General features: G+C 60.3%; 45 protein-coding genes (2 of these 45 running past the window's edge). 19 read left to right on the top strand and 26 right to left on the bottom strand.

Going from position 1 to position 57,671, the window contains the following annotated elements; translation table 11 throughout:
- Positions 1–2,739: the 5' portion of an ABC transporter transmembrane domain-containing protein gene (locus AB4Y97_RS14155; protein WP_441999689.1), read on the bottom strand. It extends 18 nt beyond the left edge of the window; the window shows 2,739 of its 2,757 coding nt (coding positions 1–2,739); it begins with the start codon at positions 2,737–2,739; its stop codon lies off the left edge, out of view.
- A 111-nt stretch (positions 2,740–2,850) separates the two neighbouring features.
- Here AB4Y97_RS14155 and AB4Y97_RS14150 point away from each other — a divergent pair, with 111 nt between their 5' ends.
- The 10 genes from AB4Y97_RS14150 (at position 2,851) to AB4Y97_RS14105 (ending at position 15,801) form a co-directional block, all read left to right on the top strand.
- Positions 2,851–4,122: a glycosyltransferase family protein gene (locus AB4Y97_RS14150; protein ID WP_441999688.1), complete on the top strand. Its 1,272-nt coding sequence runs from the start codon at positions 2,851–2,853 to the stop codon at positions 4,120–4,122.
- Positions 4,123–4,144: 22 nt separating this feature from the next.
- Complete coding sequence (locus AB4Y97_RS14145; RefSeq protein ID WP_441999687.1) at positions 4,145–5,422, top strand: glycosyltransferase family 4 protein; 1,278 nt, start codon at positions 4,145–4,147, stop codon at positions 5,420–5,422.
- Entirely contained in the window at positions 5,419–6,549 is a 1,131-nt protein-coding gene (locus AB4Y97_RS14140; RefSeq protein ID WP_441999686.1) for a glycosyltransferase family 4 protein, read from the top strand. Before AB4Y97_RS14145 ends, AB4Y97_RS14140 begins: the two co-directional genes overlap by 4 nt.
- Positions 6,546–8,477 carry a glycosyltransferase gene (locus tag AB4Y97_RS14135; RefSeq protein WP_441999685.1) on the top strand — a complete coding sequence of 644 codons (1,932 nt, stop codon included), beginning with the start codon at positions 6,546–6,548 and terminating at the stop codon, positions 8,475–8,477. The genes AB4Y97_RS14140 and AB4Y97_RS14135 overlap by 4 nt, the downstream gene beginning before the upstream one ends.
- Positions 8,478–8,518: 41 nt before the next feature.
- Positions 8,519–10,384 carry an ABC transporter ATP-binding protein gene (locus AB4Y97_RS14130; RefSeq protein WP_441999684.1) on the top strand — a complete coding sequence of 622 codons (1,866 nt, stop codon included), beginning with the start codon at positions 8,519–8,521 and terminating at the stop codon, positions 10,382–10,384.
- Positions 10,381–12,300 (top strand): ABC transporter substrate-binding protein, encoded by a 1,920-nt coding sequence (locus AB4Y97_RS14125; protein WP_441999683.1) that lies wholly within the window; start codon positions 10,381–10,383, stop codon positions 12,298–12,300. The genes AB4Y97_RS14130 and AB4Y97_RS14125 overlap by 4 nt, the downstream gene beginning before the upstream one ends.
- Positions 12,297–13,316 (top strand): ABC transporter permease, encoded by a 1,020-nt coding sequence (locus tag AB4Y97_RS14120; protein WP_441999682.1) that lies wholly within the window; start codon positions 12,297–12,299, stop codon positions 13,314–13,316. Before AB4Y97_RS14125 ends, AB4Y97_RS14120 begins: the two co-directional genes overlap by 4 nt.
- Entirely contained in the window at positions 13,313–14,485 is a 1,173-nt protein-coding gene (locus AB4Y97_RS14115) for an ABC transporter permease (RefSeq protein WP_441999681.1), read from the top strand. The genes AB4Y97_RS14120 and AB4Y97_RS14115 overlap by 4 nt, the downstream gene beginning before the upstream one ends.
- A gap of 203 nt (positions 14,486–14,688) precedes the next feature.
- Positions 14,689–15,330 (top strand): hypothetical protein, encoded by a 642-nt coding sequence (locus AB4Y97_RS14110; protein WP_441999680.1) that lies wholly within the window; start codon positions 14,689–14,691, stop codon positions 15,328–15,330.
- A 93-nt stretch (positions 15,331–15,423) separates the two neighbouring features.
- Positions 15,424–15,801 (top strand): putative quinol monooxygenase, encoded by a 378-nt coding sequence (locus tag AB4Y97_RS14105; RefSeq protein ID WP_441999679.1) that lies wholly within the window; start codon positions 15,424–15,426, stop codon positions 15,799–15,801.
- 103 nt (positions 15,802–15,904) lie between these two features.
- On the opposite strand, the gene AB4Y97_RS14100 is transcribed toward AB4Y97_RS14105, so the two are convergent.
- The gene (locus AB4Y97_RS14100) at positions 15,905–17,374 is read right to left on the bottom strand and encodes a DEAD/DEAH box helicase (RefSeq protein ID WP_441999678.1); all 1,470 of its coding nucleotides are present in this window, start codon (positions 17,372–17,374) and stop codon (positions 15,905–15,907) included.
- 320 nt (positions 17,375–17,694) lie between these two features.
- Between AB4Y97_RS14100 and AB4Y97_RS14095 the strand changes: the two genes are divergently transcribed.
- The 4 genes from AB4Y97_RS14095 (at position 17,695) to wecB (ending at position 23,125) form a co-directional block, all read left to right on the top strand.
- Positions 17,695–18,894 (top strand): MFS transporter, encoded by a 1,200-nt coding sequence (locus AB4Y97_RS14095; protein ID WP_441999677.1) that lies wholly within the window; start codon positions 17,695–17,697, stop codon positions 18,892–18,894.
- 90 nt (positions 18,895–18,984) lie between these two features.
- A complete protein-coding gene (locus AB4Y97_RS14090) occupies positions 18,985–20,505 on the top strand; it encodes a glycerol-3-phosphate dehydrogenase (RefSeq protein ID WP_441999676.1) in 1,521 nt (506 codons plus the stop codon).
- A gap of 33 nt (positions 20,506–20,538) precedes the next feature.
- Positions 20,539–22,023, top strand: coding sequence for a glycerol kinase GlpK (glpK, locus tag AB4Y97_RS14085; protein ID WP_441999675.1), 1,485 nt, complete (start codon positions 20,539–20,541; stop codon positions 22,021–22,023).
- Positions 22,024–22,078: 55 nt separating this feature from the next.
- Complete coding sequence (wecB, locus tag AB4Y97_RS14080; protein ID WP_441999674.1) at positions 22,079–23,125, top strand: non-hydrolyzing UDP-N-acetylglucosamine 2-epimerase; 1,047 nt, start codon at positions 22,079–22,081, stop codon at positions 23,123–23,125.
- A gap of 98 nt (positions 23,126–23,223) precedes the next feature.
- On the opposite strand, the gene AB4Y97_RS14075 is transcribed toward wecB, so the two are convergent.
- Positions 23,224–25,095: a calcium-binding protein gene (locus tag AB4Y97_RS14075; RefSeq protein ID WP_441999673.1), complete on the bottom strand. Its 1,872-nt coding sequence runs from the start codon at positions 25,093–25,095 to the stop codon at positions 23,224–23,226.
- Between the two features lie 759 nt (positions 25,096–25,854).
- Between AB4Y97_RS14075 and AB4Y97_RS14070 the strand changes: the two genes are divergently transcribed.
- Positions 25,855–26,277, top strand: a complete 423-nt coding sequence (locus AB4Y97_RS14070; protein ID WP_441999672.1) for an HIT family protein — start codon at positions 25,855–25,857, stop codon at positions 26,275–26,277.
- Positions 26,278–27,007: 730 nt separating this feature from the next.
- Here the strand turns inward: AB4Y97_RS14070 and AB4Y97_RS14065 are convergent.
- The 13 genes from AB4Y97_RS14065 to AB4Y97_RS14005 form a co-directional block, all read right to left on the bottom strand.
- Positions 27,008–27,868 (bottom strand): NAD-dependent epimerase/dehydratase family protein, encoded by an 861-nt coding sequence (locus AB4Y97_RS14065; RefSeq protein ID WP_441999671.1) that lies wholly within the window; start codon positions 27,866–27,868, stop codon positions 27,008–27,010.
- Between the two features lie 6 nt (positions 27,869–27,874).
- Complete coding sequence (locus AB4Y97_RS14060; RefSeq protein WP_441999699.1) at positions 27,875–29,002, bottom strand: class I SAM-dependent methyltransferase; 1,128 nt, start codon at positions 29,000–29,002, stop codon at positions 27,875–27,877.
- 21 nt (positions 29,003–29,023) lie between these two features.
- Positions 29,024–30,877: an asparagine synthase (glutamine-hydrolyzing) gene (asnB, locus tag AB4Y97_RS14055; protein ID WP_441999670.1), complete on the bottom strand. Its 1,854-nt coding sequence runs from the start codon at positions 30,875–30,877 to the stop codon at positions 29,024–29,026.
- Positions 30,878–30,932: 55 nt separating this feature from the next.
- Positions 30,933–32,054: a hypothetical protein gene (locus AB4Y97_RS14050; RefSeq protein ID WP_441999669.1), complete on the bottom strand. Its 1,122-nt coding sequence runs from the start codon at positions 32,052–32,054 to the stop codon at positions 30,933–30,935.
- The gene (locus AB4Y97_RS14045) at positions 32,054–33,841 is read right to left on the bottom strand and encodes a glycosyltransferase family 4 protein (RefSeq protein ID WP_441999668.1); all 1,788 of its coding nucleotides are present in this window, start codon (positions 33,839–33,841) and stop codon (positions 32,054–32,056) included. Before AB4Y97_RS14045 ends, AB4Y97_RS14050 begins: the two co-directional genes overlap by 1 nt.
- Complete coding sequence (locus tag AB4Y97_RS14040) at positions 33,838–35,544, bottom strand: hypothetical protein (protein ID WP_441999667.1); 1,707 nt, start codon at positions 35,542–35,544, stop codon at positions 33,838–33,840. The genes AB4Y97_RS14045 and AB4Y97_RS14040 overlap by 4 nt, the downstream gene beginning before the upstream one ends.
- 177 nt (positions 35,545–35,721) lie before the next feature.
- On the bottom strand, positions 35,722–36,786 hold the full coding sequence (locus AB4Y97_RS14035) for a class I SAM-dependent methyltransferase (RefSeq protein WP_441999666.1): 1,065 nt from the start codon (positions 36,784–36,786) through the stop codon (positions 35,722–35,724).
- Positions 36,779–38,266, bottom strand: coding sequence for an ABC transporter ATP-binding protein (locus tag AB4Y97_RS14030; protein WP_441999665.1), 1,488 nt, complete (start codon positions 38,264–38,266; stop codon positions 36,779–36,781). Before AB4Y97_RS14030 ends, AB4Y97_RS14035 begins: the two co-directional genes overlap by 8 nt.
- A complete protein-coding gene (locus AB4Y97_RS14025; RefSeq protein WP_441999664.1) occupies positions 38,173–39,033 on the bottom strand; it encodes an ABC transporter permease in 861 nt (286 codons plus the stop codon). The genes AB4Y97_RS14030 and AB4Y97_RS14025 overlap by 94 nt, the downstream gene beginning before the upstream one ends.
- 35 nt (positions 39,034–39,068) lie before the next feature.
- On the bottom strand, positions 39,069–40,940 hold the full coding sequence (gene asnB / locus AB4Y97_RS14020; RefSeq protein WP_441999663.1) for an asparagine synthase (glutamine-hydrolyzing): 1,872 nt from the start codon (positions 40,938–40,940) through the stop codon (positions 39,069–39,071).
- A 44-nt stretch (positions 40,941–40,984) separates the two neighbouring features.
- Entirely contained in the window at positions 40,985–41,980 is a 996-nt protein-coding gene (locus AB4Y97_RS14015; RefSeq protein WP_441999662.1) for an NAD-dependent epimerase/dehydratase family protein, read from the bottom strand.
- Positions 41,981–42,596: 616 nt separating this feature from the next.
- A complete protein-coding gene (asnB, locus tag AB4Y97_RS14010; protein ID WP_441999661.1) occupies positions 42,597–44,498 on the bottom strand; it encodes an asparagine synthase (glutamine-hydrolyzing) in 1,902 nt (633 codons plus the stop codon).
- A gap of 3 nt (positions 44,499–44,501) precedes the next feature.
- Complete coding sequence (locus AB4Y97_RS14005; RefSeq protein ID WP_441999660.1) at positions 44,502–45,581, bottom strand: glycosyltransferase; 1,080 nt, start codon at positions 45,579–45,581, stop codon at positions 44,502–44,504.
- Positions 45,582–46,675: 1,094 nt separating this feature from the next.
- Here AB4Y97_RS14005 and AB4Y97_RS14000 point away from each other — a divergent pair.
- A complete protein-coding gene (locus tag AB4Y97_RS14000; RefSeq protein WP_441999659.1) occupies positions 46,676–46,870 on the top strand; it encodes a general stress protein in 195 nt (64 codons plus the stop codon).
- Between the two features lie 73 nt (positions 46,871–46,943).
- Here the strand turns inward: AB4Y97_RS14000 and AB4Y97_RS13995 are convergent, their stop codons facing one another.
- From AB4Y97_RS13995 to AB4Y97_RS13970, 6 genes are all read right to left on the bottom strand, one after another.
- Positions 46,944–47,492, bottom strand: a complete 549-nt coding sequence (locus AB4Y97_RS13995) for a hypothetical protein (RefSeq protein WP_441999658.1) — start codon at positions 47,490–47,492, stop codon at positions 46,944–46,946.
- Positions 47,493–47,519: 27 nt separating this feature from the next.
- Complete coding sequence (locus tag AB4Y97_RS13990) at positions 47,520–47,756, bottom strand: hypothetical protein (protein WP_441999657.1); 237 nt, start codon at positions 47,754–47,756, stop codon at positions 47,520–47,522.
- Between the two features lie 294 nt (positions 47,757–48,050).
- Positions 48,051–48,725 carry a PRC-barrel domain-containing protein gene (locus AB4Y97_RS13985; RefSeq protein ID WP_441999656.1) on the bottom strand — a complete coding sequence of 225 codons (675 nt, stop codon included), beginning with the start codon at positions 48,723–48,725 and terminating at the stop codon, positions 48,051–48,053.
- A gap of 302 nt (positions 48,726–49,027) precedes the next feature.
- The gene (locus AB4Y97_RS13980; protein ID WP_441999655.1) at positions 49,028–50,863 is read right to left on the bottom strand and encodes an ABC transporter ATP-binding protein/permease; all 1,836 of its coding nucleotides are present in this window, start codon (positions 50,861–50,863) and stop codon (positions 49,028–49,030) included.
- A gap of 41 nt (positions 50,864–50,904) precedes the next feature.
- Complete coding sequence (locus AB4Y97_RS13975; protein WP_441999654.1) at positions 50,905–51,432, bottom strand: hypothetical protein; 528 nt, start codon at positions 51,430–51,432, stop codon at positions 50,905–50,907.
- A 368-nt stretch (positions 51,433–51,800) separates the two neighbouring features.
- Entirely contained in the window at positions 51,801–52,604 is an 804-nt protein-coding gene (locus AB4Y97_RS13970; protein ID WP_441999653.1) for a response regulator, read from the bottom strand.
- 186 nt (positions 52,605–52,790) lie between these two features.
- On the opposite strand from AB4Y97_RS13970, the gene AB4Y97_RS13965 reads away from it, so the two are divergent.
- A complete protein-coding gene (locus AB4Y97_RS13965; protein ID WP_441999652.1) occupies positions 52,791–53,009 on the top strand; it encodes a NepR family anti-sigma factor in 219 nt (72 codons plus the stop codon).
- Entirely contained in the window at positions 53,006–53,551 is a 546-nt protein-coding gene (locus AB4Y97_RS13960; RefSeq protein ID WP_441999651.1) for a sigma-70 family RNA polymerase sigma factor, read from the top strand. Before AB4Y97_RS13965 ends, AB4Y97_RS13960 begins: the two co-directional genes overlap by 4 nt.
- A gap of 236 nt (positions 53,552–53,787) precedes the next feature.
- Here AB4Y97_RS13960 and AB4Y97_RS13955 read toward each other — a convergent pair whose 3' ends face one another.
- Positions 53,788–53,961, bottom strand: a complete 174-nt coding sequence (locus AB4Y97_RS13955) for a DUF1328 domain-containing protein (protein ID WP_109596226.1) — start codon at positions 53,959–53,961, stop codon at positions 53,788–53,790.
- A 143-nt stretch (positions 53,962–54,104) separates the two neighbouring features.
- On the opposite strand from AB4Y97_RS13955, the gene AB4Y97_RS13950 reads away from it, so the two are divergent.
- A complete protein-coding gene (locus AB4Y97_RS13950; RefSeq protein WP_441999650.1) occupies positions 54,105–54,362 on the top strand; it encodes a hypothetical protein in 258 nt (85 codons plus the stop codon).
- Positions 54,363–54,414: 52 nt separating this feature from the next.
- On the opposite strand, the gene AB4Y97_RS13945 is transcribed toward AB4Y97_RS13950, so the two are convergent.
- From AB4Y97_RS13945 to AB4Y97_RS13935, 3 genes are all read right to left on the bottom strand, one after another.
- A complete protein-coding gene (locus AB4Y97_RS13945) occupies positions 54,415–55,275 on the bottom strand; it encodes an SDR family oxidoreductase (protein WP_441999649.1) in 861 nt (286 codons plus the stop codon).
- A gap of 225 nt (positions 55,276–55,500) precedes the next feature.
- Positions 55,501–56,835 (bottom strand): solute carrier family 23 protein, encoded by a 1,335-nt coding sequence (locus AB4Y97_RS13940; RefSeq protein WP_441999648.1) that lies wholly within the window; start codon positions 56,833–56,835, stop codon positions 55,501–55,503.
- A 169-nt stretch (positions 56,836–57,004) separates the two neighbouring features.
- Positions 57,005–57,671: the 3' portion of a LysR family transcriptional regulator gene (locus AB4Y97_RS13935; protein ID WP_441999647.1), read on the bottom strand. The gene runs 233 nt beyond the window's last position; the window shows 667 of its 900 coding nt (coding positions 234–900); its start codon lies beyond the right edge, outside the window; the stop codon is at positions 57,005–57,007.

The raw sequence follows: 57,671 nt of genomic DNA, 5'->3' as shown, positions 1-57,671 counted from the left end.
TATCGGCTGAGCGGCATCCGGCTCAGGCTTCCTTGCCTTGCCCGCCGGTCCGCTCTTCCCCTCTGTCGTAATCTGTCCATCGCGAAAACGCATCAGAATATCGAAATTCGCAGTCTGTCGACTGTTTGGCTGTACCATGAACAGGCTTCTGCCGTCGGACAACTCGAGGAGGACTTCCGTCATTTTCTGGCTTCGCGTTTCGTCGAAGGGCGCCAATGCGCCGTCGATGACGAGAATATCCGGCCGTTTCACGAGGCACCGTACGAGATTTACGCAAGCCCGCTCCTGCGCGCTGAGGAGCCGGCCTGCGGTGCCGACCTGATGGTCGAGGCCGATCCGCTCGATGTCTTCCAGCAAATCCATTTCCCGAACGACCGTAGATATCGCCTCCGCCACGCGTCCCTGAGCATTGGCGACGCGATAGCTGATGCGACCGAACAGGAGATTATCCCTCAAGGGCGCCGCCGCACAGATCTTTTCCGAGTCATAGAAATCGACGCCATCCGTTTCCGCTGCCTCCAGCATCCCGCGCACGAGCCTGCGCGCATGCACGAGCAGGAGCTTCAGGTGATCGTCGAGAAGGCCCAAGCGATGCCGGGGCTCGATATAGGCTAGCGGCAGCGACAGGAGCTTGGCCCGATCGTCCTTCATCAGCGCGGCATTCGAACGGGAGCGCTTGCGCAGGATGGCCTCGAACTCCTGCAGTTCCTCCGCACCGATGAAGGAAAACTGCTCGAACAGGGAATGGCCCGGCGGTAGGCCTTCGAAGATCTCGGTCATCGTTTCCGCGATCTGCAGGCCCATGTTCACCAGGTCATCGGTGAGCCCCGCCCGGTCGATGGCATCGCGGAAATCCGGATTGTAGGCGAGATTCCGCCCCTTGAACTCGTCGGATTTCGGAACTCCGAACAGCAGGTTTTCCGCCACCGTGGTCTGGTCGTTGTAGCGATCCGGGTCGAAGGGCTCGACGAGATCGGTCATGCCGTTCGCCTGGAACGTCTCGCGCAGGCGATGGCGCGCTTCCACGAGGCGCTCCGCCAGTTCCGGATCTTTCTCGGGATCGATCCAGCCTGCAAGACCGAACAGATAGACCTCCCCTCCCATGCCTATCTCGTTGAGAAGGGTCACGAGGATCCGGTCCAGATCGTCGGCGTCCCTGGTGCCGGCGAGCTCGTAATCGACCCATTGATCGGCGATGCTTTCGACCGGATTACCGGTTCTCATCGCCTCCATGATCCGGCGGTTCTCCTCACGCGGGTCCGTCTCCACCCGACCGAGGGGCTTGTAGCGCAGGCCGTAGATCAGATTGTCCCGGATGCTGCCGGGAAACAGGATCGGGTCTACCCCCGCGTAAGCGAGCCGGTGCCCGATTTCCGCGAGGGGAATCTGTTGAAGATCGCGCTCGCCTATGCGGATGCGGCCGCCGAACCCGGTCATCCGCCGCGCCAGGATGCGCGCCAGGACACTCGCCGCGGCGTCGCCATTGGAGATGATGGCGACTTTGGCGGGCAGTTCGATGGCGAAGGATGCGTTGTCGAGGATCATGCCGCCATGGGGATCGGCAACCCGGATTTCTTCGGCCGCGAGGAGGCCCGCCAGAGGCTCGTCCTGCTCCTGTTCCTCCCGCGTCATCAGGAGAGGGGCCAGTCGCTCGTCGGCGAAGTGCTCAGTCACCTGGTCGTATTTCACCTGAACGTCGAGGCGCTGCTGATCCCAGTCGATCAGCTCCTTCAAGGGCGGCGGCAGCTCCCGGTAAGCGCCGATGACGGCGACGAGCTGACCAATGTCGAGGGTTCCGCGAATGGCGAAATAGCCGCCGACCGCATAGAAGAAGAAGGGCGTAAGCTGGGACAGGAAGTTGTTGAGAAACTTGACCAGAAACTTCCGATTGTAAATCTGGAGGCGCAGGTCGAAGAGTTGGAAGAGGCGATTGCCGATCTCGGCCCTCTCCCAGCCATAGGCATTATGGACGTGCACGGCCTCGATGCCGTCGAGCACCTCGCCGATGCGTCCGGCCAATTCGCGGGAGGCGAGCTGGCGCTGCTTTCCGAGGCGCAGCAATTCCCGCCGCAGATACGGGATGACCGTGAACTGGATGCCGACCACGGCAATGGCCATGAGGCCGAGCCAGAGGTTCTGTACCATGATGAAGAAAATGGCGGTCAGAGCCTGCGTTCCGAGGAAGATCGGCGTGATGAAGGCATCGCCGATGAAGCCGCCGACCGGCTCGACCTCGTCCTTGATGATCGTGGCCGTCTCGGAGGACTTCACCGTGCGCAGGGCTTCCGGCGTGAACCGCAGCACCATGGTGAACAGGTCGAAGCGCATGCGTCGCAGCATTCGCTCCCCGAGAACGCCTTTCGCGAGGTTGATCCAGTACTTGAACGCGCCGTTGACGATGACGAAGAACAGAAAGAGGCAGGACAGTCCGAGTAGCAGGCCGATGCGGCTTAAGTGAAACCCGTCGAAGATGTGGAAAGTCTCGCCGCCGAGCCAGCTCGGCAGATGGAAGTCGAGCTTGAGAAAGGGGGCCGTCACCTGCCCTTCCTTGAAAGCCTCGCCCTGGATGGCCTGGTTCACGATCTGGCGAGGAAGATCAAGCGAAGCAAAGTAAAATGGCTGGGAAGCGAGCACTACGGCGCAGACGATCAGCTGGTCGCGCTTCGAATGTGTCCAGATATATCTGAATAGGCTCTTTTCCATCAGGCGGACGATACCATCTTCAATACCCCAAACCATCCCTCTTTCCGATTTAGGGCGGTGCCATAGCTTCTTGTACGGGGGCCATTGCAACGCAAGAGGCTGGCAACCCAACGTCAATCACGGCACCTACCTTACGGAAATGCCCATATGGCAGACCTGTTTACGGACTTGAAGATGGATAACCCGGCGCAGCTTCCGTCGTGGCGCCAGGAAGGCACCCGAGTCCTCATTTACAGCCACGATACCTTCGGGCTCGGGCATCTGCGCCGTTCGCGGGCCATTGCGAACGCCATCGTGGAAGATCGGCCCGACAGCTCGGTCGTCATCATTTCGGGCTCGCCCGTGATCGGCAGTTTCGAGTTCGGCAGCGGCGTCGATTACATCCGGATTCCCGGCGTGACCAAGCTGCCGGACGGGGATTACCGTAGCCTCAACCTCAATGTGGACCTGGACGAGGCCGTGGGCCTGCGTCAGGCCCTGATTCTCCAGGCAGTCAAATCGTTCCGGCCGGACGTTTTCATTGTGGATAAGGAGCCGACCGGCTTTCGCGGCGAAGTCCTGCCGGCGCTCGAGTACCTTCAAGGCTGCGGCTGCCGCCTCGTGCTCGGTATCAGGGACGTCATGGACGAGCCTGCCCTCCTCGTTCCCGAATGGGAGCGCAAGGACGCCACCGACGCCCTGATCCGTTACTATGACGAAATCTGGGTCTATGGGCTTAAGGACGTCTATCGCCCGCTCGCGGCCCTCGGTCTGCCGGCTCACGTGGAAAAGCGTATTACCTACACCGGCTATCTCCACCGGGAGGTGCCGCCGACCCCCTCCCTGACCCGCTACCCCAAGATCACGAAGCAACCCTTCATCCTCGTCACCACCGGCGGCGGCGGCGATGGCGACGACCTGATCGATTGGGTGATCGCGGCCTACGAGGCCGATGCGGATATCGAGATGCCGGCCCTGTTCGTGTTCGGCCCCTTCGTGAACCGGGACATGCGCCGGTCCTTCATGGACCGCATCGGGCGGCATCCGAAGCTCGACGCCATCTCCTTTGACAACAAGATCGAGCACCTCATGCAGAAGGCCGCCGCCATCGTGGCCATGGGCGGCTACAACACGTTCTGCGAGATCCTGTCCTTCGACAAGCGCGCCCTGATCGTGCCGCGCACGCGGCCGCGGCTGGAGCAATACATCCGCGCCGTCGAGACGGAGCGGCTCGGCCTCGTCCGCATGCTGAGCGATTACACCGAACCGCGCACGCCCGAGCGCATGGCCACAGCCCTGCGCAGCCTAGCGACCCAGCCGCGCCCGTCCGAGGTCGTGATTCCCGGCCTTCTCGAAGGTCTTGACCGGGTGCAGGAGCGGCTTAAGGCTTTGACCGAGCCCTTAACCTCATTTGTGCCCGCCTATCAGGCGGCCGAGTAAAGCCAGGCGAGTAAAGCCAGGGATGCCCCCTTCGAGTTCTGCCCGACGGATCGCCGTCGTCGTGAAAGGCTATCCGCGCCTCTCCGAGACCTTCATCGCCCAGGAGATGCTCGCGCTCGAGCAGCGCGGCCTCGCGCTCGAGATCTGGTCGCTGCGTCATCCGACGGAGCGGGCCGTGCATCCCATGAACCGGAAGATCAAGGCGCGGGTTACCTATCTGCCGGAATATCTCTACGAGGAGCCCCTGCGCGTGCTGCGCGGCGCATTCTGGAGCCTCCGGCAGCCTCGTTTTAGCGACCTGATCCGGGCCTTCTGGGCCGATCTGCGGCGGGATTTCACTGCCAACCGGGTGCGGCGCCTGGGGCAGGCCTTCGTCATGGGGCGGGAGTTGCCGGAGGATGTGCGGCATCTGCACGTGCACTACCTCCACACTCCGGCCTCGGTCGTCCGCTATGCCGCCCTCCTGACCGGCCGCACCTGGACCTTCTCGGCCCATGCGAAGGACATCTGGACCACGCCCGATTGGGAAAAACGCGAAAAGCTGGCGGAAGCTCTCTGGGGCGTGACCTGCACCGCTCAGGGCGCGAAGCACCTTCGGGCGCTCGGCCCGCATCCCGAGCACGTCTCGCTGGTCTATCACGGGCTGGACCTCTCCCGTTTTCCCGCGCCGCCCGAGAGCCACTCGGCTCGCGACGGCTCCGATCCGGCCGATCCCGTACGCATTGTCTCCGTCGGCCGGGCCGTATCGAAGAAGGGTTTCGGCGATCTGCTTCAGGCGCTTGCGGCGCTGCCCCCCGATCTGCACTGGCGCTTCGCCCATGTGGGCGGTGGCGACCTTTTGGAGAGCCTGAAGGCCCAGGCCAAGCGCGACGGCATCGCCGACAAGGTCGCCTTCCTTGGCCCGAAGGCGCAACCCGACATCATTGCCCTTCTGCGCGAGGCGGACATCTTCGCTCTGCCCTCGAAGAGGGCGAATTCCGGCGATCAGGACGGCCTGCCCAACGTGCTCATGGAGGCCGCGAGCCAGAAGCTCGCCATCGTCGCCAGCGACTTTGCCGGCATTCCGGAATTCATCCGCGACGGCTCGGAAGGCCAGCTCGTTCCGCCGGGGGATTGGGCAGCCTTGTCCAATGCCCTGAACCTGCTCGCCCGCGAGCCTGAGCGCCGGAAAGCCTATGGCGCCACGGCCTTCGAGCGCCTGCGGCATGAGTTTTCCATGGAAGGCGGCATCGACGTGCTGGAGGAACGCTTCCGGGCGCTGGCCGATGACAAGAGTTCGAGCGAACCGGTGGCGGCGTGAGCACATCGAGGCCCGTCGCGTTCTATGCTCCCCTGAAAAGCCCGAACCATCCCTCCCCTTCGGGCGACCGCACCATGGCGCGGCTGCTGATGAAGGCCCTCGGCAAGGCCGGTTATCCCGCCTTGCTCGCCAGCGAATTGCGGAGCCTCGACAAGGCAGGCGACCCATCGCTTCAAGAACGCTTGCGGCAGGGATCCATGACGGCGGCGGAAGGTCTGATCGCGCATTACCGCGCCCTGCCGCCGGAGAGCCGTCCCGCCCTGTGGTTCACCTACCACGTCTATTACAAGGCGCCGGACTGGATCGGCCCGCGCGTCGCCGATGCCCTGGACATTCCCTATGTCGTCGCCGAGGGATCGCGGGCCGCGAGGCGTGCCCATGGCCCCTGGGCCCTCGGCCATGAGGGCGCGGAAGCGGCGCTCGACCGGGCCGATGCGATCGTCGTGATGACCGCCCAGGACAGGACGGCGCTGGAAGCGGCAAGGCCCGCCCATCAGATCCTGATCGATCTACCCCCCTTCATCGACCGCACCGAATGGGGCAATCCGGCACTCGCGCCACGGGCTGACGGCGAGCCCCGGCTCCTGACCGTCGCCATGATGCGCGACGGCGACAAGCTCGCCTCCTATCACCTTCTCGCCGCCTCCCTCGAAAAGCTCCGTCACCTGCCCTGGACGCTCGATATCGTCGGCGGAGGCGAGGCGCGGAGCGAGGTCGAGAAATTGCTCGCGCCGTTCGCGCAGCGCATCCGCTTTCACGGGCAGATCGAGAGTAAGGCCGATCTGCGGGCGCTCTACGAACAGGCCGACCTCTTCGTCTGGCCCGCCGTCAACGAAGCCTATGGCATGGTGTTTCTGGAGGCGCAGCTCTTCGGCTGCCCGGTCGTCGCCGGGGCCAATGGCGGCGTCGCCAGCGTGATCAGGCATGAGGAAACCGGCCTGCTGGCCACGCCCGGCGATGCCGATGCCTTTGCGCAATCGGTCGCCGCCCTGATCGGGGATCGGGACAGGCGGTCGCGTTTTGGAGCCTCCGCCCATCGTTTCGTGAGCGAGGAGCGGGACCTGGAGCACGCCGCCGTGTGGCTGCGCACCGCGTTTCAATCCCTGTTCGCCGAGATCGCATCATGAGCCTGCGCGTTCTCATCAGTGTGACGCATCTCCTCGGGGCCGGACACCTTACCCGCGCCGCGGCGCTTGCCCGCGCCTTCGCGCAGGCGGGGCACGAAACGACGCTCGTCTCGGGCGGAAGCCCGGTCACGCCGGCTCCGCCCGAGGGCGTGCGGTTCGTACAGTTGCCGCCCGTGCGAACCATCGGCACCGATTTCAGAACCCTGCTCGACGAAACGGGGCAGCCCATCGATGAGGTACGCCTGACCGCGCGACGGGAGCTTTTGCTTCGAACCCTGAACGCGGTGAAGCCTCATGTTCTCGTCACCGAACTCTTCCCCTTCGGTCGGCGGATCCTGGCGGGGGAATTCATCGCGCTTCTCGATGCGGCGCGGGCGATGCTCCCGCGTCCGCTCGTCCTGTCCTCGATCCGCGACATCCTCGTCGCCCCGACGCGGCCCGATCGCATTGCCGAGACGCATGAGCGGATCGCGCGCTATTACGACGCCGTGCTCGTCCACGGCGATCCGCTTCTCGTTCCCCTGGACGCCTCATGGCCAGTGGATGAGCGGCTGCGGCCCTTCCTTCACTATACCGGCTATGTGGACGAAAATCCTGAAGACATCCCTTCCGGCGGAGGGACCGGAATTGTGGTTTCCGGCGGGTCGAGCGCCGCGAGCCTGCCGCTTTACCGCGCCGCCCTTGATGCGGCGCACAAAATCGCGGACCGGACTTGGCGAGTCCTGATCGGGCGCGGCGTCGCGGAGGCCGATTTTCAGACGCTTCGGGCGCTTGCGCCCTCCCATGCGACGGTGGAACGGGCGCGGCCCGACTTCCGCACCCTGCTTTCGCAAGCGAAATTGTCGATCAGCCAAGCCGGCTACAACACCTGCGTCGACATCCTCCGCTCCGGCGTAAGGCCAATTCTGGTGCCGTTCGAGGCCGGACACGAGACCGAGCAACGCCTGCGCGCGGAGCGGCTACAAGCCATCGGCCTTGCCGAGATCGTTGCCGACGAGGCTTTGTCGGGGGAAACGCTTGCCGAGGCGGTTCGGAAAAGTCTTGCAAAACCGGCTTCCACGCCGGTGCGTCTGTCCTTCGAGGGGGCCCGGCAAAGCGTCCTGATCGCCGAAAGCCTCATGCCCACCGCGCCTGCTCTTCATCAGGTCAGCGACTGGTCGCCCCTCGACCGGGCCTTGAGCCGCGCACGGGACCGGGGCGTCTCCATCGGCTTCTGGTGGCGGGACGACGACGCGGTGGCGGATACGCCGCAACTCGACCGGCTTCTCGCCATCGCCAACCGCTTCGAAGCGGGCATCGCCCTCGCCGCCATTCCGACGCGCCTCGAGCCGTCGCTCGCTGCCCGTCTGGCCGGGGAAGAGCGGGCCTTCGCCCTGGTGCATGGCTTCCGCCATTTCAATCATGCACCGCAACATGAAAAGAAAGCGGAATTCGGCGGCCATCGCCCCGTCGAGACCATGGCGGAAGAGGCGGCGGACGCATTGCGGAGGGCAAGCGCGCTTCTCGGCGACAAGCTCCTGCCGGTTTTCGTGCCGCCCTGGAACAGGATCGCGCCGGATCTGGTCCCGCGCCTTCCGCTTTCAGGATACAGGGCGCTCTCCACCTTCAAGGACCGGAAAGCGCGCCATCCCACTGCCGGCCTTTTCGAAATCAACACGCATATCGATCCCATCGACTGGCACGGCACGCGCAGCCTCGTCGATCCGGCTCTCCTCGTCGCCGGCCTTGCTGCGGCTGTGGAGCGGCGCATCGAAGGATCGGCGGATCGGGACGAGCCAATCGGCTTTCTGACCCACCACCTCATCCACGACGAGATGGTCTGGACTTTTTGCAAGAAGCTGATGGTCTATCTGTCGCATAACGATACCACTTTCTTGCAGGTAGACAGGTTATTCAGTGACGGCAGCGGGATCGTCGTCGAGATGTAGTGCGTTATGTTTACGTGACGCGTAACCTTCTGGAGGAGCCTATGGAGAAGCCGCTCCTGTCGGTCCGCCATCTGGCGGTCGACTTCAAGACCGAGACGGGGAACTTCCGGGCGGTCGACGGCCTGTCCTTTGACATTCCGAAGGGAAAGACAGTGGCTCTGGTCGGCGAATCCGGCTCCGGAAAATCGGTGACGGCGCAGGCCATTCTCCAGATCCTGTCCAAGAAAGCCCATATCGCCAACGGCGCGATCGTCTTCAACGATCCCGCGCGCGGCACCTCCGTCGACATTGCCGGTCTCGAGGCCGGCAGCAGCGCCATGCGCGACATGCGCGGCGGGCGCATCGCCATGATCTTCCAGGAGCCGATGACGTCCCTGTCGCCGCTCCATACCATCGGCGCCCAGATCTCCGAGGCGCTCGTCATCCACGCGAAGGTCGACCAGGCGGAGGCGCTGGAGCGGACGAAGGAAGCGCTGGCGCGCGTCGGCTTCCCCGATCCGAAACGGGCCCTCAAGACCTATCCCTTCGAGCTGTCGGGCGGCCTGCGCCAGCGCGCGATGATCGCGATGGCGCTGATCACCCGCCCTGCCCTTCTCATCGCGGACGAACCGACGACGGCTCTCGACGTGACGACCCAGGCGCAGATCCTCGACCTGATCAAGGAACTCCAGGCCGAGACCGGCATGTCGGTCCTGCTCATCACCCACGATCTCGGCGTGGTGGCCAATGTCGCCGACGAAGTCGTGGTGATGTATCGCGGCCGCGTCATGGAATCCGGCCCGCGGGACGCGATCTTCCGCCATGCACAGCATCCCTATCTTCAGGCGCTCATGCGTGCCGTTCCGCGCTTCGCCATGGCGGTGGACGAGCGGCTGACGCCGATCCGCGAGGTGAAGAGCGCCACCCTTGAAAAGGCGCACGCACCCGACCGCCTTCAGCCCAACGGGCCGATCCTCAGCGCCGAGAATCTGACGAAGTCCTTCACGCTCCGTTCGGGCTGGTTCTCGGGAAAGCTTCGGACGATCCACGCGGTCAACGGCGTGTCGCTCTCCCTGCTCGTCGGCAAGACGCTCGGGCTCGTGGGTGAATCCGGCTGCGGCAAGACCACCGTTTCCAAGATGATCATGCGCGCGATGCACCCCAATACGGGCCGTGTGCTGTTCGACGACGGCACCGGACCGAAAGACGTGCATGAGCTCGAGGGCGATGACCTGATCGCCTATCGCCGCTCGGTACAGTTCATCTTCCAGGATCCCTTCTCGTCCCTCAATCCGCGCATGACCGTCTACGAGATCCTGACCGAACCTCTGCGCATCCACGATATCGGCGATTCCGACATGCGCTATCATCGTGCGAAGCAGCTGCTCGACATGGTCGGGCTCGATAAGCGCTCGTTGCGGCGCTATCCGCATTCCTTCTCCGGGGGGCAGCGCCAGCGGCTCGGCATCGCGCGTGCGCTCGCCCTGGAGCCGCGCGTGCTCATCTGCGACGAGCCGGTCTCCGCCCTCGACGTGTCGGTGCAGGCCCAGGTGCTCAATCTCCTGAAGGACCTGCAATCCGCGCTCGGCCTGTCCTATCTGTTCGTGTCGCATAACCTCGCGGTGGTGGATTATATCGCCGACACCATCGCCGTGATGTGCCGGGGCTATATCGTCGAGCAGGCGCCCAAGACCTCGCTCTTCCGCAATCCGGTCCATCCCTACACCCATGCTCTTCTCGCCGCCGTGCCGGATCCGGATATCGACCGGCCGCTCGATTTCGAGAAGCTGCGCGCCGACGGTTTCTCCGACCCGAGCCAATGGCCCAAGCCTTTCCGCCTTCTGGAAGGCGAAGCCGGGATCATGGAGGAAATCGAACCCGGTCATAAGGTCCGTCTGGGGAGCCTGCCTGCCGAGGAGGCTGCATGATGTACGCGAAATCAGGGATGAAGATCGGCCTGCTGGCGGCCTTGCTGAGCCTGCTGGTCCTGCCCGCCTTGGCTGCCGATTATATCGAGCAGCCGTTCTTCGCGGAAAAGGTGGCGAAGAAGGAGATGCCGACCGTCTCCGAACGGGTGCCGCAGACGCCGTTCGTCTCCGATCAGGCGAAGGGCGATTACGGCGGAGACATCGTCACCCTGGTGCCGCGCGCCCGCGATATCCGCTACATCACGACCTATGGCTATACGCGGCTCATCGGCTACGACCGGAACCTGGAGCTCCAGCCGGATCTGCTCGAGAAATTCGACAACGTGGACAACCGCGTATTCACCTTCACGCTCCGCGCCGGCCATCGCTGGTCGGACGGCCATCCCTTCACCGCCGAGGATTTCCGCTATTTCTGGGAAGACATCGCCCAGAATAAGGATCTGTCGCCGTCCGGCGTGCCGGAATTCATGATGGTGGACGGAAAGCCGGCCCGTTTCGAGATCATCGACGAACGGACCGTGCGCTATACGTTCGACAAACCCAATCCCCGCTTCCTGCCGCATCTCGCCGGCCCGGTCGATCCGGGCATCTATCGCCCCGCCCATTATCTGAAACAGTTCCACGCGAAATATGCCGACAAGGCGAAGCTCGACGAGGCCGCGAAGTCGCAGAAGCTGAAATCCTGGGCTGCCCTTCACAACCGTCTCGACGACATGAAGGAGCACACGAATCCGGACGAGCCGGTTCTTCAGGCTTGGCGCGTCACCAACAAGGCGCCGGCAAGCCGCTTCGTCTTCGAGCGCAATCCCTATTACCACCGCGTCGATGGCCAGGGACATCAGCTCCCCTATATCGACCGCATCATCATGGATGTCTCCGCCAGCGGACTTTTCGCGGCGAAGGCCAATGCGGGCGAGGTGGATCTCCTCTTCCGCGGCCTCTCCATGAGCGACATTCCGGTGCTGAAGCAGGGCGAGAAGGTGCAGGGCTACACCACGCTGCTCTGGCCCTATGCCCGCGGCTCGGAGCTTGCGCTCTATCCCGACCTGAATACCAGCGATCCCGTGTGGCGCGCGCTCAACCGCGATGTCCGCTATCGCCGCGCCCTGTCGCTCGGCATCGACCGCAAGACATTGAACAATTCGCTGCTCTTCGGCCTCGGGATCGAGGGCAACAATACGATCATGGAGCAGAGCCCACTCTTCTTCCCCGACCTGCGCACGCTCAACGCCACCTACGATCCGACCGAAGCCTCGCGCCTTCTGGACGAAATCGGCCTGAAGAAGCGCAACGCGGCCGGCTTTCGCCTTCTGCCCGACGGACGCGAGCTTGAGATCATCGTCGAGACGGACGGAGAGAGCAGCCTCGTCGTCGACGGGTTGACGCTGATCGGCGAGTTCTGGCGCGAGATCGGCGTGAGGCTTTTCGTCAAGCCGCAGGATCGAACGGTGTTGCGCAACCGGGCCTTCGCGGGCCTGACGAACATGGTGGCGAGCCAGGGCTTCGACAACGCGATCCCGACCGTGATCATGCCCCCGTCCGAATACGCCCCCATGCGCCAGGACAACTATTCCTGGCCGAAATGGGGACAGCATGTCGAGACCAAGGGCAAGAACGGCGAGGCGGTGGACATGCCCGAGGCTCGGCGCCTGCTCGAGCTTTACGCGACCTGGATGAATACGGCGAACCGTGACGTGCAGCGGAATGTCTGGACCGAAATGCTGCGCAACCATGCCGAGAACCAATGGTCCATCGGCACCGTGGCGGGCGCCCTGCAGCCTATCGTCGTGCGCAACGGCCTGCAGGGACTGCCGCAGAAGGCGCTCTACAGCTGGGAGCCGACAGCCATGATCGGCATCTACCGGATCGATGAGATGTATTGGAACAAGGCCGCCCTGAAAGAGGCTCGCAGATGATCCGCTTCCTGTTGCGTCGCCTCGTCACGATGCTCGTGACGCTCCTGATCATCTCGGCCTTGGTCTTTGTCATCATCAAGCTGCCGCCCGGTGACTTCCTGACTAACCAGATCGCCGAATTGCGCGCGCAGGGCGAGGCCGATGCCGTCGCCAAGGCGGAGTTCCTGATCAAGCAATACGGGCTCGACAAGCCGGTCTGGCAGCAATACCTGGTCTGGCTCGGCGTAATGCCCAGCCAGAACGGCTTTTCAGGCCTGCTGCAGGGCGATTGGGGATGGTCGTTCGAATATGACCGGCCCGTCATGGACGTGGTCGGCGATGCCCTTTGGCTGACCCTGGTGGTCAACCTCGCCGTGGTCATCTTCATCCATCTGGTCTCGATCCCGATCGCGATCTATTCGGCCACGCGGCAATATTCTATCGGCGACTACGTCGCCACCTTCATCGGCTATATCGGCCTTGCGACCCCGAGCTTCCTGCTGGCGCTGATCCTGCTCTACTACGCGAACCGATGGTTCGGCGTATCCATCGGCGGCCTCTACGATTCACGGTTCGCTGGCCAGCCCTGGACCTGGGCCAAGATCCAGTCCCTGCTCTCGCACCTCATCGTGCCCACGCTGGTGATCGGCCTTGCCGGCACGGCGGCCATGATCCGACGCATGCGGGCGAACCTTCTCGATGAGCTCAGCAAGCAATATTACGTGACCGCGAAGGCGAAGGGCCTCGCGCCCGGCAAGGCCCTGCTGAAATATCCGTTCCGCATGTCCCTGAACCCGTTCATCGCCGATATCGGCAATCTGCTGCCGCATCTGGTCTCCGGTTCGGTGCTGGTCTCCCTGGTGCTCAGCCTGCCGACCGTCGGGCCGATACTGCTCAGCGCCCTGAAGAGCCAGGACCAGTTCCTCGCCGGGTTCATCCTCATGTTCGTCGCCGTGCTGACCGTGCTCGGCATGCTGGTTTCCGACCTGCTGCTCGCATGGCTCGATCCCCGCATCCGGATGGGGGGGGGGCGATGAACGAGGCGACCCCGCTCATCCCGATCAAGCGGCACTATGTCGACAAGGCGCCGTTCGATCCCGGCGCGACCGAACCCATGGGGACGGAAAGCGAGAGCTTCTACCGCGCATCCTCCTGGCGGCTGGTGTGGTGGAAGTTCCGCCGCCACAAGGTGGCGGTGGCCGCGGCCTTCATCCTGCTGGCCTTCTATCTCCTCATCCCCTTCGTCGAGGTGATCGCGCCCTACAACCAGACCAAGCGCAATGGCGATTTCATCTATGCGCCGCCGCAGCGCGTGCACATGATGCACGAGGGCAGCTTCGTCGGCCCCTTCGTCTATCCCTACAAGTTCACCTTCGACCTGGAGAGTTTCCGGCGCGTCTATACGGTCGACGCATCGAAGCCTCAACCGATCCGCTTCCTCTGCCGCGGGGATGCTTATGAATTCTGGGGCCTGATCACGACGAACTGGCACCTGTTCTGCCCGCCGGAAAACGGCACCACGTTCCTGCTCGGCACCGACAGGCTCGGGCGCGATCTGTTCTCGCGCATCATCTACGGCGCGCGGATCTCGCTGACCATCGGCATCGTCGGCATCGCGGTCTCGTTCACGCTCGGGCTGTTTTTCGGAGGGCTCGCAGGCTATCTCGGCGGCTGGGTCGATCATGTGATCCAGCGACTGATCGAGATTCTGCGCTCCCTGCCGGAGCTTCCGCTCTGGCTCGCCCTCTCTGCGGCCCTTCCGGCCAATTGGAGCCCGATCCTCGTCTTCTTCGGCATCACCATCATTCTCGGCATGCTCGACTGGCCAGGCCTCGCCCGCGCCGTGCGTTCGAAGCTGCTTTCCCTGCGCGAGGAGGATTACGTGAAGGCGGCGGAGCTGATGGGGGCATCCAAGCAGCGGATCATCGCCCGCCATCTCATTCCGAACTTCATGAGCCACCTGATCGCCTCGGCGACGCTCGCGATCCCGTCCATGATCCTCGGCGAGACCGCCCTCTCCTTCCTGGGCCTGGGCCTTCGCCCGCCGGTGACGAGTTGGGGCGTGCTGCTCAACGAGGCCCAGAACCTCGCCGCCGTGCAGCTCCACCCCTGGCTGCTCTTCCCCATCGTGCCGGTGGTGCTTGTGGTGCTGGCGTTCAACTTCATGGGCGACGGGCTGCGCGACGCGGCGGACCCGTATCACTAGATCCTGTCCCATGAATCCCGATTCATGGGACAGGATCGTATTTCCATCGATTCAGATGAGAGGCTTGATCGACCATCGGGCGAGGGTTGCTATAGACCCAAAGTAGAAGATGCCGTCTGCTTCCATGGAAGGCTTCGTTTACTTATCGTTAAGCATATCGCCGCATGTTCCGCAGCGAAATGCTCCCGACAGGAATAGCGATCATGCGTGTCTCATTCGAGAAAGTGCTCGGACGGTTGTCACGCGCCGACCTGAGGGCGAAGACTGATCTCTCGTCGGGCGCCAGACGGCAGAACGGCCGCCGACTCGAACACCTCATCCGTGAAAAAGAGGCCGCAGGCGATCGCATCGCGATCGGTCTCGGATTGGTGCTCGCAATCTCCTCGGTCGCATTTGCAGCCCACGCCATCCAAACCAGCTCCGCCCAATCCGACGCGCCAATGGTTGCCGCCGTTGCGGGCAACAGGCCCGTGAACGAAAGCCGCACCACCCCTTTGTACTGGCAAAGAGACCTCGATCCGACAACGACGGGATCGGTGAGAGAGGCCGCCGATTCAGACGAAGGAAGCCGCGGGACCGGGTCCGCGGCCCTGAAGGACTCATCAGATGCGAAAGACCTCAGTCGAGGCTATGTCCTTCGCAGTGTCATCCGGGGAGCGGCTCTGGTGGAAGGTCCGGACGGCTTGCGGGAGGTCGTGCCCGGAGCAGTTCTTCCCGGCGCCGGGCGGATCATATCCATCGAGCGATCAGGAGCCGGATGGGTGGTGGTAACCTCCACGGCGATCATCGGAGCGGCCCCCGTGCAAGGACTTGGCCCATCCCCGCATATTGTGCCCGGGGCGTAGAAAAACCGGTCTCATTACCTCTCACGTCATGTCTTTCGCTTCGATCCGCAGTCAGATTCGGATCGTCACAGAACGAAGCGAAGGAGATTGACCGTGAAGCATGACACCGTTTTCGAAAAGTCCGACCGAGTGAACGCTCACGCATCCCGCAGCAATGTCGCCTTTACCGTCTCCCTCCATCTCAAGCCTGGCTGCGAGGAGGAGTTTCTCGCGCTTCTGACGCCGGTTCTCGATGCCATGCGGCACGAGGCGACCTTCATCAACGCCGTGCTTCACCGGGATCCCGAAGATCCGACCCGGTTCATGCTCTACGAGACCTGGGCCGATCTCGACGACGTGACCGAAGTTCAGATCCACCGCGACTATCGGAAGGCCTATTGGGAGCACCTGCCGGAACTCCTCACCGAGCCTCGGCAGGTGCAGGTCTGGCATCAGATGCGTTCGGATTTCTCATTCTTCGCAACATCCTGAATGCTTGGCGTGCAGCCTTGGCGAAAAAGAAAAAGGCGCCCTCGGGGCGCCTTCTGGTCTTGAGATCCCGGATCGCCGCAAAGCGTCCGGGACGGTATATCGATTAGCGGCGCGGGCCCTTTTCGAGCCACGCCACCTGGGCGCCATCCCGACGGGACTCGTTACGCTTCTGGGCCGGCCTGCCCTGAGATTGCCTTTGGCCATGCGCCTGCTGGCCCTGGGCCTGCTGTCCCTGAGCCTGACGTTGCCCGCCGCCGTTCGGCTGGCCGGCGCCGGCAGGCTTCTGGCCGCCGCGACGGCGGCGTTTGGGGCCGCGCTCAGCGTTCGGGTCGGCGCTACGCGACTGCCCATGGCCTTGATGGCCACGAGCATGCCCGGCGGGGCGGCCGCGCTGTTGCTCGCGACGCGGCTCGGGAGCCTCGCCGCCGACCGGACCGGCGGAAAAACCTTCCGGCAGCGCCGCGACCGGCACCTGCATGCGGGTCAGTTTCTCGATGTCACGGAGAAAGGCCCGCTCCTCGTCGTTGCAGAACGAGATCGCGAGACCGTCAGCCCCCGCGCGGGCCGTGCGGCCGATGCGGTGGACGTAGGATTCCGGCACGTTCGGCAGATCGTAATTGATCACGTGGCTGACGCCTTCGACGTCGATGCCGCGGGCCGCGATGTCGGTCGCGACCAGCACCCGGCAGGTCCCGGCGCGGAAAGCGGCGAGCGCCCGCTCGCGCTGCGGCTGGGACTTGTTGCCATGAATCGCGGCTCCGGCGATGCCCGCCTTATCCAGCGAGCGCACGACCTTGTCCGCCCCATGCTTGGTGCGGGTGAAGACGAGAACGCGGTCGATGGCCTTGTCCTGCAGCACGATTTCGAGCAGCGCCTGCTTGCGGCCGGTAGCCACGAACATGACGCTCTGCTCGACTCGCTCCGCCGTGGTCGCCACGGGAGTCACGGCGACCTTGGCGGGATTACGCAGGAAGGCATCGGCGAGCGACGAAATCGTCTTCGGCATGGTGGCCGAGAAGAACAGGCTTTGCCGGTCCTTCGGCAGAAGCGTCACGATGCGCTTCAGGGCATGGATGAAGCCGAGATCGAGCATCTGATCGGCCTCGTCGAGGACGAGGATTTCCACGTCGCGCAGGCTCAGGGACCGGCGGTCGACGAGGTCGAGCAGGCGGCCCGGAGTGGCGACGAGAACGTCGACGCCAGGAGAAAGCTCACGCTCCTGCTTGCCGATGGTCACGCCGCCGAACACCACGGAGGTGGTCAGCTTCAGATTGCGGCCATAGGTGCGGAAGCTGTCGGCGATCTGGCCGGAGAGTTCGCGGGTCGGGCTGAGCACCAGCACTCGGGCGCTCTTGCGGATAGGGGCGCGGGGATTTTCGGTAAGGCGGTTGAGGATCGGCAGCGCGAAGGCCGCAGTCTTGCCGGTTCCCGTCTGGGCGATGCCGCAGATATCGCGGCCTTCCAGCACATAGGGAATGGCCTGCGCCTGGATCGGGGTCGGCTTCTCATAGCCTTCGGTCGCAAGCGCCTTCAGGATCGGCTGGGCCAATCCGAAATCGGTAAATAGGGTCAAACGTGTGGTCTTTCAAAGAGATGCGGAGAGCCACAAGGCAATTCTGCTGCCGAAACGGACGCTGCTTTGGCTCAAGGCGACAACCCGCGTGATGGGGCTATCGTACGGTCAAGCGATTGAAGAAAGGGACCGGGGTTTCCACCATCCGGCGGATATCCGTCACGCAGCCCCACTCAAGCGGCTCATCTAAGAGCGCTGACGCCGTCCTGTGCATATGAGGGAGAAAGGCCTGTTCGTCAACCGTATCGGCTGACATAAAGCACGGATCGCCGAATTAAAGCCGGATGAACGGAGCAAGGCGATGAGGCGGAACCCGACCGATGTCCTCCCCCGACCGCATGCCCTGGGGCTTCGTCCTTGCCCTCTCGACGGCCCAGCTCGTCTCCTATGGCACGATCTTCTACGCCTTCGCCCTTTTCATCGAGCCGATGGGGCATGAACTCGGCTGGTCGAAATCCGCCCTGACCGCTGCCTATTCCATTTCACTGGTCGCGTCCGCCTTCTTTGCGATTCCGGTCGGGCGCCTCATCGATCTGGGCCATGGCCGCATCATCATGACCGGCGGCTCCATTCTCGCCGCGCTTCTCCTTGCCCTCTGGTCGAAAATCGAGAGCTACCCGCTCTTCATCCTGATCTGGATCGGGTTGGGGGCCGCCATGAGCGCCGTGTTCTACGATCCGGGCTTCGCCGTTGTTGCCCGCCGGCTCGGATTTCTCGCACGGCGGGGACTTACCGTGATGACGCTCATCGGCGGCTTCGCCAGCACGGTATTCGTTCCCCTGACGCATCTGCTGATCGAGGTTCATGGATGGCGCGGGACGCTTCTGGTCCTCGGCGCCTTCAATCTCGCGATCTGCGCGGTTCTGCATGCCGTCTACATTCCCCCGGCGGAGAAATCGGCCAGACATTCCGGCAGCTCCCATGCCGCCCGGCCGGTTTCGAGTCCCCGGCATCTCCTCCGTCGCGCCTCCTTCTGGTGCTTCGTGGCGACCTCGATCGCGCAAGGAATGATTTTCACCGGGATCCCCCTTCACCTGATCCCACTCCTCATCGAGCGGGGCTTTACCCTGGACGCGGCGGTGGTCGCCTTCTCGGTGATCGGACCCGCCCAGGTGATAGCCCGGCTCGTCATGGTCCTCAGCGAGCGGCTGTTCAGCATCAAGGCGCTGGGCGTCATCACCATGGCGCTGAGCGTGCTCGCCTTCGCTCTCCTCCCCTTCATACCGCCGGGATCCTGGCTGGTCGTGGTCTTCGCCGGCATCTTCGGAGCGTCCAACGGCATGATGACGATCGTGAAGGCGCTCCTGCCTCCGGAATTGTTCGGCCGGGAGAATTATGGCGCCATTCAGGGCATGATCGCCACGCCCGTGCGGCTAGCCATGGCCACGGCCCCTTTCGCCTTCGGAGCCCTCTGGTCCTGGTGGGGCGGCTATGGCGCGGTTCTGGCCGCATGCCTCGTCCTGGCCCTCTGCTTTCTTGGGACTTTCGTGCTAAACCTCACCCTGGCCCGCGAACCCTGAACATTGTTCAGATTTTGCTTGCCTTAGACGGCTAAAGGAAACATGTGCAGGAAGCCGGGAGGACCCGGTTCGAAGGAAAGACTCAGTTTCGTGACGACAGTGACAGATCTTCTGATTGTGGGCGGCGGCATCAATGGCGCGGGCATTGCGCGCGATGCGGTGGGCCGGGGCCTCTCCGTGGTTCTCTGCGAACAGGGCGATCTGGCCGGCTATACCTCGTCCGCCAGCACCAAGCTGATTCACGGCGGCCTGCGCTATCTGGAATATTACGAATTCCGGCTGGTACGCGAAGCTCTGTTCGAGCGCGAGCGCCTTCTGGAAGCGGCCCCCCACATCATCTGGCCTTTGCGTTTCATCCTGCCTCACGAGAAGGGCATCCGCCCGGCCTGGTTCGTGCGGCTCGGCCTGTTCCTCTACGACCACCTCGCCCCGCGCAAGCGTCTGCCGGGCACGGAGACGATCCACCTGACCCGGCATCCGGCCGGCAAAGCCCTGAAGCCCGGTTTCGACACGGCCTTCGTCTATTCCGATTGCTGGGTGGAAGACAGCCGCATGGTGGCGCTGAACGCGCTGGACGCCGCCGAGCGCGGCGCCGATATCCGCGTGCGCACCAAACTCGTCTCGGCCAGCCGCGACGGCGATACATGGCTCGCGACATTGCAGAGCGCCGCGACCGGCGAGACGACGGAAGTCCGCGCCCGCGTCATCGTCAATGCGGGCGGTCCCTTCGTGGCCGACGTGCTCAATTCCAAGCTCGGACTCAACACGCAGAAAAGCGTGCGCCTTGTGAAGGGCAGCCATATCGTGGTGCCGAAGCTCTTCGAGACCGAGCAGGCCTTCATCCTGCAGAACACCGACAAGCGCATCGTCTTCGCCATCCCCTATCAGGGCAAGTTCACGCTCGTCGGCACCACCGACATTCCGGTCGAATCCGTGCCTGACAAGAAGGTGACGATCAGCGACGAGGAGATCCGCTATCTTTGCGATGTGGTGAATCACCATTTCCAGAAGCAGGTCACGCCGGCCGATGTGGTATGGACCTATTCCGGCGTGCGCCCTCTCTTCGACGACGGCTCGATCAACGCCTCCGCCGTGACGCGCGATTACGTGTTCGATCTCGACAAGCCGGAGGGACAGGCCCCGGTTCTGTCGATCTTCGGCGGCAAGATCACCACCTTCCGCAAGCTCTCGGAACATGCGCTGGACGAGCTGAAATCCTTCTTCCCGGCCATGAAGCCCGCCTGGACGGAGACGGCGAAGCTGCCGGGCGGCGACCTGCCGGATGCGGATTTCAACCGCTTCCTCGCCAGCGTCAAAAAGCGCTGGCCGTTCCTGCCCGAACACGTCGCATACCGCCTTTCCCGCGCCTACGGCACCCGGATCGATGAGCTTCTCGGCAGCGCCCGATCGGTGGCGGATCTCGGCGAAGATTTCGGAGCCGGACTGACTGCGGCCGAGGTCGACTATCTCGTGCGCCGCGAATGGGCGCGCAGCGCCGAGGATATTCTCTGGCGCCGCTCGAAACTCGGCCTCCACGTACCGGCGGGTGCCCCGGCCAGGATCGACACTTACCTCAACAAACGCTACGCGGCTGCCGTCGCCGCGCAATAGCGCCTGCAACAAGAACGTTCCGGGGAGCACTTCATGGCCAGCTATATCGGCGCCATCGATCAGGGCACGACCAGCTCGCGCTTCATCGTCTTCGACCGCGCCGGGGCCATCGTCTCGGTCGCGCAGAAGGAGCACGCGCAGATCTATCCCCAGCCCGGCCATGTGGAGCACGACCCACTCGAGATCTGGCGGAATACGCAGGAGGTGATCGAGCAGGCGCTGGCGAGGAAGGGCCTGAGCCCTCAGGATCTCACTGCCATCGGCATCACCAACCAGCGCGAGACGACGCTGATCTGGGACAGGACAACCGGCAAGCCGCTCTACAACGCGCTCGTCTGGCAGGACACCCGCGTCGATCCGATCGTGCAGGAATTCGCCAGGGATGGCGGGCACGACCGGCTGCGCGACAGGACCGGCCTGCCCCTGACGAGCTATTTCTCCGGCCTCAAGCTGCGCTGGCTGCTCGACAACGTGCCCGGCGCCCGTGAAAAGGCCGTGGCGGGCGATGTGCTGTTCGGCACCATCGACACCTGGCTCGTCTGGAACCTGACCGGCGGGCGCTGCCATATCACCGACGAGACCAATGCCAGCCGCACGCAGCTCATGGATCTGCGCAAGCTCGCATGGGACGACGAGATCCTCGCCCTGTTCAATATTCCCCGCGCCTGCCTTCCGACCATCGTGTCGTCGAGCGAGGTCTATGGCGAGGCGGTGGGGCTGCTCAAGGGCGTACCGATCGCCGGCATTCTCGGCGACCAGCAGGCGGCTCTGGTCGGCCAGACCTGCTTCCAGCCCGGCGAGGCGAAGAACACCTACGGCACCGGCTGCTTCATGCTGATGAACACCGGCGAGAACCCCTACCCGTCCACCTGCGGCCTGCTGACCACGGTGGGCTACCGGTTCGGGCAGAAGAAGACCGTCTATGCTCTGGAAGGCTCGATCGCCATCGCGGGCGCCCTGGTGCAATGGCTCAGGGACAATCTCGGCATCATCCAGTCCAGCACCGATATCGAAGCGCTCGCCCGCAGCGTCGAGAACAATGGCGGCGTGACCATCGTTCCCGCCTTTTCCGGCCTCTATGCGCCGCATTGGAATGCGGACGCCCGCGGCTTGATCGGCGGCCTCACCCGCTTCGCCACCAAGGGCCACATCGCCCGCGCCGCCCTGGAAGCCACCGCCTTCCAAACCCGCGAGGTGCTGGACGCGATGACCAAGGATACAGGCATCGCCGTCAAGGAACTGCGCACCGATGGCGGCATGGTCGTCAACGAGCTTTTGATGCAGTTCCAGGCCGACATTCTCGACGTGCCGGTCGTGCGCCCCAAGGTCATCGAGACTACGGCCCTGGGCTCTGCCTATGCCGCAGGCCTCGCCACCGGCTTCTGGGCCGGCACCGACGACCTCGTCCACAACTGGGCCGTCGACAAGCGCTGGCAGCCCTCCATGGAGGCAGCGGAACGCAAGCGGCTCTTTGCGGAATGGGCGAAGGCGGTCGGCCGCGCGATCGATTGGGCGTGAGGGCTTGACGGATCATGGCCTGTCACCACACAACCCGCGCGAAAAAGGATATCCCATGCCACTGACCATTTTAACTGTTGTCGGCGCGCGGCCACAATTCATCAAAGCCTCTCCGGTGAGCCACGCCTTGATCGCCCATGGCGGCTTCCGGGAAATTCTGGTCCATACCGGACAGCATTTCGATGCGGCGATGTCGGATGTCTTCTTCGAGGAGCTCGACATTCCGAAGCCGGCCTACAACCTCGAGGTCAACAGCCTCGGGCATGGCGCGATGACGGGGCGGATGCTCGAAAAGCTCGAAGAGGTGATGATCGCCGAGAAGCCCGATTGGGTTCTGATTTACGGCGACACCAATTCGACGGTGGCCGGCGCGCTTGCGGCGGCGAAGCTGCATATCCCGGTCGCGCATGTGGAGGCCGGCCTTCGTTCATTCAACCGGAAGATGCCGGAGGAGATCAACCGCGTCGTTGCCGACCATGTGAGCGCATTGCTGCTGTGCCCGACGCAGACCGCCGTCGACAACCTGAAGGCGGAAGGAATCACGAAGGGCGTTCAGCATGTCGGCGACGTCATGTACGACGTGACCCTATCGGCGGTGGAACGGGCCAAAGGACGTTCGACAATACTGGAGTCGCACGGCCTGATGCCCAAGAGCTACGCCGTCGCAACGATCCATCGCGCCGAGAACACGGACGATCCGACCCGCTTCGCCCAGGTAGTTCGGTGGCTCTCGGAACGCGGCCGCGAGATCCCTATCGTCATGCCGATGCACCCTCGCACCCGAAAGCTCATGGAGAAGAACGGGCTCACGCCGGAAGGCGTGACTCTGATTGATCCGCTCGGCTATCTCGATATGGCTTGGCTGACGCACAATTCCGCAGCCGTTTTCACCGACTCAGGAGGCCTCCAGAAGGAAGCTTACTTCCATCGTGTGCCGTGTGTGACGCTGCGCGACGAGACCGAGTGGGTGGAGACGGTGGAAGCCGGCTGGAACAGGCTCTGGATCAATGAATCCTATAAGCCGCGCCGGAACATCATTGATTATGGCTCAGGCGAAAGCAGCGGCAGAATTGCAAGCCTTCTCGCAACCGCGGCGCCTTAACCCGCAGCCAGATTCATCTCAACTCAAGAGGGCACGGAACGAAGTGTCGCTCCGTTCCGTGCTCTTATAGCATCTGGGGCTATTCAGTCCCGCAACCTTTAGAGGATGAACCAGGAGGCATCCGGTTTCACTTTGCCAGCCAGCCTCAGAACAGCCTCCCCGGAGGGATCAGCGTCCGTGTTGAGATAAATCAAAGTCTCTTTTCCACTGAAGGCATACCGGATTTGGCCCGGAGCGCTGAAACCGTCGTTTCCAATGAATGTGAAAGACTGTTTTCCCGGTCGCGTCGTATCCGCGTCGATGAGATTAAAACTGAGCTTATCGCCCTGCGCAGCAGAAAAATCCTTCACGATATCAGCATCCTTCAACCAGGAACCGATCTCTTCGACACTCCTCCAAAGGAACGTATCGGCGCCAGGACCGCCATAAAGAGTATCCGTCCCAAGGCCGCCTTCCAGCACGTCGTTGCCCGTGCCACCGATCAGAAGGTCATTGCCCTCCATGCCGATGAGTCTGTCGTTGCCGCCGCCGCCGGTCAGAACGTTGTCGCGCGCATTGCCCACGACCCAGTTATTGAGCTCCTGCCCCGTACCGTAAATGGCATTGTCTGTAAGGACGAGATCCTCGACGTTGCGCCCGAGAATGTAATTTTCACTCGAAATGACGGTGTCATGTCCACCTCCGGATCTTTCGACGACAATGTCGCTGGTGGAGTGGACATAATAGACGTCGTTGCCCTTCCCACCCTCCAGGCGAACTGTTTCGGCTCCGCTAATGAGGGTGTCATTGCCCTCCCCGCCGAAAAGAGCGTCCACTCCATGAGTGCCAGTCAGGACATCATTACCTGCAGTGCCCGAGATTTTTGAGGCAGTCGCCCAGTTATAAAATTTAACGGTGCCATCGTCATAGGTAATGGTCGTGCTCGTTACCTGTCCGGACGCATCGAACACATCGCCGTATTGCGACCATGTAAAGGAGCCTGTTTCGTCGTATTCCGTTTCCAGCACCTGACCGTCGTCGTAGTGGGTAATAGCGTAGTCGATCTTGCCGTTAGTGCTGTAGTGAACTTGGAAGCTTGACCAAGGCTGGGCCGATTTCGCATCGTATGAGATAACGTCCTTGGACCGATCATCGTATAGGGTAATCGTCTGCTCAAGACGGCTGAACGCCGTCACTTTCGTTGTCTTCTTCAACCAATCGTAATGGTCATCGCGATCCCAATGGGTAAAAACATGGCTCTTGTTGTCCATGAGCATGTATTGTGCGTCGACCCGGCCATTCTGGTCGTAAAAATATGTATTCTTGAGCCAAGACTTCGAATTGTTGGAATCGACCGTGATTTTCCAGGACCGAGCATCGCCGTCGATAAGCTTTTCACCTGAATCGTCGAGATAGGTTGCATTTTTCACGAAATACAAAGCGTATAATTCGCCTGCCACGACTCCATCGGCATGGCTGTAGTTTACAGGCGCATAGGCGAAGGTGTCATCCGTCGTATGATATGCTTTCGCACTGATAGTCTTTGGATCCACAAAAACGCCCTGCCAGCCCTTCAAGGAACTTTGATGGGTAACGACATTCGGCCAAAGGGCCCGTGCCTCTTCCATGGAAAGAGGCACGCTGCTTCCCTGGCGGGTGAAATAGAGACCGAATGTGGAATCGAAGAACATCCACTTGCCGTTGATGAAGAGTTCCGTCGCCGTATGGTTGGCTTGGAAGGGAACATCGTAGAAATTGACACGGCGATGCTGAACACCGATGCCTTCGAACAGGGACTCCATCAGGGTGTCCCGCCAACCGCAGGATGCATTCATGACCGTCGGGACGCTTTTTGCGCTTGTCGGCTCAGGTCCGGCGCCAGCAGGCAGCAAGGATGTCCAAAGCCAGCCGGTCATGATCTTGGCCAGGGAGAGAGGATCCGACTTGTTGGCCCGCATGAATGCGGCGAGTTGATTATACGCTTTCGACATGGCCTCTGCCCGTTGCTATATTATTCCGCAACGCTATTACATAGACGCCAACTCGAAGTCTAGAGGAATGTTATTGTATTTCCGGATCCCCTTCCCAAACGTTTCAGGAAGAATTCATATCGGGCACCCCACAGGCAACCTGCTTCCCCGCTTGGCTTATGCAGCCCTGTGGGATTCAAGGTTTGTCTCGAATTCCCTGCACAAATAAGTAGGGAACGGTCCGGGTTGTTCCTTAAGGCAAAGATCGGATTTGATGATTCGCTTGCAGCTACTGTCCATGCCCCCCTGCAGACACACCTCAGGCCCAACGGAGACCCGTACCCGCATGGCGGCAAACTGCACCCGCTTGCATCACACGCGGGAGTTCCTCCAGCGCCATCTCCGGCTTCGAGCGGCGCCATCATCCGATGGGCCGACCGCCACGAAGTGGTGCAGCTGATCGTAATCGGCCTGTGCCACTCGGACCGCGATGGGCTGCGGGCTGTTGCGCTCTCAAGCGGCTGAGATGCTCATGGCGGACCTCCACTTGAGATCTCTCGACTGGAGAAGGTGCTAGAGCTCGTCCTGCTCCTCATACCTGCCAACGTAGCGCCAGGTTCAAAAGGCATGCCTCAGGGAGAATTACTTTTCAGAAGCAGGCCGGGACATAATCGAATCCGCTCAATGCGCTTTCTGTGGGGTTGCTCAATCGGTAGGATTTCTTTGTTGGCCTCGACAGGCTAATCAAGCCATTCTGCCTGATCTAGAAGGGTCTGTGCCATGTCCTATGACGACAACAACATATTTGCTCGCATTCTCCGCAACGAATTACCGTGTCACAAGGTATACGAAACGGACCATGTGCTCGCCTTCATGGATGTTATGCCGAGAAGCGAAGGACATGTTCTCGTAATCCCGAAAGCTAAAGCAAGAAGTATCTTTGACATCGACCAGAGTGATCTTCATCACGTCTTCAGCGCCGTTCAGCAGATATCGCGAGCAGCAAGAGAGATAATGAAGGCTGACGGTGTGTCCATCATCCAGTCAAATGAGAGCGCCGGAGGACAGGTAGTATTTCATATGCATGTTCATGTCATTCCCCGTTGGGAAGGGATCGAGCTGCGGCCTCACTCGAGTGTCATGGAGAAGGCTGACGTTCTGGCTGACGTTGCTGAACGATACAGACAATTCTTCGAGGCATGAGAGGCTGAACGTCTAGGTGAATGTAAATGTAAGGGCGGATTGACTTGCCCCAATTGAGTGATGAGGTGTGACGTTAATTCAAGATTGACCATACCTCCAGCTTGCAAGCAGGCAACATGACCTGAGGCGTGAGTGGCTGATAGCCCGAGGATGAGTGCAGGCATACGGTGGCTTAGAATCTCCATCGCCTTTGTGGCGTGTTCTCGGCCTCGGTTGTGCTGGATGGGCCGATGAAGGGCCACGCTTCACTGGCTTATGTCGAGTAGATCCTAATGTCGTCACGCCTGGCGGTTGACATGGGGATCATGGACAGCCTGCCGCCGCAAAGGGTGCGGTGCGGGTCCTCATCGCCTCCGGAGGAGCAACGCTTAGGCTTCTATTCGCCTGATTTGAACCCCATCGAGTAGGCCCTCTCAAAATTCAAAACGCGCTTGCGCAAAGCCAAGGCTCGAATGGCCGAGCCCTCTGGCAAGTCATCGGTGAGATTTGCCGTCCCCTTCAAGCCGCAGCAGTGCTGGAGCGACCTCAAGGCTGCACGATATGCCTTCGTCTAAAGATCCGTTTCTCTAGCGCATCCTGCGGAAAAGTGGACCCGGTTTTCCGCATGGAACGATGCGCTCATCCAACGAGAGAGCATCGGACCCAAAAGTGGAATCCACTTTTGGGTCCGATGCTCTAGGCTGGATATCCATTCCAGCGGTCCAGCAGAATTGCCCACTCCATGCCAGCTCTATTCGCTGACAGTCCGCCGCAGCCCATCGGCGAGGGATGTAAATCGGTTCAGATCGAAGCGAGACCCCAAGCGATCGAGGTTGGGGACGATCCGGGGTGAGCCTCCCTCATGGACGGAGAAAGTTGGCTCCTCTCCCACGGCTTCTCCGATCGCGATTGCAAGTTCGCGGATACTCACTTCGGATGGGGACGCGACATTGAAGATCCCTGTCCAGTTCTCGATGAGCGCATGCTGAATGACACTGGTGATGTCATCGACATAGGTTGGAGCCAAGCGCATCCCTTGGCCGTCCGCGGGAACTTGGACCGGGATCTGGCCCCGAACTCGCCGGATCAGGTCGGGCACAAGCCGATTCTCTTGCCCAGGCCCGTAGGGGAAGAACAGCCTGAGGATAGCGAGAGACATGAGACGGTCGAAAGGTCGCGCCAACCGCTCGCCGGCCAATTTCGTGATGCCCAGATAGCTGGTGGGATCGAGTTCGTCGCTCTCCTTGATTTCCGAACGGTAAGGTTCGTAGACGGTGCCGCTCGACAAGGAGCAAAAGCGCTCCACGCCGATATCGGCCGCATAGGTGAGCAATGCGGCCGTCGCGGATACGTTGACCCTGACCATGTCCCCTACATCGCCTGGAAAGTTCCGGAAATTCCGGGACTGAGCGGCGTGGACAAGCGCATCGGCTCTCGCCGGAAGCCCTGCGGGACGTTCGTCTCGGCTGAGATCCCAAACCACCGTTGCAGCATGGCTCAATCGCGTTCCCGGCTCCCGCACGATCGCGATGACCTCATGTCCGCTTTCAGATAACGAGCGGATCAACTTGGCGCCGATGAACCCCGTCGCCCCGGTGACGATCACACGCATGAGAAGCTAGGCTCCCGACTTCGTGAGAAGCACGGAGATACCGTTCGGGTTGGAATCATTGAACTGATAAGTGGCGACCCCAAGCTCCTGTAACCAACCAGCGACCTCTTCTGGCGTGTGCTGCCACGCGTTGTGAGGATGGTACCAGTCGAAGTTGACCATGTTGTTCGTTTCGAAATCGAAGCTGTCGTTCCAGAAACACTTGACGAAGTTGTAGTAGATAAGCCGCTGAACGTCATGCGTGCCCGCCGGAATCCCGAGAACCGGAATGGCGGAATCGAGCGTGACCGTTGCATTGAGTTTCGACAACTCCCGACCAAGCACCGTCAAACCCTCGCAGGCGGCATAGCACTCCTCAGGCGTGAGCTTCATGAAACTCTCTCGGATCATCGCATCGCAGAATTGACGAGCCGCACCCATCTTCTTGTAAACGTAGAAGAAAAACTGACCGCCAGGCCGCACTTTTTGGTAGAGAGCGCGCACGGCGGCTCGCGTGTCCGGGGTGTGGTGCAGAACGCCGTCAGCGATAATGAGGTCGAACGTTTCATCGGGAAACGGCGCCTCCATCAAATCGGCTTGGACCGTCGTGCAGTTCGGCAGGACGGATGTGTTGCCGAACGTCGTGAACGCGGCATCCGAGATATCGAGCGCCGTGACATGGCCATTGCAGTTCTGAGCGATGAAGCGGGTATTGAATCCCGACCCGGGCCCAACCTCGAGCACCCTTTCCCGATTGCGGTAGAAAGCCTTCAGCGCCTCCCTGTCAGGCAGGGCAAACTTCTTGCAGTACCAGCCGAAGAGAAAGTCCTCGTGCTCGGGCTGAAGACCATAGGTTTTGAAGCGTCTCCACTTGTCGGAGAAGGTTTCGTTGGTCTTTGCCTGCTCCATCTTCGCGCTCGCTGCCGGTGCATCGGAAGGCACCGACAGGCCGTGACGACGGCAAAAATCCTGCAGGTCGGGGCGGAGCGGGCCCGTGAGGAAGGATGGCACCCCATCCAGGATCGGAAACCAATTATCGGTGCCGACGACTTTGAGAATTCCCTCAAGGATATGCTCCCCTTCCTCCCGGAAAGAGACCACTTCAAGCTTGCCATCGGCGGCCATGCCGGCCGGCCGAAACTGCGATGGATCCATCCTACGCAAGATATTGTTCCTTTAATTATATACGGTTTCGCGCTGGGTGGCCGCCACGCCGCCCAAAACGCCGCTTTGCCGGCACCAACTCTCGAAGCTCAGAAGACACCAGATCAGCGCGACATGATTGGCTGCGCCACTGAAGTGCTCGTCGAGCTTTCGGCGGATGAAGCTGGGTTGAAACACCCCCTGGGATGCAAGCCCGGACAGCTTCGCCTCGACCCAGGGCCTGAGACGCCCTCGGTACCATGACGCGTCCGGCGGACCGAACCCCATTTTAGGTTTCGTATAGATAGTCTCCGGTACCCATGGCCGAACAGCTTCACGAAACAGGATTTTCCCGGTCTGACCATCAGAAAGAAGGTTCCACGGGATTCCCAACACGTGATCAACGACCTCGTTGTCGAGAAGCGGAACGCGTGTCTCCAACGAATGAGCCATCGACAGCTTGTCCTCGAGCACCAAGAGTCCATGGAGGTAGGTCTTTGCGTCAACATACATCAACGCGTCCCAAGGATCGTCAGAGGGAGCGGACAGGAATGTCTGCCGAATCTCGCCAACCGGATCGAACCCTCCAGCGGCCTTGAGAAAATCCGGTGTAAAGGCTTCGGTCAGTTCGTCAGCACGGATCGGCACGTTGAGCATCGCGCGAAATGTCTGGAAGATGGCATCGGCGCTCGTCTTGTCCGCAAGTGATACCCTCTGGGAGCCCTGCATCCGCGGGATGATCGCATAACGGCCGACATAGCCTCCGGTGACCTCATCGCCACCCATCCCGGAGAGGACGACTTTTGCATCCGCCGCTACCCGCTTGGCGATGAGGTAGTTCACATAGGCCATGCCCATGCGGGGATATTCCAGCGCAGCAATGGTCGAATCGAGATTCTGGATCAGCGCATCCTGTGGGATCTCGAGTTCGACGCGATCGATCCCCAAGGACCCCGCGACCGCGCGCGAGAATTCGCGCTCGTCCACGAAGCGGTCTTCTCCGACTTGATCAAGGTCGAAGATGCAGGAATATGCTCGCACGCCAGGCCGCAACTGATGAGCAACGGCTGCGATGGACGAGCTGTCGATTCCTCCCGACAGGTATGCCATGACCGGCACATCCGCCGCGAGTTGGCGGTCCACCGCTTGGTGCAGAACCTCGCGAAATTCACCCGCCTCTCGCTCCAGATCCGTTCCACGGCTTCGCGAGAAAGTGAAATCCCAGTACTGGTGCTGCCGACGGCCGGACGGAGTTACCAGTTCAAAGTGCCCCGGTTGCAGCATCGAGACTCCGCGGAACGGAGTTCGCCCGTGCCAGAAGTTCATCAGGCTGAAATACTCGACGACGGCTGCGGCATTCGCCTCCACGGGGACAAGACCGCTCGCATGCAGTGCACGCACCTCGGAAGCGAAGACAAACGATCCATCCTGACCCGTAGCGACATAAAGCGGTTTGATGCCGTACCGATCGCGGGCCAAAAACAGGCGCTTCGCATGTTGGTCCCAGATGGCGAATGCGAACATGCCGTTCAGCCGTTCCGGCAGACGCTCACCCCATTGCTCCCACCCGTGGACGAGAACCTCGGTATCGGAATGGTCGGACTTGAAACGATGCCCAGCCGCCTCGAGCTCGCGCCGCAACTCGCGATGATTGTAGATTTCTCCGTTGAAGACGACCCAGATACGGCCGTCTTCGTTCGTCATCGGCTGCTCGCCGTCGGCAATGTCGACAATGGCGAGGCGCCGAAACCCTAACGAGACATCTCCATCCGACCAGTAGCCATCGCTATCCGGCCCTCGATGCTCAAGCGCATCCGCCATTCGGCGAACGCGGTCAGGCGCCTGCGGGTCTCGACCGAAGTGGAGGCTTCCTGCTATTCCGCACATTTTGAGGGGCTTTCAATTTCCGAGCAAGCTAGTTTCATCGGCAGGGCGGCGAGCATCATATTTGGCCGCCCCCCGTCCCGCTTGCGGGATCATGGAAGGCCAGCGGCGCCGCAGGGTCCTCGTACACTCGAGCGAGCGCCGCCGCAATGGTGGCGGGATTGTGCCATTTCTCAACGAATTTCCTCGAACGGGAAGACCACTCTCCCCACTCGGCTCGGCGATCGAGTGCGCTTGCTATATCAGCAGTCAGTCGGTCCGGACGTATATTGCCGATTGGAAGATCTGCGAGCATTTCCTTGGGAACAAACTCGAAATCCTCCTCCCGCAAGTAACACAGAACCGGCTTTCCCATCGCCATGACTTCGACTGCGAACCCGCCGTACCACCCTGCCAGCACTTGGTCGATGACCAGATCAGCAGTCTGGTAGGCTTTCAGCGCCTGTTCGTGTGTCATATCGCGGACGAGTATGAACTCGAACTCGTAATGGTGCCTCAACTCATCCATTGCCTCAAGGATCGCCGGCGTCCCCTTGATCGCGCCGTTCGTGGGCGCATGAAGGATCCTCGGCGGGCGATCCAGGACGGGAAGGACGACATCGAACGCGTCGATCTCGACACTGCTGTACGGCAGGAACTCTCCTCTATCCAGGAAATGCCCCAACTCCGGATTGAGAAAGAAGACGCGATCGGCTTTTGGAAGAATATCGCGGATGAAACGTCTCCGCTCGTCATCCAACGTTGCGAGACATGTATCGAACACTGTGCAATGGCCCGCGCGGCACGGTGTGAACCGGTTTCTGACGGTCGAGTCGCCGGCGATCCGGACGTCGCAGCCCTGGAGCGTGAAGATAATGCGACGCCCCAGTCGACTAGCCACTTCGACGTCAAGAAAGGGAAGGTAATTCCTGGGACCGTAATCGTCCCAGTACATGAGAGAGCGGCCGAAATAGTAATGCAGAACATCGTAGTCAAATGGTGCCCGCAGGCCATTCACCAGTCGGGCCCGCATTTCATCTTCCGATACCCAGCCGAGAGGACTGATGATCCGGTCGGCTTGATAGCCGAGCGATGGGGTGTAGTTCACGACGAGTTCACTGTCGATCCCGAGCTGCCGCTCATGTCGGGAAAGAACCCACGGTTGGTTGCCGATATTGACTGGCCCATGAAGTACGCGCATCAGGCCCGCCCCATCGCGGCAAGCGATTTGACAGAACCTTCCTGCGCCAACGTCCGATAGAGAGTTACGAGCCGCTGCCACTCACGATCGGCATCCAGGTCGGCGATCAGACCCGGCATCCTCGCACGCATCGACTCGGCAAGACCTTTCTCCTGATGAAGGCGCTTGATGGCATTGGCAATCGACTGCGGATCATAGGGATCAAAGAGAAGCCCGACTTGGTTTCCATCAACGAGCCGTCGAACCTCCGGATAATCCGCGGCCAGAATCGGAAGCCCCGAATAGAGATATTCGAAAACCTTGTTAGGCAACGCGTAGGAAAAATTCTTGCAGAGGTTGGGCAACGTCCACACGCCGCAATCGGCACCCTTGGTAGCCGCGACAACGTCTCGGGATGGCACCGGCGGTAGAAGGATCAACCGATCCGAAGCTCCGATCCGCTCAGCGATCGCTCGATATTCGTCTCCGAAAATATCGAGACTGGGTCCGCGGATGACCAGGACGAAATGTTCATAATGCGCCAACGACTCGATTACCGGTTCAAGCAATCGGGATGGACCAGTTCCACCCTGCCACAGGACGACCAACTTATCGTCCGGGATATTAAGTTCTGCGCGAAGCGAACCATACGCACGTGTTGGCTCTTGGCTCCCTGACGGAATGTTCCGTATCACATGCACCTTTTGCCGACTGAACGAGAAATTGCGCTCCAGCTCGCTGGCGATCGACTCGCACACGGTAATGACGGCCGCCGCACGAGCCATGGCGAGCCTCTCGACCCGACGATAGGCGGACTTGATAGGACGAGGATGCTCGACGTAGGTCGCCTTTTCGTAATCCCACGACACGTTTTCCGAGTACCACTCGTGAAAGTCGCAAATGCAGGGAACCTGCAGCCGGCCGGCAGCGGCAAGCCCGATCAGCGCCGTCGAGAGGTCATGGCTATGGATCGCGAAGGGACGCTCCTCGCAGATGGCCTCGAGGAATTCAGACCCCATAAGGTAAGGTGGCACGCCAAGATAGCTCATTGCGCTGGGCGGCAGCGGGCGGAACTCCACGCCCGGGCCGTAGTCCAGAACGGCAGGAGTCTGAGGGGTACTCATCGCATCGGGATAAATAATCTTGATGCGGAAGCCCGCATGAGCGAGCGCCTGCGCTTCCCGCATGACGCGTGGATCGACGCGCAAGTCGGAAAATACAATCATGAGAATGAGCGGCGCCGCGTCACGCGCGGGCGCTACCCTACGGGGTGCCCGTAATGCTGGGACGACGAAATCCACGATATTGTTGCCGGTCGTGCTCCACCGCCTGAGGCTAGAGTGGAATGCACTCGACTGGTATCGCGCGACGATGGCGCCTTGAAGCTTCTGGAAGTCCGGTCGGAATGACGACGGCTGGAGGAATAGTTGCTGGACTGACCGTTTCGTTTTTTCAAACGCGATCTTCAATCGCGCAAGAAACGTGGCGCATGAGGCTACTGCGTTCCGAAGAGGAGCGGTGAGATGCCAGGATCGGCTTCCCATGATCTCGTTCAGCTGCTGGACGAGTTTGTCACGCTCAGCCTCTGCAATCTCCAATCGCCGCATCAGCTGGTCGCGCTCCCATAGCGCGGCATCGGCGTTATCACCGGCACCTTGTGCAAACACGGCCTTTGAGCTCAAATCACTGCGGCCGACCGGCATCGCAGGGACTGTAGGACCGGGGTCATCTGCAATGAGCTGCGGCGCTGTTGCTGGCTCGGCTATTTCGGACCGCTCGATTTGTGCTTGAGGGCGATCTACTTTCAAGAAAGCACCTCTTTACACGTTGAATCGGCCCCACGGGCTGTTTCCACATCGACCTCCTCGGCAAGATGCCATGGAACGGGGGGCGGACCAGTCAACAGTTCCGGCAGACGGTTCTGGATTTCGGACAGCCGCTGTTCAATTCGCCGATTGATCCGGTCAGGAAATCGCGCCGACCTGAGATACATAACGCCAAGGCGGCTCGCAACGGCATCAAGGGAATAGTAATGCTCGACATAGGAGCGGCTCCTTCGCCCTAACTCCGCAAGATCGAGCTGTCCCTCCAGACAGCGTTTCAAGGTCGCGTAAACCGTGTCCGGCCAAGCGTTGATAATTGGGCAGTTGACTGGATCCAACGCCATATCCGGCCCGCGCAAATAGCACAGCACTGGCTTTCCTAGCGCCATTGCCTCAAGCGCAGTATATCCATGAAAACCTGCGATGAACTGATCAGCGATGAGATCGCATGTTTCGAATAGCCGGATCACCTCGGTGTTAGGAACTCCTTGCACCCGGACCAGCTCGATCGCAAAGCCCTCAGATTGGAGCCGCTCCACCGCATCGATCAGATACTGGGTTCCCTTGAAGTGCGGATGGTTAGGCGCATGCGCAACCCGCAAAGGCCGATCCTTCGTCCAGTTCGATCCACAATAATGGAATTTCGCAAGGTCGAGGGGCCAGAAGTGCAAGTTGGTCGCCCCGGGGACGTAGGCCAGCATGTCGCCCATGGCGAGCATTTCCGTAGCATACTTGCCGATGCGCCCGATATTGCCGCTTCCTTCCGTATCATCGCACATGCAGAATTGTCCTGGCTGCGGACATTCGGCGCAGAGATTGTAGCGACCCAAGGACAAGGTCGCCTGACGTGTGCGGACGTCCGCGCCATAGGTATAGGTATACAGGCGCTTGTCGAAGGCTACGATCGCCTTCATCTCATCTTCGTTGATTTCCATCCGCCGTGTCGGGAGCACGACGCTGCGATCACAGAACAGGTGAAACACATCGTAGCGGATGAGGGCAATGCGCAGAATTATCTTGTGGAGTCTGATGGTCCAGCTTGGGTGCTTCGTGTAAATATATTCGCAGAGTCTCTTTAGATTAATGTCGAACGAATTCGTTATGTAATAAGTGGTAAATACGAGACTATCGGATCGCAATCCGAGCAGGCGGTCACACTGAGCGAGCAGCGGCAGAGTCAGAATCGGTGTCACGCCCCACATCGTTCGAGGGGTGCCGAACCGTCGGCGCCAGCCCGCAGCGAGGGTCGTCAGAGCGTCGAGCCCAAGATTGGCACTGCGAACCACCGCATTACGGCACCATGGTGCAATGCCTTTCACGAAGCATGACACCCTGCCTGCACATCGTTGCAAGGCACTCTTGAAACCAATGACCGGCCGGCCGGCCGACCGAAGCGGAGCCGTAATTCGCCACGACGTCGACCGGTAAACGGTGTCGAGCTCTCCCTTCAGCTGCGCAATTTCCGACGCATGCACAGCGGCAACCTGAGCCATCTCCGCTGAATGCTCGGCGCGTGCTGCTGCAAAATCGCGCGCAGCGCGATCGAGCCCTGTTTCCGCTTGACTCAGGCGAGCAGTAACATCCGCTAGCGGCCCAAGCAGCGCCTCATAGGCCGCCCGATACCGCTTCTCGGCATCATCAGGTGCCGTCCGTATGCCGGATGATGTTCCTATTGAAGCGCGCGTCATTGCTCATAAGTCTCAATCGACCAGGAATCACACAATTCGCGAGTGATTTCTACCGCTATTGCCAACCTGGCTACCTCGACAACCATGAAACCTTAGGCCCTATCAGCGTTAATGAAGCTGAAATGGCAATAGTTCTCCACGTCATCGCGCCCAAATAGCTTAGGTCAGCCCCCTTCGTCACACTTCGGATCGCGAATAAACATAAAAATTTTGTTCGATGTCAATGTGCTGAGCCGCCTCAAAAGTGAAATACTCCGCCATGATCTCTTGGAACCAGGGCCGATCGAAATGAAACAAGTGATAGTTGTCAATCGGCGTCGGCTCCACCTCTGGGTGCGGATCTAAATACTTGCCTCCCGGGATAAATCCGATCCACAGGATGAAAACGCCCGAAGGTGAAAGCACTCTACGGATTTCCGAGAGGGTCTTTTTTAAAGAAATAACATGATCAAGAGAAGTTGCGACGATAACCGTCTCGAATGAACCATCCGGCCAAGGAAGGTACTCCGCGCAGCCTCGATAGAATTGAAATGGATGGATTTCGCGCTCCTCAAGCGGATCGAGCCCAGCGACTAGCGTCAGGTCGTAACCGTCGAGATAATAAGGCACGGGTACGGGGCCGCACCCGATGTCAAGCAGTCTCCCATAGGCGTGCAGGCGTACCCAATCCCTGAACCGACCTGCAGTTGGGTGATTTGCCGTACTCAGATTTGCGTCGGGATCATTCCGATAGAGGGGAATCGCATTGTCGAACAATACCTTCCATATCGGGTACACCTTCGGATAGTCGCGCTCCAATCGTTCGAGGATCTCAGGAAACGACACGCTCCGATCCGGCTCCGACAACACGGGAGCTTTTGCATTCATCAGAAATGACACACGCCTTACATTGCGCTTGGCCTCTCGCCTGAGCGCCTCGATTTCGCTCGACGATTGCTGCAAAGCCTGCGCTATCGTGTCGAGACGGCTCGTGGACTCCTCGCTGACGTCACCAAATTTGACAGCTAATTCCGACAGGACTTGCTCGATACTTTTCGTTGTTTCGCCAACAGAAGTACTTACGCGCAAACAATCTTCAAGCTGCCCCGCGAGAATAAAAGTTCTCTTCTGAATGTCTGCGGTGACCGCCTCCAGATTGCTTACCTGATACGGGAGTCCTCTCAGGCTCTTCGCGAACCGATATGCATTCTTAAAAACGCGGACCAGCCGGTTTTGCGTTTCCTCGGCGGCAACGTCAGCCATTTTGGTCCTCACCGCCCTGCGGGGGTTCAGCCGTCAGGTGTTCCCATTTGACGATAGGGAAAAAGAGAGCCTCGGACGGGTATCCAGTCTGGACGATCCTCATCTTGTAGACGCGATGGTGATATTCGTAGAATTCGACATTGTAAGGAATATTCTCCAACAGCCCGATGGATAGGATGTAGTCACCCGCAAGCAGTTGGTTCGCTGTCAGCGTAAGCGAGACACGTCCCTCTCGCCCTGCCCGACGCCGGAATGGGGCCTCGTCATAGGCCAGATCGAAGCTCAGCGCCTCGTTGCCAGACAGATTGCACGTGCTGACCTGTGAAACAAGGACGAGATCTTTTGCCCTTTCTATGCCGACGGCCATCCCGAGGGTTCCCTCCGGAATCTCGCCCTCGCAATGATACTCGACATCGATTACGATGTCCTCCCACGTCCGGAACGCATATCGCTCCGATCCGTCTGCATCCCGCAGCGAAATGCGGTCGATGACGATGGGACCTCGCCGAAAAGCCGTGACTTGGCTTCCAGCCGCAGCTTGATTGTCGGCCCGAAGCTCGTTGGACGCGACTTCAACGAGCTTCCCCTGCTCGCCAGAGATCCGCATATGGACCTCGTAGTCGTAGTTGCGCGTGACTTCCCGCGCGGGCCCGATTTCCCGCACGCCTCCCCCATCGAGCCAGATGGCCCTGTCGCAGAGCTGTGCGACCTGCGCGGAGCCGTGGCTTACAAAGATGACCGTGGCGCCGCTATCGCAGATTTCCTGGATGCGTCGGAAACTCTTGGCTGCAAAGTAGGCGTCCCCGGCCGCTAGTGCCTCGTCGATGATCAATATATCGGGATTGACATGAATCGCGGTCGCGAATGTGAGCCGGGACTGCATTCCGCTCGAATAGGTTTTGAACGGATAGTCGATCACATGCCCCAGTTCCGCGAACGCTATGATTTCGGGAATCTTTGCCTCGATCTCCTCACGAGACATGCCAAGGCACATGCCGCCGGTAATGATATTCTCACGTCCGCTGAAATCCGGATGGAAGCCTGTGCCGAGTTCCAGGATCGCCGACATCCGTCCGTTCACCTGCGCCGTTCCTGTGGTCGGGGTCAAGGTCCCGGCCAGGATCTTAAGCAATGTGCTCTTTCCGGCTCCGTTTGCGCCAATGATGCCGATCACCTCGCCCGGATAAATATCGAACGACACATCTGACAGGGCCCAATGCTCGCGCGATCGCGGCTTCCGCGCGATCAATTCATAGATCACGTCACGCGGATTGGCATATATCTGGTAAGCTTTGGAAAGGTTCTTGACCGTGATTACCGGCTCCCTTGGGGCCGGAACCGTCTGAAGATCCGCTGTATTGATAGCAAGGTTCATCACGCAAATCCTTAAAGAACATTGGCAATGTAAGGCCGGATCTTTCGGAACATCCGGCAACCAACAGCGAAAACTATGACCGCAAAGCTGAAAAACAGCACCCAAGCCCACGGGTGCTCGAAACGACCATAGTAGAAAATGTCCTGGAAGACCCAGATCGGGTAGCTGAAGGGGTTGATGTAAATGATTGGGGCAAACGTTTCAGGGACCCAGTCAGGCAGGTAGACTGCAGGAACAAGGAACACGCCCGCAACCGTAAATGCGACAATGAAGTCTTTAAGGTCGCGGAAAAATGGCGTTATCGACGATAAGATGAAAGAAAGTCCCGAGAGAAATAGGAAGAGCCCGCCGACGAAGAGTGGGGCGAGAAGGACAGTTATCGGCACCCCAAGACCGCCCAGAAATTGATAAATGATCAGAGCAACCATGCCGACGAAAAGTGGGACCATCGTCACAAATACTGCGCCGAACGGCAGCAGCTCCATCGGAAACACGACTTGTTTCACGAGGTTGGCCTGAGCGATGAGAACGGTCGTGCTGCGCGTCAGCAATTGCTGAATGGACAACCACGGGACAAGACCGGCAAGGATATAGTTCGTGTAGTCTCGAGGCATCTGGACAGACATTGCCAGTTTGACCTTCATGACGACGACGAACACGAAGATGTAGACGAGGAGCAGAAACAGAGGGTGTCCAACCACCCAGAACGAGCCGAGTAACTGCCCCGCATACTGACCGATCAGATCCCGGCGAACGAGTTCCCGGCATAGGGCGCGGTAAGTCCAGAGGTTTCTCAGCGCGTCCTTGGAGGCGGCGAGCATTTGCGTGGGGGAAAAGCCCCGCCTAAGGATGCCGAGCATGATCGCCGGCACCGATAGTAATCTTGAGGCAGTCAATGGTAAGCCGGTCAAAGGTATTCCTCGCAAAATTGTTCAAAGTTGAGCAGGGACCAGATTAGCAGGCGGCGATTCTCACGCCCTTCAAGATGGTCGGTAACAAGGCTCTGGATCGTTCGCTTGTCCAGGAAGTCATAAATACGCGCATTGCTATTGAACAGACGGCGGCGAACGTAGTCGATGCTCTCGCCCTTGAACCAGCTCGCGTCAGGTGCTGAGAAGCCCTGCTTAACGCGGTCCACGATCTTCGAAGGAATGTGACGGGCCATCATCTCCCGGAGGATGAGTTTTCCATCGCGTGTGCGCTCGAAATATCGCTCGTGTTTTCCGCCCGGTTCGTTCTCGTTGATGCGCACAACCTCACTGAGATTTCCAAGCTTCAGGCCGGCAGGCAGCCTCATTGCGAAGTCGGCGAGATCGTTGTCCAGGAACGGCACTCGGGTTTCGAGCGAATGCGCCATGCTAAGCTTGTCCTCAACGACAAGCAGGCCGTTCAGGAACGTCTTCGCCTCGAAATAAAGCGAATGATTGACGTAGTCCTCTGGCCGAGTGAGCTTGCTGGCATGTTCCTGGAAAACGCTCCTGAAAATTTCTTTCGCTGAGACGTGTTTGACGTCGCTCCAGATAGGCGCCAGGACGTCCGGCAGAAGCTGCTCGGGGACAAGCCGCTGCCAGAAGGCGTAGTATTTGTTGACGTAATCCTCAAAGTCATCGCTTGTAACAGCGCGATAATAACGCCACGGATATCCAGCAAAGAGTTCGTCGCCTCCCGCCCCTGACATCACGACCTTCACGAACCTGCTTGAGAGCTTTGCGGCGTAGAAGTTCGGATAGCACTGTCCGACCCGAGGCTCCTCAAGATGCCAGGCAAGCTTCGGAAGCGCCCGCTCCATGTCGCCTGCCTTCAAGACCATCTCGTAATGCTCGGACTTGAAGAGATAGGACATGTATTCTGCGGCGACACGCTCGTCATACCCGACTTCCACGCCGGACGCCGAGCTGACGTCAAAGCCCACAGTAAAACTCTTCATATTGGACAGTTGCTTCGACGCTACGGCAGCTATCGAGCCGGAGTCCATACCGCCCGAAAGGTAGCAACCGACATCGACATCGCTGATCAGTTGCCGCGATACCGCCTGCATGAAGAGATGATCTAACTGATCAATGAGTTCATCTTTGTTCGCTACTTGAGACGGTTCCTCGAAATGGTAGTCCCAGTAACGCACCGGAACGGCATTCCGATCCCCAGGCCGAACCTGAAGGTAGCATCCGTGCGGCAGCAAGCGGACGTTCCGAAAAAGGGTGCCGTCAGTGAAGAAATTCTGGAATGTAAAGTACTCGACGAGCGCCTCGGGATTCAGTCCCGAAGCGATCGCGCCATGCGCTAGAATCCCTTTGATCTCGGAAGCAAAAAGGAACGTGCCCTCAGCCTCGGCATAATAGACCGGCTTGACTCCAAACCTGTCCCTGGCGAGCGTTAGCACCTTCGCTTCAGTATCCCAGATCGCAAATGCAAACATCCCGTTCAGTCGCGGGAGCGCATCAAGCCCCCAAGTTGCGAAAGCCTGCAGCAACACCTCGGTGTCCGATCGCGAGACGAACGTGCAACCGCGCGCCGCAAGCTGTGCCCGCAACTCATTGAAATTGTAGATCTCCCCGTTAAAGGTAAGGCTGAAGCGGCCATCCTGCGTAACCATAGGCTGTCGCCCGAGCGGCGACAGATCGATGATGGCAAGGCGACGATGCCCAAGGCCGACCGGCCCGTACACGATCTGACCCTCGCCGTCGGGGCCGCGATGCGCAATCGCATCGCACATCGCCTTCAGACGAGTGGCAGACGCGGGCTCACCATTGCGATGAAAAATGCCGGCGATGCCGCACATATCCTATGCTTTCTCAAATGGCCCCGGATGAAGTAAGGCTCAGGTCAGGCAGCAGACTTTTGCCGACGCACCGCGACCTCTTCCATGTGCTGCGCCCGCCATGTGATGAGTTCTCCCAGGCCCTGCTCGAGCGTGGTCGTTGCCACGAAACCGATCTCCTCGGCAGCGCGCTTCGGGCAACCGATGCGGTTCCGAACAAGCGTCGCCTGGCTCCGGGGCGCGAACTGGACCTTTTGATCGGAGCCCGTCAGGCGAAGAAGCATCTCGGCGAGTTCCTTGAGGGAAGTGCGCCGACCCGTACCGACATTGTAGAAGCGATCCGTCGCATCAGCTTTCATGGCGCATACGTTGGCGCGGCCGCAATCGCGAACCGAGACGAAATCGAAGGCTTCGGTACCATCGCCGAGGATCGTCGGCCCTTCACCCCGATCGATGGCATCGAGCATCTTCATGATGACGGCAATGTAGGCCCCACGGTAATCCTGCCGAGGCCCATAGACGTTCATGTACCGCATTCCGACGTAGTCAAGGCCGTAGCGGTGATGGAAGGCCCGGACCATCGCTTCTCCGGCGATCTTCGTGGCGCCATAGAAGTTCTTGTTATTGAATGGATGGTCCTCGGACATCGGCTCCTCGACAGCATCGCCGTAAACGGACGCAGATGACGAGTAGACGAGACGTTTTACCCCGTTCTTCACACATGCGTCGATCACGTTGAAGGTTCCCTCAACGTTCACGCGGAACGCCGACTGGGGGTATTCGTGACATTGCAGGAGCCAGAGCGCGGCAAGATGGAAGACACCGTCGGCGTCCTTCAGCGCTGCATTCAGGATATCGGGCTGGCAGACGTCGCCTCCGACGTCGAAGATCTTCACGCGCGGATCGCGAAGGGAATCGGCAAGGTTCTCGACGGTCCCCCGGACAAAATTGTCGTATATGAGAATCTGGCCGACATCCTCCTTTCGGAGTTCATCAACGACGTGCGATCCAATCAAGCCCGCGCCGCCGACCAGAACAAGTTTTTTGCCCCGAATGTCCATTTTGTCACGTCCTCTCGTCCACCTCAAGCAGTCGGGCTCACTAAGCTGCAGTGCCAGTCTTGTCAACAAAGACCTAACATTACCAGGTATTTAATCCTAAAAATCTAGCCCAATAATCGCAGGCCGTAATGCTGACCATCATCCGATAAGCAACAGTACAAGGATTAAGCTAGCACAGCCGGTGCAGCACCGATGACAGGTAGTAACACACGCCCACTAACACCTTCGGCTTTCTGCTCGGCACGGGCGCTCGCACGGTTCCGTAGAGACTCGGGGTGTGACGTACCGTCGCCGGCTATCAAAACCCCGCCGGCGATGATCCGACCGCAGGAATGATCTTAAAGCCTCGGACCTAAAAGTGGCTTCCACTTTTAGGATCATCCGATGCATTCTCCTTTGATGAGAGCATCGTGTGGCCCAAAACCGGTCCACTTTTGCGCACGATGCTCTAGGACAGCCGGAGACCACTTTTGTCGGACCGTGATGAGCGATGAGATCATGCATCACGATCATTACTGACCCTGAGCGCTTGATAGGCTTACGATCGGAAGAGATAGCCCCTGCTCTTCCGCGTGCGCTGCCATATCAGCCCAATTCGACGATTCTATCGCCTCACCTACAACGTTACCCCGAAGCGCTCGCCCCAGATGCCCATGTTGACGATGCGCCAGAGGGTGAAATCGACAGGGCGCCGTCCCTCCAGCATGTCGGAGACGAGAGCGCGGGTGCCTTTGGGCTCCAGCAGATCCGGGTAGCGCTTGAGGGTTGCCTCGACACCATCCAAGATCATGCCCTTGAGAGGGCCACGGAACCAGATCTCCTCCGGTGTGGAGAAGCCGAGCTTGTCGCGGCGCTCGCGGACGCTCTCCGGAAGGGTATGGCTCATGGCCCGGCGCAGCACCCGCTTCGTGTCGGCGCGTACGATCTTGTGCGAATTGCCGAGGGCAAGATTGAACTCGACCAGGCGATGATCGAGGAATGGCACCCGCGCCTCGATGGAGTGCGCCATGGAATTGCGATCCTCCCAATGCAGGAGCATTTGGAGATTGGACGCGAAAGTCAGGACCACGCACAGGGTCGCGATGTCTGTGATTGGCGGGAGGCCGTTGACTTGGCTCGCCACCTCCAGTGCTCCGGGCTGGTTTTGCAGCGGCCGCAGGGCCTCCGAGCCCATCCAGTCGTGATTGACAAGAGCTTGGCGCTGCCGGAGCAGGAAAGTGCGCAGCTGCGGCGGCAGAACCGGCCCGATAAAGCGCTTGAACTGCTCGACGAAGGAGACCCCGTGGATCCGGTCGCGCTCCACCATCGTGCGCAGCAAGGTGACGTAGTCGCGCCGCCGGATCAGGTCCGACATGTAATAGACATAGGAGGAATGATAGCCGGCGAGCTGCTCGTCGGCGCCCTGGCCATCGAGCATGACCTTGATGCCTGCCTTCTTCGCCTCCTCGAACACGCACCATTGAGCAAAAATCGAGGTTGAGCCGAACGGCTCGTCCTGATGCCAGGTGATATCCCCTGCCCGCTTGAAGACCTCTTCGGCGCGGGGAAAGATGTAATGAGGATTGGCGCCGGTTTTGCCGACGACCGCTTCCATGAAGGGCTTCTCGTCGACGCTCTTCTCGGCGTAACAGGCGGAGACTGTGTTGACCCGCGCTCCCTCGCCCTCGTCGGCGAGCATATCCGACATAAGGCAGACGATCGCGGAGGAGTCGAGCCCCCCCGACAGGCACGATCCGACCGGAACGTCGGAGCGCAGGTGCATGCGGACGGAATCAGTCAGCAACTCCCGGAACCGGTCGGCAGCCTCTGCCTCGGAGATCTCAAGCGTCGAGTGGGTGGGGATCTTGTACCACCGGCGAGGTTCGCAGCTCCCGGACAGGGAGCGGGACGCATCGATGGTAACGCAGCAGCCTGCCTGAAGCTGTATGACGCCCTCGAACATCGTCTCGGGTGTGTGATCGCTGATGCCTGAGGCGAGGAAGTCTCTCACCCGGGCCAGATTCATGCGGTTTTCGATCCCCGGCAGGCCGAGAAGCTGTTTGATCTCAGAGGCGAAGGCGATGCCGCGGGGATTGGAGACGATGTAGAGGGGCTTGATGCCGAAACGGTCGCGGGCCGCGAAAAGACGCTTGTCACGAGCATCCCAGATCAGAAAGGCGAACATGCCCAGGAAGCGGTCAAGACAGGCCTCTCCCCACTCCTGATAGGAGGCCAGCAGCACCTCGCTGTCACTGTCCGACTTAAAGAAATGCCCCTTTGCGCGCAGCTCGTCCCGCAACTCGAGGTAGTTGTAAATCTCACCGTTAAACACGAGGTTGAAGCGGCCGGATTCGTCCGACATCGGCTGGAGACCGGCATCGCTGACGTCGATGATGGCAAGACGGCGGTGGCCGAGCGCGACCGGGCCGGCAGCGGAGGCGAATTCCTGCCAGCCTGTCCCATCCGGGCCTCTATGAGAGATGCGATCGATCCGATCACGCTCAGGCTGAAAGCCGATAGATCCGAAGAGTCCGCACATCGTTCAAGTCTTTCGATTGGCGCCGACAAGCTTTGCGCAAAGAGAAACGAGGGTTTCGCTCTCCTTTTGCCAGTTCAACTGGCGGGCCGCCTCCAGTGACAGGCGCTTGTATCGGTCGATGGAAGCCCGGTCGAGCGAATTGATCGCCGCGGCAATGACCGCCGGGTCCATTCCCGAGAAAAGAACCCCGAGCTCGTGCTCTTTTACGAGGCGCGCCATTTCCGGCAAATCCGAAACGCACAGGGCCAAGCCCGCCATCGTATATTCGAAGAACTTGTTCGGAAGGGCGAAGCGATTGTGCCGCGAGTGATCCGGCAGGGCGAAAAGCCCGACGTCGAAGGCATTCGCCTCCCGAACCAAGTCGACCATGGCGACTGGCGGGACAAGCTTCACCCGCTCCGCAACGCCGGCGGAGACAATTGCGTTCTCAAGTCGCGCCTTATACTCCTCCGAAGAGGGTCCCCGAATTGTCAGGCTGAACTCGGGACGCCATGCTGCAACGCTGTGTATGCACTCCTCCAGGCCGCGCCCGGGAGAGACGATGCCGTGGTATAGAACCTCGATCCGCTCGCCCGTAGGGCGGAACGGCATCTCCTGATAGGTAGGGGTGTTGCGGATAACGAGAGGGCGCTTTCTCAGCCTGTACAGTTCCTGCAGACGATCCGCGATCCCGTCCGAGACACAAGTTACAAGGGCGGCCTCCTTCATGCACTCGCGTTCGACTGCCACGGTGACCGGGCGGTGGAGGAGGCGCCAGCGAAGCCGCTCGGTATATTCATCGGCAGCAAGCTCGTGCGTGTCGTAGACAAGTACTGCGCCATGCTCTCGAGCCAGACGGCGAGCAATTGGAAGCGCCGTCCAATCATTGGCAAGCCAGATATCCGGCTTGCGGTCCGCACCCAGCTGATAGAGATCATCAAAGCGGCTATTGAGTCTCCAGAAAGCTGTCTCCCCTGCCTTGGGAAAGAGCCGTGGCGCCTGCATGCGCACCATATAACGCATCTGGCCGAGCCGGCGGATGCCTTGCTTCTTCGCCCAGGACAACCCCGATCGCCGAGCCACAGCCTTACTGATACGGGCCATATCTGGGGCCTTCAGGCCTGCGCGTCTCCCCGCAACGACGACTCGCTTGCGGACGGCGAAGTAAAGCTGATCCGGAGCCAGCGCGAGCCGAACGAGCTTTTGACCCGTTGTCAGTCCGTCAGGCAGGAATTTTGCGCGAGGCGGCGGCGCAATCCGTTCCTCGACGTTGCCATGCTCAATTCTTTTAGGTGGAAGGTTAGCCTCAGTCAGAATCGGCCATGCCGGCGAGGCCGACTTGGAGCCCTCCAAACCAATTCCAATCACATTCCAGCCGGCCTTGCGGAAGGCATCGCCCTGTCGACGCACGCGAGGATCGTCGGCGATTTGCGAAAGCGCAATGATCCCAATCGAGAGGTCTTTCCCAAGTGGATTTTCGCCAGAAACCTGCAAAGAATTACTTTTATCCATGATGAATAAGGGCGTGTCGCTCAGGGTCGAAGCGGAAGGCTCCAGAACAAACCAGATGCAATAGAAGATGAGTTCGGATCTGTCTAGGGTAACGGCTGAGCTACGCTCAAGACTCACGGATTGAGTATAAAAGACGGTTGCCGCGATGAGGAGCGAGGCAGAAGGCGGATACCGAGCACAAGTTTTGCGCCCCTGTAGTTGCCCACCTGCCCGAGAGCAGCAAGATGGTCGGTTTTCCGGTCCCAGTCGCGCAGCACAGCCTTTTAAACGGCTGAATATGAGTCCGATTCAAGGAGGTTTTCGATATATCTCGACCGGCCCACTCAACATAGCTGGCAGGTGCCTAGCACTCCCCGCAGACGGCTCTCCTTTGAAACCGCCGCCTTCTGGATTCAACCCACCCAAAATATCACACGAATAATCTACAGTTTTACTTCTTAAAGCTTTTCACATCTTAAATATATGCCAATCTTTTTGTCGGCAACATGTGTGCGCGTAATTGCAAACCTCTTGCTCAGAGGACAATAGTCTTGATCTCTCCTGGCAACGATCGTCATCTCAAAGCATAACTAAAGTTCACTTTGCGGCACCTTACCCAATCCAGCCAGGAAACAGTTAAGACAGTGCGGAACCATCCAAACAGCCCGTGGTTTTCAAAGCAGAGTTAACCGCTTAGGAGGCTTGTGATGGCGACAGGAAGTTCGACTTCGAAGCGTGGCTTCGCGTCGATGGATGGAGACCGGCAGCGCGAGATTGCGAGCAAGGGCGGGAAGAGCGTCCCGGCCGAGAAGCGATCGTTTTCCCAGGACCGCGAATTGGCTTCCGAGGCAGGCCGTAAAGGAGGCCAGGCTTCAGGCAGCAACCGCTCACCCCAGGAATGATGGCAACCCTCATTATTTAAAGGGGCCGTTGAACGGCCCCTTTATTTTTGCGCTTCACCGCGCGGCATAAGGATCAGCTCTGAAAGGTAAAGCCTGAAAAATTCCGGAATTCCTCAAAGCGACCCTCAATGAACAAGCAATCGCCGACGACGGCCCGAAATTCAGACAAACCGGGCATTGCGAGGACGAGGCCAGCCCCGTCGATCTGCCGCAGAAGGCTGCCGGCAAGGGACGTTATGTAATCTGCAGAAGCCATTCCCAAGGCGGCTGCGGCCTCGAGAGCCAGCTGCGAGCCTGGATCGCGGGAAGCGCCGATCAATGTCAGAAGGCAATATTCATCCGGGCTGCCCTGCCGCGACTTCAAAGGTCCGTAGGTCAGCGGCTGCCCTCTCTGCTGGCCCAAAGCAAAGGCGAGCAGCATGGCATCGGACACGATGGACTTGGCCGCCTGGGGAGAGATGAACCGAGCAAGTTCCCGCTCCGGCTCATCGAGCACGTGGATATTGCACGGGCCTTCAAGGCTATCGAGGGACCGGAACGTATCGATGAGCGGCACGGTGGATGGATGAAACAGAATTGCGACGGAACCTACCTTGGCGAAATGTGCTCTGTTTTCGTCCATGGGCGAACCGACCTGCGTTTTCAAATCTCAGACATGCCTTCCCGCCTCGCCGGCCAAGGTGCTCTGCCGGGCCGGAACAACGAGGTGGCGTCGAAGCATCAGCGGGCACATCACGCCATCCTGTTGGCGGGTTCGCACGATCCCACTCAACATGAAGGCCACCGGGGACTTGTCCCGGGGCGAGGAACTGGACGCAAGACCGGAAAATTCGTCAGGGATGCTCTCCTGGCACAGAATGGCGTCGAGTTCATTGGTCGCTGTCATGGCCTTGCTTTCTCCGCAACTGCGGGGGCAACGTGCCGGGCCAGGACGGGTTCCTTCTGCGGCAATGCGTCCGGAATCGCGCCGGCAAAAATTTTTTGAAATTTTTTGGAACCTACGGTTTTGACGGACGTTATGCCTACAACCGGCTCGAATGCCCCCTGGGCCGGCACCTTTTAAGGCGCGGTCTCACGACCGCGCCTTTTTCTTTCGTTTTTCCCTTCATTTTCAACGAAAAACGGCGCCTGAAGCCCCAGGCGCCGCTTCCCGTCCGGAGAGATGATCGGCGCCAGCCGGTTATTGCTTCGGCGCGGCCGTGCCCGTCACGGCATCGTTTCGATCCTTGTCGAAGCTCGGAGCAGCCTGGAGTTCGGCCTTCGTCATCCGCAGGATGACCCGCTCCGGCTCGTTGTTGGCGCTGTTTGCCGTCGCGCCGGTAGCAGTCGTGGTCGAACCCGTGGCGTTGACGGCATTATTGTTCGTCGCCGTCGAGCCCGTCGTCGAAACATTGTTTCCGGTCGTGTTCATCGTGCTTTTGTTGTTGTTCATGGCGCGCACCTGCTCGCGGGTGGCGAATTCCAGCGAGTTGAACGGAACGGCCACGTCTTTCTCGCCGATCCCCAGGAAGCCACCCACGCCGACCACGGCGGCCACGGCCTGACCCTTGCGATCGACGATGACGTCGTTGATGTCGCCGATCGACTCGTTATTGGCACTGATGACCTTCGTGCCGATCAGGTCGGAAGCCATCATCTGGTCGCCCTGGAGCTGGGTCATGAACTGGCCGCTCATGGCGCCGGCCGGGGCGGCCGACGAGTTCATGGCCGGGTTCGCAGGCGGATTGGTCATGTCCTGCTTCACAGCGGGAGCGCCCGAGGTCGAAGGATTGGAGGGGGAAGTCGAAGTCTGGGCGAAGGCAGGCGCCGCGAAGATGGTGGCGACAAGACAGGCAGCCATATGCTTCTTGAGCATTGCATAATCTCCTTAAAGTAATCCGCATGATACGCCTGAGCGCGTGTCGGTTAAACGCAATCTTGGCAATGTCGTTCCGACAAATATCGATTAAAACGAGGTTTTTTCAATCGCATATTTATAACATTAATAATGTTAACTATGACAGACTAACCAAATAATACTAACATACTTCCAACCATGATTGGACCACTCCCAATTGGAGTGGCCCCTGTCATCAAGATACGCTTGGAAACATTCAGCTTCTGAATTTGTTCCCGCCGAAGGTGAATCCAATCCCGCCTTGGCTTTAGGCTCGACGGTCACTCGCCCTGCGCGCCTGAGGTGCTCGGCCGGCGGAAAAGAAGCGCCAAGGCGCGCCTCAAGGCGAAGGTCCGCGGAGAGAGAACTTCATCGGCCACGAGCCGCGCCCCCTCCTTGCGTCGCGCAAGGACGAGGCGGCGGTTGTGGAACGCCTCAAGCTCCGGGCGATGCCCCACGCTGATCATGGCCGCATGCGGAAGACGCTGGATCATGCGATTCATCAGGACATCCTGCGTTTCCGGATCGAGCGCCGAGGTCGCTTCGTCCATCACGATGATATCCGGCCGCTGGAGGAAAAGCTGCGCGAAGGCCAGACGCTGCTGTTCGCCTCCGGAAAGCGTGCGCTCCCAGGGAACGCCTTGATCGTTGATGCGGCCGGCCAGATGGCCCAGTCCGGCATCCTTCAGGGCGCTGCGGACCTCGTCGTCGGCCAGGCTTTCGGCGGGGTTGGGATAGGCCACCGCATGCTTCAGCGTGCCGATGGGGACGTAGGGCCGTTGCGGCATGAAGAAGAGCTTTGCCCCTTTCCGGATGAGGATTTCCCCCTCCCCCCAGGGCCAAAGGCCTGCGATGGCGCGGATGAGGGTGCTTTTGCCGGCACCGGATTCGCCGACCACGAGCACCCTTTCACCAGGATGGATCTCGACTTGCGTCTCGCCGACAACCGCCGTCCCGTCGTCGAGGGTGACGGATAGCCCGCGAAGCTGAAGGGCCGCCTCCCCGCCCTCCTCCCGCCGAATACGGCCGAGGCCGGGCTTTTCGGCCAGTTCGAGCCGATCCAGGGATACAATCAGCCCGGCGACGCGATTGGCCGAAGCCGTCCAATCGGCCAGTTTCGGATAGTTCTCGACGAGCCAGTTGAAGGATTGCTGGACCGTCACGAAGGCCGTTGAGGCCTGCATGACCTCTCCCAGCGACATGGTCCCGGCCAGATACTTCGGCGAACACAGGATGATCGGAATGACCGGAGCCAGGACGAAGTTACCGTAAGACACCACGGTCGTGCGGAGATATTGCCCGCACAGCTCCCGCCATTGCATGATGACATGGCCGAGCGCGATGCTCAGTCCGCTGCGCTCCTCGGGCTCACCGCCAAGCAGGGCGATGCTTTCGCCGTTCTCGCGCAAACGTGTCACCGCATAGCGGAATTCCGCCTCGGCCTGGTTCTTGCCCTCGGCCACATGGACGAAGCGGCGGCCGATGAACAGCATCGCGACAGTGGTGATGATGGAATAGGCAACGGCCACGAAGACGAGATAGCCGGGGACATGGATCGTCCGGCCGCCCAACTGGAAGGAGATGGAGCCGCCCACGGCCCAGAGTACGGTGATGAAGGTGATTGCCGTCAGCACGGCCGTGGTGACGCCGAAGGCGAAATCGACAGGCGATTCCGTGGCGATGCGGGTATCGTCGGCGATGCGGAATTCCGGGTTCTGATGCTGCCCTTTGACAAGATTGAGCTGGTAATAACGCCCATTCTTCAGCCAGCGGTCGATCTGGTAATCGGTAAGCCAGGCTCTCCATGCGCGCTGGGTCGTCAGCCGCCCCCACACGGAGGCGACATTGAAGGCGACAGCGGCCAGGGCCAGCGGCACGAATAACAAGGCGAGCCACCCGACAAGGGAGATGTCCCGCTTCTCGAGGGCGTTGAAAATGTCACGGTTCCAGACGTTCAGCCGATACTGGACGAAAAGCTGCCCAAGGATGATGGCCAGAAGAGAAAGTGTGAGGAACCATGCCTCACGCTTCCGCAATCCGGTCCAGAATCCCGAAGCCGCTCGCCAGAAGCGGGCGAAAAGCCGACGCCGTTCAAGGGTTGCGCCCTTCTCGTCCACGCTAGTCTCCGATCATCATTGCGCTGATTGTCCTCAGCGGCTCAGCCCCGGAACGAAGAGGGCTTGAGATACGCCAGGCACAGGCTGGGATTTTGGTCGGCGGAGGCCTGGGCCAATGGACTGACGGATGCCATGCAGCCGAACGGATGGGTCCGGCGCTTCTTTTGAGGCTCGTCCTTGGTTTGCTGGAGGCTGGCGGGCGGGTTTGAGGCAGGGTTCTGAGGCTGTCCCTTGGGCGTTTCTGCCGGCTGATTCCTCTTGAAGGAATAGGCCATGTTCGCGAGCGGTTCCGGCCGGAAAAGGATCTCGCCATCGTGGTCCTTCAGCATGAAGGTCGTGCGGGAGCCGTCCAGGCGTTCCATCGTCGAAACCGCCGCTTGATCCATCGCGGGGCGAGGAGGGGCGATCCTGTCTCCCTTGGCAATGAAGGCGACGTTTTCCGTCAGAGCTGCCCGGGCCGCATGGGACGAACGGGCGGAGGCCGGATCGTTCAACGCGCCAGGCACGAAACTGACGGCCAGGAAAGCGCTTCCCGCGGCGCCGATCAGGGTCGCAGACAAGTTGAACATTCGCACCTCCTGTCTCATGCAGCTTGGCCTATTCAGCAAAAACAACGCGACCATATCTGCGATGTTCCTGGGCTTTTGCTTTGCAGAATTAAAAGAACAGGAGTGGAACCTTTATCCTGCCCTAGCGTTCTCAGAGCACCGGCCTCCTGGTCCTCCCCGCATTCCCCTTGTGCATTGGCCGGCACCTTTAGACGGGCTTTCGAGCCCGTCTTTTTTTATTTATCGCGCGCTGATTTTATGAGTCCCTATTACGCGGAATAACCCGAATGCTCCGGGTAAAAAGAATCGCCCGGCCATAAAGCCGGGCGATGATTGAAAGATTACATTGAAAGATTACTTGGAAATATGCTCGGCAAAGCGCCGGATCATCAGGCCGTCGCGCGAATTTCCCGGCGGCGAGCGCTCTGCTGGAAGAACAGCGCCTGGCTGATCACAGCCGAGACATTCGCAGGCTGGAACGGCTTGGCGATGAGGAAGGCGGGTTCGGGACGCTCGCCGGTCAGGAAACGCTCCGGATAGGCCGTGATGAAGATGACCGGAACCTCGAAAGCCTTGAGAAGGTCGTTCACCGCGTCGAGACCCGAGCTGCCGTCGGCGAGCTGGATATCGGCCAGGATGAGGCCGGGGCGCTTGGTCGAGGCAAGCTTGACCGCTTCCGTGCGTGTCCGGGCGACGCCTGTGACATTATGGCCGAGGCCTTCGACGAGAGCCTCAAGGTCCATGGCGATCAAAGGCTCGTCTTCGATGATGAGGATATCCGTTGCCATATCGGCGGCGAGTTCCCGACCGGCCTCGTCGACGAGTTCTCGAACCGTCGCCGTGCTGACGTCGAGGATCTGACCGACTTCTTCCTCCCCGAAACCTTCGAGGCAGGAGAGCAGGAAGGCTTGGCGCGGGAGAGGGGTGATCTGCCCGAGGCGGACCTCAGCCGGAAGATCGCGCTGAATCTGTTCGCTGCGACCATTGACCGACAGGGAATTCCAAATCCGTGTAAAAACCTGAAAAAGCTCGACCTTAACGTTCCCGGACGGCCCGATGGTATCGGGCTCGCTCACGAGCGTCTCGAGAGTGGCTGCCACATAGGCATCGCCAGCCATCTGGCTGCCGGTGAGTGCGCGTGCGTAACGACGAAGATACGGTAAATGCTGGACGACAAGCTGCGCTGTCGACATTCGCTTCCCCTTAATGTGCTTTTTGACTCGTTGTACCGATACGGACCATTCAACTCGACAGAAACAGGAAAGTTCCATTCTTTGGAACCGAAGGCAAGAAAGAGCGTTATTGCTCGAAAATGAATATGCGGATACTGCCAAGATTAGCCGTCCCGTTTTATCCTGTGGGATCGCAAGGGGAATTCAATGACGGGTGAGAAGGGAAACAAGCTGGCTCGGGTTATTCCGGAGGCGTCCTTGGGCGACAAGCTTGCAACCGAACCAAAACTCGACAACGTGAGTCAGAAACGTATCGGCGACCAATTGCGCGCCATGTACGACGAATTGATGCAGCAGCCTGTCCCGGATCGCTTCAAGGATCTGCTGGAGCAGCTCGAAAAGAGCGACAAGGAGAAGGCAAAATGACTCCGGAGCCGGCTCTCCGAGAGGCCCTTCTCGCCGCCGTTCCCAGTCTTCGCGCCTTTGCCATCTCGTTGTCGGGTCAGGTCGACCGGGCCGACGATCTCGTGCAGGACACACTCCTGCGTGCCCTCTCCAATCTTCATCGCTTCGAGCGCGGCACGAACCTCAATGCGTGGCTGTTCACGATCCTGCGCAATCTTTTCCATTCCGAATACCGCAAGCGCCGGCGCGAGGTGGAAGACCCGGATGGGTCCTATGCCAGCCGCCTCAAGGTCCAGCCGGAGCAAAGCTCCCGTCTGGATTTCGAGGATTTCCGCAGCGCGCTTGCAAAACTCCCGCCCGATCAGCGCGAGGCCCTGCTGCTCGTCGGCGCCTCCGGCTTCTCCTATGAGGAGGCCGCCAATATCTGCGGCTGCGCCGTCGGTACGATCAAGAGCCGCGTCAATCGCGCGCGCTTCCGCCTGGCGTCCCTCCTGAATGTGGACGATGTGGACGATCTCGGTCCCGACAGCATGACCCGCGCGGCCCTGCAGGGCATCGGCTAAAGCCTCGGACCTAAAAGTGGCTTCCACTTTTAGGATCATCCGATGCTTTCTCCTTTGATGAGAGCATCGTGTGGCCGCTAAACCGGGGCCACCTTTGCGCACGATGCTCTAGACTTATCTCTTACCTGTCCCCTCGCCATGGCCGATCGTGTCGGCTCGCGCCACAGGGAATTTGGCCCCATCAAGAAAAACGCCGCCCTGTGAGGCGGCGTTTCCGTTTCGGTCGCTTCGTAAGTCTAAAGCGGATTTCGCCCACGCAGCAGGCCGATGACGGCGGAAATGGCGAACAGGACGATCGCGACGAAGAAGATGAGCTTTGCGATCTCGACTGCTGTGCCGGCGATACCACCGAAACCGAACAGAGCCGCGACGAGGGCGATGATAAGAAATGTGACAGCCCAACCGAGCATGATGTTACCTCGCATACTGTTTGATCGGCACCAGCCGATGACATGTAATTAACGCGAAGCGCGACTGTAGGGTTCCGTCATAAAGCCTCATTTGGGGTATTTCTCTTGGGACAAGGAAAGTATTAAAAGGAGGCATTGCCAGTATGGAACTCAAGACCAGACAGTACGTTTCCCACAACACTTGGGAGACAGACCCGATGAATCGTTCCATTGCCCTGCGTGCATTTTTTATGTTTACGATCCTCACGGGGCTTGCGGCCGTTACAGGCTGGGTTTCTCATGCGGAGATCGCAGAGGTTCTTTTTCTGATCGGCGGATCGCTTTCCGCGCTGATGCTCTTCTTCGTATGGGCGACGCCGACGCAGACACCTTCTCTCGTCCGCATCCGCAATCGGAACTGAGTTTTCTTCATCCAGATTCAAGGGCGGCACTCAGGGGCCGCCCTTTTTGGTATCAAGATTCGGTCGGATCGCCGCCATTGGGATGTAGCACCGATCCAGTGACGTAGGACGAATCCTCGCAGGCCAGGAAGAGGAAGCTCGGCGCCACCTCGTTGGGCTGCCCGGGGCGCTTCATCGGCGTATCGGCGCCGAATTTCTCCACCTTATCCGCCGTGAATGTGGACGGTATCAGCGGCGTCCAGATCGGACCCGGCGCGACCCCATTGACCCGGATGCCCTGGTCAGCAAGCTTCTTCGCCAGCGAGCGGGTGAAAGCCAGGATCGCGCCCTTGGTGGCGCTGTAATCGAGTAGTTCGGGACTGCCGCGATAGGCCGTTACGGAGGTGGTGTTGACGATGGCAGCCCCCTTCTTCAGGTGAGGCAGGGCCGCCTGCGTCATATAGAAATAGCCGTAGAGATTGGTGCGGAAGGTGCGGTCGAGCTGGTCCGGCGTGATATCGCCGATCTCCTTCTGCGGATGCTGCTCCGCGGCATTGTTGACCAGGACATCGAGCTTGCCGAACTGCTTGATCGTCCGGTCGACGGCAGCCCTGGCGAAACCGGAATCGCCTACATCGCCCGCAATCGTCAGGCATCGGCGCCCTTCCCGCTCCACCAGACGCTTGGTCTCCTGCGCGTCCTCATTCTCTTCGAGATAGACGATGGCGATATCCGCTCCTTCCCTGGCGAAGAGAACCGATACCGCGCGTCCGATGCCGCTGTCTCCGCCTGTGATCAGGGCGACCTTGTCCTTGAGCCGGTCGCTGCCCGGATAGCGCGGCTCATAATCGGGTCTGGGACGCATCTCGGCCTCGCGGCCGGGTTGTCTGTCCTGCGTCTGGGAAGGGAGCGTCTTGGTGTATTCGGAACTCATGGCATCATCCGCTCAAGAAGGACGCGGTCCGCCGGACCGGCAATGTCACGAAGAAAAGCCAGGCTCAAGAAAAAGCCCGCGCTGGGTTTCAACGCGGGCCTGTTGGGCGTGTTCCTGTAAGGCAAATTCGAGACTTCGATCAGGTCGCCTTAAGATTTGATCGAAGTCCCGTCTTTTGATTTGGCATGATCCGGCAAACCGGATTCCACTTTGCCGGATCATGCCCTATTCAGCCGGCTGCGCCTGCTCGGCGGGCGCCGCGTGTCCCACATGGAGAATGTGGTAGAGGATGATGGCGCCGAAGGTCGCCGTGCCGATGCCGTCGAGGGTGAAGCCCCCGAGCGTCAGCTTGAAGTTGCCCGCGCCGAGCACGAGAGCCACCGCCACGGTGATGAGGTTGCGCGGGTTCGAGAAATCGACCCGGTTCTCCACCCAGATGCGGCCCGCCGTCGCGGCGATGAGGCCGAAGACGACGATCGACAGACCGCCGAGCACCGGTCCCGGAATCGTGCCGATGAAGGCGCCGAATTTCGGCGACAGCCCCAGGATCAGCGCGATCGCGGCGGCCACGAGGAAGATCAGCGTCGAATAGATGCGGGTTACCGCCATGACGCCCATGTTCTCGGCATAGGTGGTCATGCCCGTGCCCCCGGCGGAGCCGGACAGCATGGTGGCAAGACCGTCGCCCATGAAGGCGCGCCCGAGATAGGGGTCGAGGTTGCGGCCCGTCATCGCGCCGATGGCTTTGATATGCCCGAGGTTCTCGGCCACGAGAATGAGCGCGACGGGCGCGATCAGGCTGATCGCCCGCGTGTCGAAGACCGGGCTGTGGAAGGTCGGCAGGCCGAACCAGGCGGCCTGAGCGACCTTCGAGAAATCGATGGGCTGGCCAAGGCCGAGAATGTTCGCGCAGATGTAATAGATGAAATACCCGACTGCGCCGCCGATCAGGACCGGCAGCCGGCGCGCCATGCCGGGCGCATAGACCGCGACGAGACCGACCCCGATGACCGTGGTCAGCGCGATCCAGCGGGCGAAATCCGTGCCGGCCTGATTGTCCGGGGTCACGCCCGAAGCGCTGGAAATGGCGATGGGAGCCAGCACGAGGCCGATGGCCGCGACGATGGCGCCGGTGACGACCGGCGGCATGAGCCGCTCGACCCAGCGGTGACCTGCCATCTGGACGACGAGGCCGATCAGGAAGTAGAGCGCGCCGGCCGCGATGATGCCGCCCAGCGCGAGGCCGATATTGGGATTGGGGCTGCCGACCGTCGCGCCTGTCGCGACCAGCACCGGGCCGATGAAGGCGAAGCTCGATCCGAGATAGCTCGGCACGCGCCCGCCGACGACCAGGAAGAAGATCAGCGTGGCGATGCCGGAGAACAGGATCGATACGTTCGGGTCGAACCCCATCAGGATGGGCGCGAGCACCGTCGCGCCGAACATGGCGACGACATGCTGCAGGCCGACGATGATGGTCTGCCCCGTAGGCAGCCGCTCGTCCGGCATGATGACGCCTTCGGTCTTCAGCGTCCAACGTGGCAAGTAACTGTCGGCCATGACTTATCCCCCAAGCAGTGCCGTTTGACATTTTACCGTAGCGTCGGAACGGGTGAAATGGCTAGCTCCGGAAAGGACTTATTAACCGGCTCAATTCATCCGGCGGCAGGCGGGGATGGCAATTTACCCTTGGGAAGGATCCAGGTTTCGTCTGTGCCCGGCGCTCTTTCTACCGGGCCGGTCCGACATAGTCCGACAGCCCCGCTGCGAGCGCGTCGAACGCGATGCGGCATCGGCGGCTGGCGCGCAGGTCTTCATGCATGGCGATCCAGGTGTCGAGTTTCGGCGCGAATGCATCCGGCATGACGCGGACCAGCCGGGCATCGCGCTTGGCCAGACTGACCTGACAGACGCCGATTCCGAAACCGGCACGGATCGCGGCAAGCTGGGCAAGGTCGCTGTCGGTTCGCAAGGCAAACATCTCGCGATACACCGCGATCCCTCGCCGTTGCAGGCCACGGATGAAGGCGTTTTCCCGATCGAAGCCAATCACGGCATGGGATTCGAGATCGGCAAGGCTGCCCGGAGTGCCGCGCCGGGCCAGATAATCTCTGTGAGCGTGCAATCCCAGTTCGATTTCGCCGATCCGGCGCGCCAGCAACGCCTCCTGGGTCGGCCGGACCATGCGCACGGCGATATCCGCGTGGCGCTGAAGGAGGTCTTCCATCCGGTTCGTCAGCACGAGTTCGACGACGAGGTCCGGGTGTTCTTCCCGGAGCTTGGTCAGGATTGGCGGCAGCACTTCCGCGCCGATCACTTCGCTTGCGGTGACGCGCACGGCTCCCCGGACCTCGCCGCTGCTCCCGGAAGCGGCGCGCAGCATCGCGTCGGAGGTC

It is taken from the genome of Microvirga sp. 2TAF3, from assembly GCF_052114965.1.
In the GTDB taxonomy this organism is placed as follows: Bacteria; Pseudomonadota; Alphaproteobacteria; order Rhizobiales; family Beijerinckiaceae; genus Microvirga.
The sequence above is the reverse complement of the archived record's forward strand: the minus strand, read 5'-3'. Positions and strand labels throughout refer to the sequence as shown.

Excerpts from the sequence above, each read along its gene's own strand:
- AB4Y97_RS14150 (WP_441999688.1), top strand. The coding sequence starts at position 2,851 with ATGGCAGACCTGTTTACGGACTTGAAGATGGATAACCCGGCGCAGCTT.
- AB4Y97_RS14145 (WP_441999687.1), top strand. The coding sequence starts at position 4,145 with ATGCCCCCTTCGAGTTCTGCCCGACGGATCGCCGTCGTCGTGAAAGGC.
- AB4Y97_RS14135 (WP_441999685.1), top strand. The coding sequence starts at position 6,546 with ATGAGCCTGCGCGTTCTCATCAGTGTGACGCATCTCCTCGGGGCCGGA.
- AB4Y97_RS14130 (WP_441999684.1), top strand. The coding sequence starts at position 8,519 with ATGGAGAAGCCGCTCCTGTCGGTCCGCCATCTGGCGGTCGACTTCAAG.
- AB4Y97_RS14125 (WP_441999683.1), top strand. The coding sequence starts at position 10,381 with ATGATGTACGCGAAATCAGGGATGAAGATCGGCCTGCTGGCGGCCTTG.
- AB4Y97_RS14120 (WP_441999682.1), top strand. The coding sequence starts at position 12,297 with ATGATCCGCTTCCTGTTGCGTCGCCTCGTCACGATGCTCGTGACGCTC.
- AB4Y97_RS14115 (WP_441999681.1), top strand. The coding sequence starts at position 13,313 with ATGAACGAGGCGACCCCGCTCATCCCGATCAAGCGGCACTATGTCGAC.
- AB4Y97_RS14110 (WP_441999680.1), top strand. The coding sequence starts at position 14,689 with ATGCGTGTCTCATTCGAGAAAGTGCTCGGACGGTTGTCACGCGCCGAC.
- AB4Y97_RS14095 (WP_441999677.1), top strand. The coding sequence starts at position 17,695 with ATGTCCTCCCCCGACCGCATGCCCTGGGGCTTCGTCCTTGCCCTCTCG.
- glpK (WP_441999675.1), top strand. The coding sequence starts at position 20,539 with ATGGCCAGCTATATCGGCGCCATCGATCAGGGCACGACCAGCTCGCGC.
- wecB (WP_441999674.1), top strand. The coding sequence starts at position 22,079 with ATGCCACTGACCATTTTAACTGTTGTCGGCGCGCGGCCACAATTCATC.
- AB4Y97_RS14075 (WP_441999673.1), bottom strand. The coding sequence starts at position 25,095 with ATGTCGAAAGCGTATAATCAACTCGCCGCATTCATGCGGGCCAACAAG.
- AB4Y97_RS14070 (WP_441999672.1), top strand. The coding sequence starts at position 25,855 with ATGTCCTATGACGACAACAACATATTTGCTCGCATTCTCCGCAACGAA.
- AB4Y97_RS14065 (WP_441999671.1), bottom strand. The coding sequence starts at position 27,868 with ATGCGTGTGATCGTCACCGGGGCGACGGGGTTCATCGGCGCCAAGTTG.
- AB4Y97_RS14060 (WP_441999699.1), bottom strand. The coding sequence starts at position 29,002 with ATGGATCCATCGCAGTTTCGGCCGGCCGGCATGGCCGCCGATGGCAAG.
- asnB (WP_441999670.1), bottom strand. The coding sequence starts at position 30,877 with ATGTGCGGAATAGCAGGAAGCCTCCACTTCGGTCGAGACCCGCAGGCG.
- AB4Y97_RS14050 (WP_441999669.1), bottom strand. The coding sequence starts at position 32,054 with ATGCGCGTACTTCATGGGCCAGTCAATATCGGCAACCAACCGTGGGTT.
- AB4Y97_RS14040 (WP_441999667.1), bottom strand. The coding sequence starts at position 35,544 with ATGACGCGCGCTTCAATAGGAACATCATCCGGCATACGGACGGCACCT.
- AB4Y97_RS14035 (WP_441999666.1), bottom strand. The coding sequence starts at position 36,786 with ATGGCTGACGTTGCCGCCGAGGAAACGCAAAACCGGCTGGTCCGCGTT.
- asnB (WP_441999663.1), bottom strand. The coding sequence starts at position 40,940 with ATGTGCGGCATCGCCGGCATTTTTCATCGCAATGGTGAGCCCGCGTCT.
- AB4Y97_RS14015 (WP_441999662.1), bottom strand. The coding sequence starts at position 41,980 with ATGGACATTCGGGGCAAAAAACTTGTTCTGGTCGGCGGCGCGGGCTTG.
- asnB (WP_441999661.1), bottom strand. The coding sequence starts at position 44,498 with ATGTGCGGACTCTTCGGATCTATCGGCTTTCAGCCTGAGCGTGATCGG.
- AB4Y97_RS14005 (WP_441999660.1), bottom strand. The coding sequence starts at position 45,581 with ATGGCCCGTATCAGTAAGGCTGTGGCTCGGCGATCGGGGTTGTCCTGG.
- AB4Y97_RS14000 (WP_441999659.1), top strand. The coding sequence starts at position 46,676 with ATGGCGACAGGAAGTTCGACTTCGAAGCGTGGCTTCGCGTCGATGGAT.
- AB4Y97_RS13995 (WP_441999658.1), bottom strand. The coding sequence starts at position 47,492 with ATGGACGAAAACAGAGCACATTTCGCCAAGGTAGGTTCCGTCGCAATT.
- AB4Y97_RS13990 (WP_441999657.1), bottom strand. The coding sequence starts at position 47,756 with ATGACAGCGACCAATGAACTCGACGCCATTCTGTGCCAGGAGAGCATC.
- AB4Y97_RS13985 (WP_441999656.1), bottom strand. The coding sequence starts at position 48,725 with ATGCTCAAGAAGCATATGGCTGCCTGTCTTGTCGCCACCATCTTCGCG.
- AB4Y97_RS13975 (WP_441999654.1), bottom strand. The coding sequence starts at position 51,432 with ATGTTCAACTTGTCTGCGACCCTGATCGGCGCCGCGGGAAGCGCTTTC.
- AB4Y97_RS13970 (WP_441999653.1), bottom strand. The coding sequence starts at position 52,604 with ATGTCGACAGCGCAGCTTGTCGTCCAGCATTTACCGTATCTTCGTCGT.
- AB4Y97_RS13965 (WP_441999652.1), top strand. The coding sequence starts at position 52,791 with ATGACGGGTGAGAAGGGAAACAAGCTGGCTCGGGTTATTCCGGAGGCG.
- AB4Y97_RS13960 (WP_441999651.1), top strand. The coding sequence starts at position 53,006 with ATGACTCCGGAGCCGGCTCTCCGAGAGGCCCTTCTCGCCGCCGTTCCC.
- AB4Y97_RS13955 (WP_109596226.1), bottom strand. The coding sequence starts at position 53,961 with ATGCTCGGTTGGGCTGTCACATTTCTTATCATCGCCCTCGTCGCGGCT.
- AB4Y97_RS13950 (WP_441999650.1), top strand. The coding sequence starts at position 54,105 with ATGGAACTCAAGACCAGACAGTACGTTTCCCACAACACTTGGGAGACA.
- AB4Y97_RS13945 (WP_441999649.1), bottom strand. The coding sequence starts at position 55,275 with ATGAGTTCCGAATACACCAAGACGCTCCCTTCCCAGACGCAGGACAGA.
- AB4Y97_RS13940 (WP_441999648.1), bottom strand. The coding sequence starts at position 56,835 with ATGGCCGACAGTTACTTGCCACGTTGGACGCTGAAGACCGAAGGCGTC.